General features: G+C 36.9%; 63 protein-coding genes and 4 pseudogenes (2 of these 67 running past the window's edge). 34 read left to right on the top strand and 33 right to left on the bottom strand.

The window, feature by feature from the left end; translation table 11 throughout:
* The 5 genes from F938_RS15960 to F938_RS15980 form a co-directional block, all read left to right on the top strand.
* On the top strand, positions 1–1,501 hold the 3' portion of the coding sequence (locus tag F938_RS15960) for a TonB-dependent receptor (protein WP_010590888.1). 1,175 nt of this gene lie to the left of the window's left edge; only the last 1,501 of its 2,676 coding nucleotides appear in the window; its start codon lies off the left edge, out of view; the stop codon is at positions 1,499–1,501.
* A gap of 144 nt (positions 1,502–1,645) precedes the next feature.
* On the top strand, positions 1,646–2,350 hold the full coding sequence (locus tag F938_RS15965) for a TonB family protein (RefSeq protein ID WP_005033395.1): 705 nt from the start codon (positions 1,646–1,648) through the stop codon (positions 2,348–2,350).
* A 21-nt stretch (positions 2,351–2,371) separates the two neighbouring features.
* Complete coding sequence (locus F938_RS15970; protein ID WP_005033396.1) at positions 2,372–3,232, top strand: MotA/TolQ/ExbB proton channel family protein; 861 nt, start codon at positions 2,372–2,374, stop codon at positions 3,230–3,232.
* A gap of 27 nt (positions 3,233–3,259) precedes the next feature.
* Entirely contained in the window at positions 3,260–3,685 is a 426-nt protein-coding gene (locus F938_RS15975; protein ID WP_005033400.1) for an ExbD/TolR family protein, read from the top strand.
* A gap of 20 nt (positions 3,686–3,705) precedes the next feature.
* A complete protein-coding gene (locus tag F938_RS15980; RefSeq protein ID WP_005033404.1) occupies positions 3,706–4,119 on the top strand; it encodes an ExbD/TolR family protein in 414 nt (137 codons plus the stop codon).
* A 92-nt stretch (positions 4,120–4,211) separates the two neighbouring features.
* On the opposite strand, the gene F938_RS15985 is transcribed toward F938_RS15980, so the two are convergent.
* The 5 genes from F938_RS15985 to F938_RS16005 form a co-directional block, all read right to left on the bottom strand.
* Entirely contained in the window at positions 4,212–4,670 is a 459-nt protein-coding gene (locus F938_RS15985) for a nucleoside deaminase (protein WP_005033406.1), read from the bottom strand.
* Positions 4,671–4,726: 56 nt separating this feature from the next.
* The gene (locus F938_RS15990) at positions 4,727–5,071 is read right to left on the bottom strand and encodes a zinc ribbon domain-containing protein YjdM (RefSeq protein WP_005033408.1); all 345 of its coding nucleotides are present in this window, start codon (positions 5,069–5,071) and stop codon (positions 4,727–4,729) included.
* A gap of 94 nt (positions 5,072–5,165) precedes the next feature.
* Positions 5,166–5,525, bottom strand: coding sequence for a DUF488 domain-containing protein (locus F938_RS15995; protein WP_005033412.1), 360 nt, complete (start codon positions 5,523–5,525; stop codon positions 5,166–5,168).
* 27 nt (positions 5,526–5,552) lie between these two features.
* Positions 5,553–5,999, bottom strand: a complete 447-nt coding sequence (locus F938_RS16000; protein WP_005033414.1) for an SRPBCC family protein — start codon at positions 5,997–5,999, stop codon at positions 5,553–5,555.
* 139 nt (positions 6,000–6,138) lie between these two features.
* On the bottom strand, positions 6,139–6,519 hold the full coding sequence (locus tag F938_RS16005; RefSeq protein ID WP_005033416.1) for a ribonuclease E inhibitor RraB: 381 nt from the start codon (positions 6,517–6,519) through the stop codon (positions 6,139–6,141).
* Between the two features lie 215 nt (positions 6,520–6,734).
* Here F938_RS16005 and F938_RS16010 point away from each other — a divergent pair, with 215 nt between their 5' ends.
* Both F938_RS16010 and F938_RS16015 read left to right on the top strand, forming a co-directional pair.
* The gene (locus tag F938_RS16010) at positions 6,735–7,481 is read left to right on the top strand and encodes a ribosomal L7/L12 family protein (RefSeq protein ID WP_005033418.1); all 747 of its coding nucleotides are present in this window, start codon (positions 6,735–6,737) and stop codon (positions 7,479–7,481) included.
* Positions 7,482–7,573: 92 nt separating this feature from the next.
* The gene (locus F938_RS16015) at positions 7,574–8,167 is read left to right on the top strand and encodes a hypothetical protein (protein WP_005033421.1); all 594 of its coding nucleotides are present in this window, start codon (positions 7,574–7,576) and stop codon (positions 8,165–8,167) included.
* 12 nt (positions 8,168–8,179) lie between these two features.
* On the opposite strand, the gene F938_RS16020 is transcribed toward F938_RS16015, so the two are convergent.
* Positions 8,180–9,190 carry a metallophosphoesterase gene (locus F938_RS16020; protein WP_010590889.1) on the bottom strand — a complete coding sequence of 337 codons (1,011 nt, stop codon included), beginning with the start codon at positions 9,188–9,190 and terminating at the stop codon, positions 8,180–8,182.
* Positions 9,191–9,286: 96 nt separating this feature from the next.
* Here F938_RS16020 and F938_RS16025 point away from each other — a divergent pair, with 96 nt between their 5' ends.
* Positions 9,287–10,915, top strand: a complete 1,629-nt coding sequence (locus tag F938_RS16025; protein WP_005033424.1) for a phospholipase D family protein — start codon at positions 9,287–9,289, stop codon at positions 10,913–10,915.
* A gap of 243 nt (positions 10,916–11,158) precedes the next feature.
* Here the strand turns inward: F938_RS16025 and F938_RS16030 are convergent, their stop codons facing one another.
* Entirely contained in the window at positions 11,159–11,974 is an 816-nt protein-coding gene (locus tag F938_RS16030) for a lysophospholipid acyltransferase family protein (RefSeq protein ID WP_010590890.1), read from the bottom strand.
* A 330-nt stretch (positions 11,975–12,304) separates the two neighbouring features.
* On the opposite strand from F938_RS16030, the gene hflX reads away from it, so the two are divergent.
* From hflX to F938_RS16060, 6 genes and pseudogenes are all read left to right on the top strand, one after another.
* Positions 12,305–13,636, top strand: a complete 1,332-nt coding sequence (hflX, locus tag F938_RS16035; RefSeq protein ID WP_005033432.1) for a ribosome rescue GTPase HflX — start codon at positions 12,305–12,307, stop codon at positions 13,634–13,636.
* Positions 13,637–13,679: 43 nt separating this feature from the next.
* A complete protein-coding gene (locus F938_RS16040) occupies positions 13,680–14,051 on the top strand; it encodes a hypothetical protein (RefSeq protein ID WP_004829835.1) in 372 nt (123 codons plus the stop codon).
* 9 nt (positions 14,052–14,060) lie between these two features.
* On the top strand, positions 14,061–14,729 hold the full coding sequence (locus F938_RS16045) for an LrgB family protein (RefSeq protein WP_004829838.1): 669 nt from the start codon (positions 14,061–14,063) through the stop codon (positions 14,727–14,729).
* Between the two features lie 92 nt (positions 14,730–14,821).
* Entirely contained in the window at positions 14,822–15,265 is a 444-nt protein-coding gene (locus tag F938_RS16050) for a DUF2147 domain-containing protein (RefSeq protein WP_005033434.1), read from the top strand.
* Between the two features lie 53 nt (positions 15,266–15,318).
* Positions 15,319–15,765, top strand: coding sequence for a DUF2147 domain-containing protein (locus F938_RS16055; protein ID WP_005033437.1), 447 nt, complete (start codon positions 15,319–15,321; stop codon positions 15,763–15,765).
* A 348-nt stretch (positions 15,766–16,113) separates the two neighbouring features.
* Positions 16,114–16,497, top strand: a pseudogene (locus tag F938_RS16060) (ATP-grasp fold amidoligase family protein); the annotation flags it as partial.
* On the opposite strand, the pseudogene F938_RS16065 reads toward F938_RS16060, so the two are convergent.
* From F938_RS16065 to F938_RS16090, 6 genes and pseudogenes are all read right to left on the bottom strand, one after another.
* A pseudogene (locus F938_RS16065) lies at positions 16,490–17,104 on the bottom strand (transposase domain-containing protein); the annotation flags it as partial. The pseudogenes F938_RS16060 and F938_RS16065 overlap by 8 nt on opposite strands.
* Before the next feature lie 106 nt (positions 17,105–17,210).
* Entirely contained in the window at positions 17,211–17,894 is a 684-nt protein-coding gene (locus tag F938_RS16070) for a DUF3800 domain-containing protein (RefSeq protein ID WP_005033444.1), read from the bottom strand.
* 862 nt (positions 17,895–18,756) lie between these two features.
* The gene (locus F938_RS16075) at positions 18,757–19,605 is read right to left on the bottom strand and encodes a symmetrical bis(5'-nucleosyl)-tetraphosphatase (RefSeq protein WP_005033446.1); all 849 of its coding nucleotides are present in this window, start codon (positions 19,603–19,605) and stop codon (positions 18,757–18,759) included.
* A 2-nt stretch (positions 19,606–19,607) separates the two neighbouring features.
* Positions 19,608–20,420, bottom strand: a complete 813-nt coding sequence (rsmA, locus tag F938_RS16080) for a 16S rRNA (adenine(1518)-N(6)/adenine(1519)-N(6))-dimethyltransferase RsmA (protein WP_004829846.1) — start codon at positions 20,418–20,420, stop codon at positions 19,608–19,610.
* A 38-nt stretch (positions 20,421–20,458) separates the two neighbouring features.
* Positions 20,459–21,430: a 4-hydroxythreonine-4-phosphate dehydrogenase PdxA gene (gene pdxA, locus F938_RS16085; protein WP_005033449.1), complete on the bottom strand. Its 972-nt coding sequence runs from the start codon at positions 21,428–21,430 to the stop codon at positions 20,459–20,461.
* Between the two features lie 574 nt (positions 21,431–22,004).
* Positions 22,005–22,415 (bottom strand): hypothetical protein, encoded by a 411-nt coding sequence (locus F938_RS16090; RefSeq protein ID WP_005033453.1) that lies wholly within the window; start codon positions 22,413–22,415, stop codon positions 22,005–22,007.
* 247 nt (positions 22,416–22,662) lie between these two features.
* Between F938_RS16090 and rplM the strand changes: the two genes are divergently transcribed.
* Both rplM and rpsI read left to right on the top strand, forming a co-directional pair.
* The gene (gene rplM / locus F938_RS16095; RefSeq protein WP_004829852.1) at positions 22,663–23,091 is read left to right on the top strand and encodes a 50S ribosomal protein L13; all 429 of its coding nucleotides are present in this window, start codon (positions 22,663–22,665) and stop codon (positions 23,089–23,091) included.
* Positions 23,092–23,103: 12 nt separating this feature from the next.
* A complete protein-coding gene (gene rpsI / locus F938_RS16100; protein WP_004829853.1) occupies positions 23,104–23,490 on the top strand; it encodes a 30S ribosomal protein S9 in 387 nt (128 codons plus the stop codon).
* 187 nt (positions 23,491–23,677) lie between these two features.
* Here the strand turns inward: rpsI and F938_RS16105 are convergent.
* Positions 23,678–23,995: pseudogene (locus F938_RS16105) on the bottom strand (hypothetical protein); the annotation flags it as partial.
* Between the two features lie 169 nt (positions 23,996–24,164).
* Between F938_RS16105 and F938_RS16110 the strand changes: the two are divergent.
* From F938_RS16110 to F938_RS16135, 6 genes are all read left to right on the top strand, one after another.
* Positions 24,165–24,818 (top strand): glutathione S-transferase N-terminal domain-containing protein, encoded by a 654-nt coding sequence (locus F938_RS16110; protein ID WP_004829857.1) that lies wholly within the window; start codon positions 24,165–24,167, stop codon positions 24,816–24,818.
* A 26-nt stretch (positions 24,819–24,844) separates the two neighbouring features.
* Positions 24,845–25,285: a ClpXP protease specificity-enhancing factor gene (locus tag F938_RS16115; RefSeq protein ID WP_004829860.1), complete on the top strand. Its 441-nt coding sequence runs from the start codon at positions 24,845–24,847 to the stop codon at positions 25,283–25,285.
* A gap of 15 nt (positions 25,286–25,300) precedes the next feature.
* Positions 25,301–25,960: a hypothetical protein gene (locus tag F938_RS16120; protein ID WP_005033456.1), complete on the top strand. Its 660-nt coding sequence runs from the start codon at positions 25,301–25,303 to the stop codon at positions 25,958–25,960.
* A 457-nt stretch (positions 25,961–26,417) separates the two neighbouring features.
* Positions 26,418–27,386, top strand: coding sequence for a hypothetical protein (locus F938_RS16125; protein WP_005033459.1), 969 nt, complete (start codon positions 26,418–26,420; stop codon positions 27,384–27,386).
* 14 nt (positions 27,387–27,400) lie between these two features.
* Positions 27,401–27,934 (top strand): GTP-binding protein, encoded by a 534-nt coding sequence (locus F938_RS16130; RefSeq protein ID WP_004829865.1) that lies wholly within the window; start codon positions 27,401–27,403, stop codon positions 27,932–27,934.
* A 17-nt stretch (positions 27,935–27,951) separates the two neighbouring features.
* The gene (locus F938_RS16135) at positions 27,952–28,365 is read left to right on the top strand and encodes a roadblock/LC7 domain-containing protein (protein WP_004829867.1); all 414 of its coding nucleotides are present in this window, start codon (positions 27,952–27,954) and stop codon (positions 28,363–28,365) included.
* Between the two features lie 44 nt (positions 28,366–28,409).
* On the opposite strand, the gene F938_RS16140 is transcribed toward F938_RS16135, so the two are convergent.
* From F938_RS16140 to acnD, 9 genes are all read right to left on the bottom strand, one after another.
* Positions 28,410–29,258, bottom strand: coding sequence for a GGDEF domain-containing protein (locus tag F938_RS16140; RefSeq protein ID WP_005033462.1), 849 nt, complete (start codon positions 29,256–29,258; stop codon positions 28,410–28,412).
* 611 nt (positions 29,259–29,869) lie between these two features.
* Entirely contained in the window at positions 29,870–30,562 is a 693-nt protein-coding gene (locus F938_RS16145) for a DUF1003 domain-containing protein (RefSeq protein WP_005033464.1), read from the bottom strand.
* A gap of 611 nt (positions 30,563–31,173) precedes the next feature.
* Positions 31,174–31,626 (bottom strand): hypothetical protein, encoded by a 453-nt coding sequence (locus F938_RS16150; protein ID WP_227565957.1) that lies wholly within the window; start codon positions 31,624–31,626, stop codon positions 31,174–31,176.
* A gap of 245 nt (positions 31,627–31,871) precedes the next feature.
* Positions 31,872–32,321, bottom strand: coding sequence for a hypothetical protein (locus F938_RS16155; protein ID WP_004829873.1), 450 nt, complete (start codon positions 32,319–32,321; stop codon positions 31,872–31,874).
* Between the two features lie 369 nt (positions 32,322–32,690).
* A complete protein-coding gene (locus tag F938_RS16160) occupies positions 32,691–32,903 on the bottom strand; it encodes a hypothetical protein (protein WP_005033469.1) in 213 nt (70 codons plus the stop codon).
* Between the two features lie 190 nt (positions 32,904–33,093).
* Positions 33,094–33,672 (bottom strand): DUF4126 domain-containing protein, encoded by a 579-nt coding sequence (locus F938_RS16165; protein ID WP_026040285.1) that lies wholly within the window; start codon positions 33,670–33,672, stop codon positions 33,094–33,096.
* A gap of 121 nt (positions 33,673–33,793) precedes the next feature.
* A complete protein-coding gene (locus tag F938_RS23940) occupies positions 33,794–33,937 on the bottom strand; it encodes a zinc ribbon-containing protein (RefSeq protein ID WP_004829882.1) in 144 nt (47 codons plus the stop codon).
* Positions 33,938–34,107: 170 nt separating this feature from the next.
* On the bottom strand, positions 34,108–34,254 hold the full coding sequence (locus F938_RS24525) for a hypothetical protein (protein ID WP_005033471.1): 147 nt from the start codon (positions 34,252–34,254) through the stop codon (positions 34,108–34,110).
* Positions 34,255–34,423: 169 nt separating this feature from the next.
* Positions 34,424–37,030: a Fe/S-dependent 2-methylisocitrate dehydratase AcnD gene (gene acnD / locus F938_RS16170; RefSeq protein WP_005033476.1), complete on the bottom strand. Its 2,607-nt coding sequence runs from the start codon at positions 37,028–37,030 to the stop codon at positions 34,424–34,426.
* A gap of 238 nt (positions 37,031–37,268) precedes the next feature.
* Between acnD and ygfZ the strand changes: the two genes are divergently transcribed.
* From ygfZ to F938_RS25035, 4 genes and pseudogenes are all read left to right on the top strand, one after another.
* Positions 37,269–37,991: a CAF17-like 4Fe-4S cluster assembly/insertion protein YgfZ gene (ygfZ, locus tag F938_RS16175; protein ID WP_005033478.1), complete on the top strand. Its 723-nt coding sequence runs from the start codon at positions 37,269–37,271 to the stop codon at positions 37,989–37,991.
* A gap of 275 nt (positions 37,992–38,266) precedes the next feature.
* A complete protein-coding gene (locus F938_RS16180; protein ID WP_010590895.1) occupies positions 38,267–38,611 on the top strand; it encodes a hypothetical protein in 345 nt (114 codons plus the stop codon).
* Positions 38,612–38,613: 2 nt separating this feature from the next.
* A complete protein-coding gene (locus F938_RS16185) occupies positions 38,614–39,108 on the top strand; it encodes a hypothetical protein (RefSeq protein ID WP_005033482.1) in 495 nt (164 codons plus the stop codon).
* Positions 39,109–39,245: 137 nt separating this feature from the next.
* Positions 39,246–39,695: pseudogene (locus F938_RS25035) on the top strand (TPM domain-containing protein); the annotation flags it as partial.
* Positions 39,696–40,520: 825 nt separating this feature from the next.
* On the opposite strand, the gene F938_RS16195 reads toward F938_RS25035, so the two are convergent.
* The gene (locus F938_RS16195; RefSeq protein ID WP_005033487.1) at positions 40,521–41,696 is read right to left on the bottom strand and encodes a PQQ-dependent sugar dehydrogenase; all 1,176 of its coding nucleotides are present in this window, start codon (positions 41,694–41,696) and stop codon (positions 40,521–40,523) included.
* A gap of 189 nt (positions 41,697–41,885) precedes the next feature.
* Here F938_RS16195 and F938_RS16200 point away from each other — a divergent pair, with 189 nt between their 5' ends.
* On the top strand, positions 41,886–43,169 hold the full coding sequence (locus F938_RS16200) for a TPM domain-containing protein (RefSeq protein WP_005033489.1): 1,284 nt from the start codon (positions 41,886–41,888) through the stop codon (positions 43,167–43,169).
* Positions 43,170–43,197: 28 nt separating this feature from the next.
* Here the strand turns inward: F938_RS16200 and F938_RS16205 are convergent, their stop codons facing one another.
* A complete protein-coding gene (locus F938_RS16205; protein WP_005033491.1) occupies positions 43,198–43,443 on the bottom strand; it encodes a hypothetical protein in 246 nt (81 codons plus the stop codon).
* Between the two features lie 175 nt (positions 43,444–43,618).
* Here F938_RS16205 and F938_RS16210 point away from each other — a divergent pair, with 175 nt between their 5' ends.
* The 5 genes from F938_RS16210 to F938_RS16230 all read left to right on the top strand — a co-directional run bounded on the left by F938_RS16210 (position 43,619) and on the right by F938_RS16230 (position 47,905).
* Positions 43,619–43,876, top strand: a complete 258-nt coding sequence (locus F938_RS16210) for a hypothetical protein (protein ID WP_005033493.1) — start codon at positions 43,619–43,621, stop codon at positions 43,874–43,876.
* Positions 43,873–44,193 (top strand): low molecular weight protein tyrosine phosphatase family protein, encoded by a 321-nt coding sequence (locus F938_RS16215; protein WP_005033495.1) that lies wholly within the window; start codon positions 43,873–43,875, stop codon positions 44,191–44,193. The genes F938_RS16210 and F938_RS16215 overlap by 4 nt, the downstream gene beginning before the upstream one ends.
* A gap of 202 nt (positions 44,194–44,395) precedes the next feature.
* Positions 44,396–46,054 (top strand): DKNYY domain-containing protein, encoded by a 1,659-nt coding sequence (locus F938_RS16220; protein ID WP_227567136.1) that lies wholly within the window; start codon positions 44,396–44,398, stop codon positions 46,052–46,054.
* A gap of 104 nt (positions 46,055–46,158) precedes the next feature.
* Positions 46,159–46,866 (top strand): DsbC family protein, encoded by a 708-nt coding sequence (locus F938_RS16225; protein WP_005033500.1) that lies wholly within the window; start codon positions 46,159–46,161, stop codon positions 46,864–46,866.
* A 226-nt stretch (positions 46,867–47,092) separates the two neighbouring features.
* Entirely contained in the window at positions 47,093–47,905 is an 813-nt protein-coding gene (locus tag F938_RS16230) for a tetratricopeptide repeat protein (protein ID WP_004829908.1), read from the top strand.
* A gap of 35 nt (positions 47,906–47,940) precedes the next feature.
* Here F938_RS16230 and F938_RS16235 read toward each other — a convergent pair whose 3' ends face one another.
* The 4 genes from F938_RS16235 to F938_RS16250 all read right to left on the bottom strand — a co-directional run bounded on the left by F938_RS16235 (position 47,941) and on the right by F938_RS16250 (position 53,568).
* A complete protein-coding gene (locus F938_RS16235; RefSeq protein ID WP_005033502.1) occupies positions 47,941–48,864 on the bottom strand; it encodes an AEC family transporter in 924 nt (307 codons plus the stop codon).
* A gap of 110 nt (positions 48,865–48,974) precedes the next feature.
* Positions 48,975–50,093, bottom strand: coding sequence for an NADH:flavin oxidoreductase/NADH oxidase (locus tag F938_RS16240; protein WP_005033504.1), 1,119 nt, complete (start codon positions 50,091–50,093; stop codon positions 48,975–48,977).
* Positions 50,094–50,112: 19 nt separating this feature from the next.
* Positions 50,113–52,236, bottom strand: a complete 2,124-nt coding sequence (locus F938_RS16245; protein WP_005033507.1) for a TonB-dependent receptor — start codon at positions 52,234–52,236, stop codon at positions 50,113–50,115.
* A gap of 33 nt (positions 52,237–52,269) precedes the next feature.
* Positions 52,270–53,568, bottom strand: coding sequence for a carbohydrate porin (locus tag F938_RS16250; protein ID WP_005033510.1), 1,299 nt, complete (start codon positions 53,566–53,568; stop codon positions 52,270–52,272).
* Positions 53,569–53,957: 389 nt separating this feature from the next.
* Between F938_RS16250 and mutM the strand changes: the two genes are divergently transcribed.
* The gene (gene mutM / locus F938_RS16255; RefSeq protein ID WP_005033513.1) at positions 53,958–54,809 is read left to right on the top strand and encodes a bifunctional DNA-formamidopyrimidine glycosylase/DNA-(apurinic or apyrimidinic site) lyase; all 852 of its coding nucleotides are present in this window, start codon (positions 53,958–53,960) and stop codon (positions 54,807–54,809) included.
* Complete coding sequence (locus F938_RS16260) at positions 54,806–55,090, top strand: peptidylprolyl isomerase (RefSeq protein ID WP_005033515.1); 285 nt, start codon at positions 54,806–54,808, stop codon at positions 55,088–55,090. The genes mutM and F938_RS16260 overlap by 4 nt, the downstream gene beginning before the upstream one ends.
* Here the strand turns inward: F938_RS16260 and F938_RS16265 are convergent.
* The 4 genes from F938_RS16265 to typA all read right to left on the bottom strand — a co-directional run.
* Positions 55,087–56,001 (bottom strand): hypothetical protein, encoded by a 915-nt coding sequence (locus tag F938_RS16265; RefSeq protein WP_005033517.1) that lies wholly within the window; start codon positions 55,999–56,001, stop codon positions 55,087–55,089. The genes F938_RS16260 and F938_RS16265 overlap by 4 nt on opposite strands.
* 14 nt (positions 56,002–56,015) lie before the next feature.
* Complete coding sequence (locus F938_RS16270; RefSeq protein ID WP_005033520.1) at positions 56,016–56,657, bottom strand: hypothetical protein; 642 nt, start codon at positions 56,655–56,657, stop codon at positions 56,016–56,018.
* A 130-nt stretch (positions 56,658–56,787) separates the two neighbouring features.
* A complete protein-coding gene (gene mscL, locus F938_RS16275) occupies positions 56,788–57,219 on the bottom strand; it encodes a large conductance mechanosensitive channel protein MscL (protein WP_004829921.1) in 432 nt (143 codons plus the stop codon).
* Between the two features lie 193 nt (positions 57,220–57,412).
* Positions 57,413–57,671 carry the end of a translational GTPase TypA gene (gene typA / locus F938_RS16280; RefSeq protein ID WP_004829923.1) on the bottom strand. It continues 1,577 nt past the right edge of the window, so the window shows 259 of its 1,836 coding nt (coding positions 1,578–1,836); the start codon falls outside the window, past its right edge — the gene reads right to left on this strand; it ends in the stop codon at positions 57,413–57,415.

A 57,671-nucleotide genomic window follows, 5' to 3' on the forward strand; every position in this document is an offset into this window, starting at 1 on the left:
TGGCAAAACAACCAATGACTCTCACCGAGCTTTTGCTGGAATTGAAGGTGAAGCTTATGGATGGGATATCAATGCAGGTTTAACTTATGCAAAAAGCGAGGCAACAGACAGCTTTAATGCTGGTTATCTTAACCAAAGTAAAGTTCAAGCTGCATTAAATGATGGTTCGCTCAATCCATTTGGTCCCTCAGCAGATGCCAATATTTGGAAATCATTTGAAGTCAACGGAGATACCAACAAAGCCAGTTTAGATTCAACTTCTGTTGATGTCACTGTATCTCGCCCCATCTACAGCTTACCTGCTGGTGATGTTGGCTTTGCTTTAGGTGGAAGTTTTACCAAACAAAATTGGGATCAAAAAATTAATGCTGAAATTGTTAGACAAGTGCCTGGAAGTGGAATAGATCCAGACAAACCTGTGAGTAAAGGTGATCGTGATATTTCAGCCGTATTCACTGAATTACATATTCCGATTTTAGCCAATTTAGAGGCGCAACTTGCCGCTCGCTATGATGATTACAGTGACTTTGGGGATACTTTCAATCCTAAAGTAGCGCTGCGCTGGGAACCTTTAAAACAATTAATGTTCCGCACATCCTATAGCACAGGCTTCCGTGCACCAAGTTTATACGACATCAATGCACCTCAAAGCCAGACCTACACAGGCTCAAGATACAATGATCCTGTACTTTGCCCAGGTGGAGTTGCAAGTTCACCACAATATCAAACAGAATGTAATGTCCAATTTAAGCGTATGCAAGGTGGAAACCCAGATTTAAAAGCTGAAGAATCAACATCATATACAGCTGGCGTGGTATTTGAACCGATCAAAAACCTTGTATTCACAGCAGATTATTACAACATCAAAGTTGATAATCTAATCGATGCCATTACAGATTCAATTGTTTTCGCAGATCCAAATAAATATGCAAGTCTTTTTGTCCGTGACGCAGATGGTCGTATCAAATATGTCAGTACCACTTTGATCAATATGGGAGGGATCAAAACTCAAGGGGTTGATTTAAGTTTGAATTATCTTACACCTGTGACCAAAACTGGACGATTTGGGTTTGGTATTGACGGAACCTATGTCATCAAATATGACAAACAAGAAGAAAAAGGCGGTGAATGGATCGGTCGTGTAGGGAGCTATTACAATCAACAAGTGTATACACGCTGGAAACATGTTGCCAATGTAAATTGGAGCTACGACAACTGGAAAATGATCTTTGAACAACAATTTAGCCGTGGCTATAAAGACTCAAATACAACGGGTGAAGCAAAATACGACCAACATCGTGTAAGCGATTACACCCTCTACAACATCGCAGGTACTTATAGTGGATTTAAGAATCTTGAACTCACTGCAGGAATCAAAAATATTTTTGATCAAGATCCACCTGCCTCGAACGTTACAGATAACTTTCAATATGGCTATGACTCAAGTTATGCCGATCCAACAGGTCGTGCATATTACTTAAGAGCGACCTATAAGTTCTAACTGAGTATTTCACAAACAGCAGCCCAATTTCTTCTGTTGTTTGTGAAAGTAAATCGTTCACATCGTCAAACAAAAAATTGAACACAATTTTTATATAGCCTCTTTTGCGCTATTTATTGTTTGTCTCTCATTTCAGGAGTCGCAATGGGCAAGAATTTTTCAGAATTAGAAAATAATTCTGCCAAACGCCTGATTGGTATTGGAGCTGTAATTCTTCTGCATCTGATCATCCTTTATGGACTGATTACAGGATTGTCTAAGCATGTGGAAAAGCCGACTAATGAGCCAGTTGAATTACTCATCATTCAGGACAAAAAGCCTGAACCAGAAAAACCAAAACCTATTGAAAAACCACCTGAGCTTCCAAAGTTAGTGGAGAAAGTATTAAAAACACCCGATCCAAAGCCTCGTGAAAAACAGGTGCAAAAAACCAATCCAGATTCGAAACCTCAGGAAAAACCAACTGAAAAGCCAACACAGAAAACATCTGAAAGCCCAGAGTCTACACCAACCCAAAAAACAGAGTCAGAGCAGAAATCTGATCCTACGCCAAAATCCAAACCTGCTGGTGAAACACATGGTGTTTCTCGTGGTGAAGCGGGCTGTAAAAAGCCTGATTATCCAAGGGAGTCTTTACAGAATGAAGAACAAGGTGAAGTTCTTATTTCAGTCTTTGTTGGTGCTGATGGCAAAGTTAAAGAAGCCAAAGTTAAAAAATCGAGTGGTAGTAAAGCTTTAGATAGAGCAGCTTCAAAAGCTTTCAGTTTATGTACTTTCAAACCTGCCTTGAAAAATGGTGAACCTCAAGATTCTTGGTATGACATTCCCTATGAATTTGTAATGAATTAATTAAAAAATTGGAGATCCTGAATGAATAAAATGATGAAAACTGTCCGACTTTTTGCATTAACAAGTGTTTTAGCAGGTACGAGTGTACTGCCTATTTCTAGCGTATTTGCAGAAGAAACAGTTACAGCAACAGCAGTTCAAACTACTGAAAATGCCAATAATAGTGCCCACACCCCACCACCTCAACCTGCTACAAGTCAAGCTGTTCACAATCCTTATGGCTTAGAAGCGTTATGGCGTGAAGGCGATATCGTTGCTAAATCGACCTTATTTATCTTGGTGCTGATGTCGATTGGTACATGGTACATCATGGTGACCAAGTTTATCCAACAAGCCAAGATCAAACGTCAGGGAAAAGAAGTTGAAGCTAAATTTTGGGATGCAGCTTCGATTGACCATGCAACAGAAACATTAAATGAAACAAGTGCATACCGTTTTATTGCAGAAAAAGGGATTCATTCAACAAAAAAACATGGAGGTAATTTACTAGAGCGTATTGATTTCAACACTTGGGTCACGATTTCGATTCAACGTGCCATAGATAAAATCCAAAGTCATTTAAGTGGTGGCTTGGCATTCTTGGCGACAGTAGGTTCAACTGCTCCTTTTGTGGGGTTATTTGGGACGGTTTGGGGAATTTATCATGCCTTGACCGCAATCGGAATTTCAGGACAGGCATCAATTGATAAAGTTGCTGGTCCTGTGGGCGAAGCCTTAATCATGACTGCAATCGGTCTTGCTGTCGCAGTACCTGCCGTACTCGGCTATAACTGGCTCACTCGACGTAACAAAGCAGTTTTGGACAATGTTCGTACTTTTGGTTCTGATCTGCACACAGTGTTATTGAGTGGTGAAATCAAAAATACCGATGATCTTAAATAATATAAACAATAATACGAGGTATTTAGCATGGGAATGAGCGTAAATTCAGAGGGCGATGAAGATGATGTAATTTCAGCCATCAATACCACACCATTGGTTGATATTATGTTGGTCTTGCTGATTATCTTTTTAATTACTGTGCCGGTTGCCATACATACAGTGCCAGTCAAATTACCTGAGGAAAAAAATACGCCTTATGTGACCAAACCTATCAATATCCAAATTGCAGTCAACAAAGCAGGTGATATTTTTTGGAACGAAAAATATATAGCAGATAAAACTACCTTGATCAGTCGTTTACAGGTGGAAGCTCAGAAACGCCCTCAGCCTGAGGTACACATCCGGGGAGATCAAGTCACCAAATTTGAGGCAATTGATGAAGTCATTAGTGCGACCAAGCAGGCAGGTATTGGCAAAATTGCCTTTGTGACCACTCCTGTTGCGGCACCATGATCAAATAAGAGGAATATTTTATGGCGATGAATGTTGGTTCAAATAAAGATGATGATGTCATGTTGGATGTCAATATGACACCGCTTATCGATGTCATGCTGGTCTTGCTCATCATGTTCATTATTACTATCCCAATCCCTAATAACGCGATTAATATTAATTTACCTAATGGCAATCCTCCACCCAATCAAGATCAACCACTAGAGCCAATCAATTTGAGAATTGATCCACAAGGTAAAATTTTTTGGAATAATCAAGAGGTGGAAAACAAACAAGCGTTGGAAGTTTTATTGGCAAGTGTTGCGCAAAAATCTGATCAAGATCAGATCAAAGTACAACCTGACCAATTCACTGAATATAAAGATGTCGCGATGGTTATGGCAGCAGCACAACGCTTAAATGTGAAAAAAATTGCCATTGTAGCAAATCATTAAATCGTAAACTCAAACTGAATCACGCATAGATCAATCTATGAGTGATTCTAAAGCTACTTGAATTTTAAGAAAAAAACTTATTAAAGCACATCTTACTTACTGCTTTGCTGCCAAATTTGATATAAATGAAAAGGCAGATCCAATTTTAATTGAACAAATTGTAAGCCATCTTGCTGTTGTGGAGGCTGCCTAAGTTGCACAGCCACCTGTTCAGTCGATAAACCATAAGGTTCTGCATCAGAATTGGAATAAGCATAGACAATTTTCTCCACGCCAACCATCCGCATTGCAGCCAAACACATTGGGCAAGGCTGACCACTTGCATAGACCACACAATCTTTTAAAGATAAACGTTGTAATTTCTGGCAAGCTTGGCGTACTGCGTTCAGTTCTGCATGCGAAGTCGGATCATTGTGAGCTAAAATCTGATTAACGCCTGTACTCACTAGCTCGCCTTGATAAACAATAACTGCACCGAAAGGACGACCACCTTTCTCAACATTTTCTCTAGCAAGATTCACGGCGTATTGTAAAAACTCAATATCCTGCATGCTTTCATCTTCTCTTAAATAGCTTAAATTTCAGGCAACATCAGTGAGCAAAAGGTTTAAACTTTTTTAACAAACTCAGATTTCAACTTCATTTGACCAATACCCTCAATTTTACAATCGATATCATGACCATCACTACTATCTGTAAGCAAACGAATACTTTTAACTTTAGTACCCACTTTTACCACTGAAGATGAACCTTTGATTTTTAAATCTTTAATGACAGTAACAGCATCGCCATCTGCCAAAATATTACCTACAGCATCTTTGATGACAACTTGCTCTTCAGCTTGTGATAACTCACCTTCTTTCCATTCATAACTACATTCAGGGCAAATCAACAAATCACCGTCTTCATAGGTATATTCAGAACTACATTTTGGGCAGTTAGGCAATGACATGATTCACTCCTATAATATTAAAAAAGAAGCATCATAACATCTATCCATTTTTCATCAACTTAAAACCCCTAACAAATATAAGGAATAATAAACATCATGACGAGACTGGATGATTCAGCACCTCAAGCAGTACTGTCAGATGATTATGATCTTCATTCTTGACAGCAGTTAATAAAGTCACTGGACCCTGTTGACCCCATTGTCGCAGTTGTTCTAAATGTGCCTGTTGTTGCTCTAATTCAGCCTTATATTTCAGTCTAAATTCGTCCCAACGATGCTCAATATCTTGGTGATACCATTTTCTTAAATCATTTGAAGGTGTAATTTCTTTAAGCCACACATCAATATGTGCATTTTCTTTTTTTATTCCGCGCGGCCATAAACGATCCACAAGAATACGTTTTCCATCTTTTTCAGACACTTCCTCATAGATACGCTTTGTATAAATTGTCACTTTTATTAAACTCTACTGGTCTATTTTTTATTGATCAGGAATAGTTGGATTGACTAAAAGACCGAGAAGCTGCAGCGATTCTTGCCAGCCTAAATAACAAGCTTCAACAGGAATGACTTCAGGAATACCAGACTGAGTAATATTCACTTCCGTTCCCACAAGCACACTTTTTATTTCAATGATGACTTCAATTTCACCAGCCAATTCAGGATTATCAAAACGATCAAAATAACGTATGCGTTGATTCGGGATCAGTTCCGCATACGTTCCGCCGAACGAATGAATTGAACCCGTTGAAAAATTGGTAAATGACATTCGATATGAACCACCCTCTGTGGCATCCATATGATGTATTTTGGCGGTGAAACCATGCGGTGGCATCCACTTAACCAGTGCATCTGGGTCTAAAAATGCTTTATAAACACGTTCAGGTGGTGCACTAAAAACACGATGCAATTTTACAGTATTACTCATCTTTTACATCCTTGATTATTTATTCTTGTTAAATATCTAGTTTAGCGCTGTAAATTATTGGTATTTGTATGGCTTTAGTAGTTTGAAACTTAAAAAAGAAAAGCATATCTCTTTGGATATGCTCTATAAATAATTGATCTCAATTTAATTGTTGATCATCACTCTCTTCGATATCAAAGACATAAGTTGTACATCCCCAACCATCATATTCACCATCGAACTGCTCGGCAATCTTAGTAAACCATTGTTCTAAGTCCACAATATCCTCATATTCTGGAAAAAGATTGACATAGATGGTAATCACCCATTCATTAGGATGTACTTCTTCATCTAAATACAGTGATATTTTTTGTTCTTCAAGCAACAGAGAAATCGCACATTTTTCAGCAAGTTCCTGTGTCTTGAAATACATTGAGAATTCAAGCTCATGTATTTCGTCTAAATCATCACCATCTTCGTGCATTTGCCAAAGTAGATTACCATTATCATCTTCTGGAAATTTTTCAAAATCACGAGTCATGGCAGCGTCCTCTTATAGGGTTTTAAAATAGGATGACTTTAAAAATAACAAAACTTTATGACAGTTTTAAAATATTGCCTATTCGCACACAAATTACTACTTTTATTTGGCTTTGTTTTGTAATAAAAAATGAATTAATTCTATGATAAATAAAAATTCCTAAGGCTTACTGGCGGTTACTAAGTCGTGCTAAAACCAATACTCAAAGGTGAACAATGACACATTTTAATAATCATCAATTGCAGGAAATTCGTTTACTTCTTCAACAAAACCGTAAAGTTGAAGCAGTTAAATATGTTAAAGATCACTCAAATTTAGGTTTAAAAGAGTCCAAAGACTTTGTTGATCAATTTGAAAATCAGGCGCAATTTTTTAACAGTGAATACGCTCATCAGAACACAGATGATTTAAATACACCCCAACCGATACAACATCATGAAGTTCTATCGCTCATCCAACAAGGTCGTAAGATTGAAGCAATAAAATTGGTCATGGACCAATGTCATCTGGGTCTAAAAGATGCTAAAGATTTTGTGGAGGAATTAGCTGAGAATCCTGATTCTAACATTCTCGACTTTGAATCTGACCAGGATTTTTATCAGCGTTCTCATCCTCAGTACAAATCTATTCAAACCAACTACAGCACAGGTGAAATTTTTATTTTATATCAGGATGGTCGTAAAGAACGCATTAATGAACATCATCCTGACTGGGATGATATTATGGATCAATTTGGTGGTGGAGCAAGCTATGATTCAGCAACGGATTATCTTACCGCTATGCAAACAAGAACCCAGAAAACCACAACAGATGCCACGCTTCACGTGCACAATCGTCCAAGCGCCTCAACAAGCCCATTGGTAGGAATTGAAGATCAATCGAAGAAAAAACTTTCACCTTTGTTTATCATTGTTATCGTGATCATTATTGCATTCATACTCTACTTGTTAAGCACCCGCTAAGAAAAACATGCATCTAATCATGTTTAAACAAAGTTCTAAAATTTTATTTACCCATCTTTTACATCAAGATTAATCAGTATTTTGAGGGCACTATGTATCAACTTAACCCACAACAATTACAAGAATTCTCTACACTAATGAAACTGAGTCAATACGATCAAGCAGAACAACTTTTAATTGAACAGCTTCATTTAAGCCCAATTACATCAAAGAATTTAGTACATGCACTCAGCCAATCTGATGAAGCGATGAAAAGTTTTCAGGCAAATCCGCAAATTGTGTTTGCCGATTCTGCTGAATTCGATAAAGAAATGAAAGCGGTAGAACATAAATCTTTTGAGTTTAATTTTTCTTCCAGTAAAGTGAAAATGACCAATAAGGAAGGAAAAGTCGTCGAAATTGATGACCAACATCCAGATTGGCAAGAAATCAAAAAACAATTCAATATTGATTTAACTCAACCTGATGCATTGTCTAAGTTTGCTGAAAGTTTTAGGCAAGGACAATCACAAAATAAAGACTCGCAAGAAACCTTTTCATCTCAAGATACCAGCGCTTCACCTCATTCATCCACCCCAGCAAGCGTTGAAGACTTAAACCATCAAAATAAATCCAGCTCACTCTGGCTACTGATTGGATTCATTTTGCTGGTCGGGATAGCCGCCTTTTATTATTTTAAGACCTAAATTCATTTGAAATTAATATAATTCAATAATATCAATCGTTGGTGGCACTCTAAAGCGGAATGGTACACCCACCATTCCAGTACCCACACTGACAAAAACATCTGCATTCTCATGCTGATATAAGCCACGTTTATGCCCTAAGATCGACACCTTTTTCATCACATAACTGGTTAACCACGGTAACTCAACTTGTCCACCATGTGTATGACCAGACAGCATTAATGGACGTGTCGGTAATTGCGGAACCATATCCACTGTATCAGGATTATGCGATAAAATTAACCATGGTTTATCTTGAGGTAATTCAGGCATATATCGCATATCGGCTTTACCAGCCCATAAGTCTCCAATCCCGATTAAACGAAAGTCATCGAACTCAACAATTTTTCCTTCAATGTCCATTACATTGTTGGCTTGTAATGCTTTTGCCAGCAACGTTTGAATAGGTGGTCCAGGATATTGTTCATCATGGTTACCATTGACAGAATAAACAGGTGCTTGAATCTCTTTTAAAATGGCGAGTTCTTCGACCAGTTTATTTTCAGGCTCATAAGTCCAATCCCCAGCAACCACAACAAAATCAGGTTGTGCTAAGTTGACTTTTTTCACAATTGTTTTGAGTTGACGTTCATGCCCTGAAAAAAGCCCGATATGTAAATCTGCTAACAATGCAACTTTGACAGGTCGTACAAAACGTTGTGATTGTCCTAGAGCATAAGATAAATGTTTGACATGTACCGTATGCGGTTCAATGAACCGTGCATATATCAATAAAGCGCTCAATATGAAAACAAAAATACTTTCGTGTATGGAAAATATTCCAATCCAACCTGCATAAATGCTAAAAAACAACAACGGAATTAATAGATAAGACAGGTAAAATGCCAACAAATGGACGAAAGACTTAAAAGGATGGATTGTTTCAGTTCTAGATTGGCTTATCCATGCTTGGCTGACTCCCCATATGGCAAGCACAATAAAGCAGAGATAAAAAATTGAGGTTATCGTTAGGGTTGGAAACATATTCAATCTCTCAAGTACCATGTACTTGTCATCTCATTATTTATCTTTTCAATGAAGACAATTATACTCTAGCTCTGAAAAATCTTAGAAAATATTATGCAACGAACGATCAATCGTAATACTCAATTACAGCAAAAAGATGACAATCAACAGTTTAAAAACTGGCTGCTTGTTCTCAGCTCGTGCTTATTTCTAAGTCTTTCGGCATGCTCTACTTTACCAAAACAGCAAAATATCAAGCCAGAATATGCCTATGACATAGACACCAAAGACACTTCTTTGGCAAAAATTATTAACCCCTTAAAAAGTCAAAATCCAGAATTAACAGGTTATCACGTTCTGTATGATCCTCTTGAAGCCATTGCAGCGCGTATTAATCTGATCGAAAAAGCACAAAAAACATTAGATCTACAATATTACATTTGGGACAATGACAAAATTGGTTCATTGGCTTTGTATAAAATTATTGAAGCTGCTGATCGTGGTGTCAAAGTCCGCCTACTGATTGATGATAACAATGCCAAACAAATGGAAGGGGTTTATCTCGCGTTAGATCAGCATCCAAACATTGAAGTTAAATTATTCAACCCATATCGTTTTAGAAGCTTGCGCCCGATTGACATGGTACTGGATTTAAAACGTATCAATCGCCGGATGCATAATAAAACCTTTACTGCTGACAATCAGATTTCTTTGATTGGCGGACGTAATATGAGTAATCAATATTATAATGTCAGTGACAATTACCAATTTTCAGATGTTGATGTCATGTTGGTTGGACAAGCAGTAGATGATATTACCCATTCCTTTGATGAATATTGGAATCACAGCTATGCTTATCCTGTCAGAAATATTGTCAATCACAATACTTATACCCTGCGTTATGACAACTTAAAACAACAACTCACCCACCATTACCAAGAAATAACAGTGCAAAATTATTTAAATTTAAGTAATCGCACACATGCCTTTGATGAATGGCTGCATCACAATATCCAACTCGATTGGGTTAAAGCGGAAGTCGTAAAAGACGCACCAGATAAAATTCAGGCAAAAGCAAAAAAAGAACAACATCTCAACTTTCAGATGGTTAAACGTTTAGATATCCCCACGCAAAGTGTAGATCTCATTTCTGCCTATTTTGTGCCGCAGAAAAAGGGAGAAGCAAAACTGATTGAACTGGCACAAGAAGGTGTCAAAGTTCGTGTTTTGACCAATTCATTTAAAGCCAATGATGTCGCGCTAGTCCATGCGTTTTATGCTAAATACCGTGATGATTTGCTTAAAAATGGTGTAGAGCTATATGAATTCCTTCCAGCTGTCTCTGAAGAAAATTTATATGCCAATTCAGAAGAAATCTCAAAAAAAGCCAAAGTCAGTTTAAAAGGATTAAGCCGTTCAAGTTTGCATGCCAAATTAATGGCGATCGACAATAAGCAAGTATTTATTGGCTCTTTTAATTTTGATCCACGTTCCGCCAACTTAAACACAGAAATTGGGGTGATTATCAATAGCCCGCCATTGGCCAATGCGGTACATAAGACCATGGATGAGCATTTAAAAAAATATGCCTATAAATTAGTTTTAGACTCACAAAACAAAATTAACTGGCTGAAAGAAACACCTCAAGGCATTGTTACGCTTAGAAAAGAGCCCAAAATGAAATGGTGGCAAAAAGCTGGCATTAAAGTGATTTCATGGTTGCCGATCGAAGGCTTTATGTAAGTCTAGAAAATTGTTAGACCTTTTTGTTGATTCATTTATTTCGTACTTTTGAATCATATAGATGATCTTTCTATCATGAGACGACATGAATGTCGCCATGTTGAGTGGTGTATATGAGTAAAAACAAAGCGCTGCTGGGTTTGCAGCGCAAGAATACACCGAAATAAAACATGGGTTGAGCAAAGTGAAGCTTCGCCTACGCAAATTTATTTAATGAAGAAAAATACAATAACCTATTGAAAACTAGTCCATTGTAAGAACTTCTTTCTGTAAGTCTTCCAAACCTTTTTGCATCATTTCTTGGACTTGTTGAGTCAGCGTTTCAACAGTATGTCCTTCTGTAGAAATAGCGGGAAAGGTTTTTAAATGTGCCACTACTTTAGGCATTTCTAAAACGGCTTGTACATGCTCAACAAATCCTGTTTCACCAATAAATGGAACCACGGTATCTAATTTTCCATCTTGATTGACATAGCAAATTACACAGACTTGTACAGGCTTTTTAGCCTCAATGGCTGCGCCTAAAATACGCCCATGGACTTTCTTAACTTTTGATCCATCTGTGGTTGTTGCTTCTGGGAAAAACAATACAGGAATATCTTTACGTAAAAAATCTGCAATTTGTTCACGGATACGAACAGAGTCCCCAGAACCACGTTTAATAAATAATGTACCACCACCTTTCGCAAGATTTCCAAAGACTGGCCAACTCTCGATTTCAGCCTTCGCCAAGAAAAATACACGTGCACCTGAGCCAAGAACAGCAATATCTAACCAAGAAATATGATTACTCACCCACAATGCAGGTTCACGTGGAATATCACCATGGACACGCACATCCACATTGAACACTTCGCTCAAACGGCGACAAAAATATTGAACGTAACGGGTATTTTTTGGATTATTTGGATCTTTATATAATTGATGGCGATAAACGAGATAAAAGCCTTCTGCAACAGCAGATGTACTTGATACTAATTTTTTACCATATAAAAAAACTTTAGATAAAGCACTTAAATTCGATGATTTTGACTTTTTGATTGCTTGTTGTTGAGTCATAGACATTCACTAAACAGAATATATTTCATATTAAACCACGGCTATTGTATACAAATCATATTCAACTTGCATTGACCTTAAATCGTTTTAGTAAAATTTAACTCACTACTGATGATTATAATCGGTGCTCTATCATTTTAAATAGATCAAATTTTTTCAAGAATATGATCTTTTTATAGCATCTGTTAAGCCCGTTCTTTTTCGGTTAAAACGGGCATCTCACTTATTGTTTGCAATTTTATTTCATTACACCAACACTCATTCAGGATTTACACTGCAATATCCTTTAGAATGAATTTTTATCCAAGCAATGGCTGAGTTGTATTATCTGTGGAATATGTTGATCAAAGTCAAGGTTGTGAAAAAACCATTCTAGTCACAGTAAATGTTCAAATCTTAGAAGATTTAGATCCAGAAGAATTTCGCTTGTTGGCAAAGTCTGCTGGGGCAGAGATTCTAGACCATTTAACCGTACAACGGATTAAACCTGATCCAAAATTCTTTATTGGTACAGGAAAAGCAGAAGAAATTGCTGAGCAAGTCGAGAATGATGAAATTGAATTGGTGATTTTTGACCAAGCCCTATCCCCTGCTCAGGAAAGAAATTTAGAACGCATTTTAAAATGCCGTGTTATTGATCGTACTGGTTTAATTTTGGATATTTTTGCACAACGTGCACGTACACATGAAGGTAAATTACAAGTTGAGTTGGCTCAGCTTGATCATTTGTCTTCTCGTTTAGTGCGTAGTCGAAGCAATTTAGATAGCCAAAAAGGAGGAATTGGTTTACGTGGACCTGGTGAAACATTACTTGAGACAGATCGCCGTTTATTACGTATTCGTATGGAGCAACTCAAAGATCGTCTAGAAAAAGTTCGTAAAACACGAGTTCAGGGGCGTGCAGCGCGTCAAAAGGCCAATATTCCAACCGTTTCCTTAGTGGGTTATACCAATGCAGGAAAATCAACACTGTTTAATATTTTGGCAAACAGTGATGTTTATGCAGCTGATCAGCTCTTTGCAACATTAGATCCAACATTGCGTCGTTTGGATTGGGATGGTATTGGCACATTGGTTCTTGCAGATACTGTTGGTTTTGTGCGCAATCTCGCTCATTCTTTAGTCGAATCTTTTAAAGCTACGCTAGAAGAAACCTTAGAGGCAACTTTGTTGCTACATGTGATCGATGCCAGTAGTCCAGACATGATGGAGCAAATCGATGCGGTTGAAACCGTATTAAAAGAAATTGGTGCTGATATTCCAACGCTTAGGGTGTATAACAAAATTGACCAAAGTCATGATGAAGCAAAAATCATCTATGCCAAACCTCATCAACCCGAGCGTGTTTATGTTTCAGCCCATACCAAACAAGGCTTAGACCTGCTTCGTAGAGCAGTGCATGAATGTTTAATGGGACAAATTCAAAAATTTGAACTGCGCTTAAAACCTGCTTATGGGAAACTCAAAAATCAGCTTTATGAATTGAATGTGATTGAATCCGAACATTATGATGATGACGGTCAACTCCTTTTGAGCATTGCCATTGCTCCGCATAAACTTGAGCAGCTCATTAAACAGGCACATTTACCGATTGATGAAATTCTTGGAGAGAAAGCCCAACAGTTTAAAAGACCATTAGAAGAGTTTGAAATAAAGCGCTAAATCGGTTAAAACGTGAAAGGTCAAATTTTATAAATAAACACACATGGATCAGTTAAAAGGTATCGATTGGCAAGCTTGGATCTTCACGTTAGGACTCATCATCTTTTTTCGTGAAGCTTCAGTATTTATCATGTCGCAATTTAATCACCCAGAACTGGGCAATTTAACAGGCTTATTAAGCTTATTGGTTGTTTTGGTTGTTTGGCGTAAATTCAAAAAAATTCCAGCGCGACTGGTCGATACCAACAATAAATTAATGAAAGAAAGTGGCTTTGCATTTCTGCCTATCTGTGCAGGCTCATTGATCATGTTGGTGAGCATGGGCAAAGAAATTCCATTATTTTTAGTGATTATGTTTGTTAGTACGCTGATTCCATTATGGATTTATGCAAAAATGGCAAAAAAGTGGTTATAGGAGAAACATATGTTAAGTGTACTGACTGGTTTTTTAATCACTTTAATTGCTTATCTTGCTGCAAAACCCATCAATAAGCGTTTTCCTCAAGTACCATTACTGGTGATAGGCATGTTTTTTGTCATTGGGATTTTAATGTTATTTAAAATTCCTTATGAAAAATACAATACCGATATGAATGGACTATTTAGTCACCTCTTGGGTTATGTCACTGTTGCTTTAGCGATTCCTCTGGCTGCAATGCGTTATGATGATTTACCGTTAAAATCTATCGTAGGTATTTTAGTCTTTGCCAGTATCAGTGCTGTCGCTTTACCCATGAGCTTGGCTTATTTATTACACATGTCTGAACCGACGATTATGGCTTTTGCAACACGTGCAGTAACGACGCCGATTGCGATCAATATTGCAACTTTATTGCACTCGCCAGTCACTTTAGTAATTTTGATCGTCATTTTATCAGGTGTAATTGGTGCTGCATTTTCATCGATTATTTTACGTAATATAAATGACGAACGCGCGTCAGGCTTAGCTTTGGGGCTAGCTGCACATGCAATTGGAACTGCGCAAGCATGGCAACGTGGCGCAGTTGCTGGGCGTTATGCAGCATTTGGTATGGCTGTAAATGCGGTCTTTACCGCAATCTGGTTGCCAACCTTTATACTGTTTCTTAAATAAGTGTGATTTATTTAACTTTTCACATGATTGCACAGGGTAATTATTCAGCTTAATATGAACTATACTTCCCCATTTTGATAAGGAATCAAGAAATGAGGTTTAATAAGTTTATTTTAGGGACATTAATTTCCATTTTAAGCTGTAGCAGTATGGCAAAAGATATCACGGGTATCTGGAAAAATATTGATGATAAAACGGGTTCATCAAAAGCCATTCTTGAAATACGAAAAGAGTCTAACGGGACTTATACTGGTAAAATCATCAAGGTGACGCCACGACCAGGTTATACGCCAAAAGAAACCTGTGTAGATTGCCCCGAGCCTTATACCAATAAGCCTATTTTGGGTATGGATGTACTGAAAAATCTAAAACAAAGCAGTGATGAAGATTATGTGGGTGGCAAAATCATTGACCCATTGACAGGTAAAATCTATTCAATGAAAGCCAAACTCAGCCCAAATGGCAATCGTTTATTATTAAGAGGCTATGTCGGCGTTTCGGCACTTGGTCGTAGTCAAACTTGGATTCGTGAATAATTTAATTCGCGAATCTCTACTTCTTTTATTCAAACAACAAAGTAGGTATGCTGATGAAAAAAGGATTTTTCTGTTGTATGCTGTTTACTATCGTCAGCTGGACACATGCCGCTGATATTACTGGAACTTGGCGCACGGTGGATGACAAAACAGGTTATGTCCGTGCTTATATTCAAATTGAAAAACAAAAAGACGATACTTATGCTGGAAAAATCATTAAAGATTTTCCTGCTCCTGGTGAAGTGCCCTTAACCCAATGTCATAACTGCCCTGCTCCATTTACCAATAAGCCAATTATAGGATTGACCATTTTGCAAAAAATGAAAGTTGATCCTAAAGACCCCAACAATTATATCGGCGGTGAAGTTCTCGATCCTCGTGGAGGCAAAATTTATCATGGTAAAGCACGCCTAAATGCTAGTGGTAACCGACTTACGCTACGTGGCTATATTGGAATATCAATGATTGGTCGCAGTCAAACATGGATTAGAATGGAATAATTATCCTTTCAAGCTCAATTCAATGTGCTAATAAATAATGAGCTACTCATTGGATTTAAACCCCAAACAGTCACCTATTTCAGCTCAGCAGGACTAAAGTCCTGCTTTGTGTATAACGCAAATTGAGACAGCATCTCGTTAAAATCACTTAATCTGTAAACATAAAACACGGCATCATACATATTTGCCATCATCAAATAGCTAAAGCTGATCTCTTTTATCCATCATTTACATGTTTAATTTCCCGATAAAACCTGTTTTATAAAATTCAACTCTACGCAAATTTTTAAAGGAATATTAAGCTTTGGCTATTTATATATGCACCATGTCCAACATGGTTGCATCGATATGTATAACCATCTCACCTATCTCGCAAAAATCATCAGAACTTATTTTGTTCCAGATAAAACCTACCTAAGCAAAAGATTCGTACAAAAATTAGGATATCTTCCGAACTTGTATCATCCACAAAGTTTCAATGAAAAAGTAACTTCGAGGATGATTTTTGAGCGAAATTCTCTTTATACCGCACTGGCTGACAAACTTACGGTTAGACAATTGATTGAAGATAAGATTTGCATTTCACATGTGGTACCACTGCTTGGTGTACATCATTGTTTTAATGAAATTAACTTTGATCAGTTGCCTGAAAAATTTGTCTTAAAATGCAATCATGACAGTGGTAGTGCCTTGGTTTGTAAAGATAAAAATCAATTCGATTTTAAAAAAGCCGAGCGCAACCAGATGGAACCAATAACTGATGAGCCAGTGTGAGTTCTCCCTGATCCATACTGCCAAGTTTGGCGTCAATAATTTCATGAGTATTGGTGTTAACCAAACATGTTGCTCTTACTTGTGGATAGGGTGCAATAGCTGTTTTACCTTTGGATGAACCGAAGTGTTTAAAGTTTTCATCTGTAAGAGGCATTGACCAGACTACACCATCAACAGCACATATCTGAAGTCCATGAAAATCTGGATACTGTTGTTGTGCATCCTTAAACCAAGCCTGACTTAAGATTGAAAATAAAACACTCAGGGGTTCCAAACCTAGACGTTGTCTGGCTTGTACAGATGCGCTAGGAGCACAATAGTCAGTTGTTCCAAACACAAGTTGTAATTGTTGTACGACATACCAAATGGGTTGATCACGAAATAAGGCAAGTCCAATCACCAGCCAAACCACATGCTCAGCAGGTAATTTTCTTTTTCGAATAGATGCTTTCCCTGTCTGTTGCAGGCTCTGTTCAATCCAGTTTAAATCGATCAACTCACTAAAATGAGCTAATGTTAAAGAAGATTGTTGTGAAGTAAGTTCTAGATTTTGAGATAAAGTCATAAAAAAATGAGCATATTTATATACACTCATTTTTACCGCATTTTAACTTTTTTGTCTTAACTGATCAGCATTCCACTCTGGTGAGTGGGTTTGGTTTCTTGTATGCCTACTTTATTTCAAGTGGAAAGAATAACTTGTGGTTTGTTACTCTCGCACCAGCCATAAACATTCTGGCTTTAGAGTCCCTAAACTCATATGCTGACCAAACCAATCCAGCATAAAAGTCTATGAACTGCAACTCCAAGCATTTTGAACTATCCATAGGTGACACATTACAAGATTGATTTTCCACATAATGTTCAATAGATTGCTCTAAAATCATTTGGTTTAAATACTCACCCATATTCCATTTTGTATTGACTTTTTCACTACGTCTATCAGGCATGAAATCTACGAATTTTGATTCACATATTGGTTTTAATAACAAACACTTAATCATGTAGTTATACAAAACGTTTGGGTCTTTCTTCATTTTTGAATTTACATACTCTTTATGAACCGTAATTGATCTCAATTGGATATCTTTGTGTTCTGAGAGCAGCTTTGCCACCAGTCTTAGAAAAAGTTCTTTATCTGCTGTATTTAAATCAACAGACTTCAATTCATTACTAAGCGGTCTATTTCTCTTTTTGTATAATGCTCGTACGATACGTTGAATATATTTAGATTTTTCTTCAGGCATACAAATAGCAGCTAAGGTTAGCATTCTGCTTGACCCACCTTTTTGATAAGGATCATGCATATTCCAGCCTAAATCACCACTCTCATCCAAATATATAAATGTTCGCATAAATAATTTATTATCAAGTATTAAAAAAGCCTCTAAATAATTTTAGAGGCTCTAGAATTCAGGTGCGGCACCTAGAGGCAACTTACTTACAGTAAGTTTACGATTATCGCAGGATTTATCGTACCTCGGTCTAGGCGTGGATTATTTATACCGCGCTGCGACTACATGCTTATAATACCCATTAAACATGGCATAGGTCAACATCTATGGTATCAGTAAGAATTCTTTTGTTAATAGCTATTATATTACTAAAAAATCTCAACTACCCATATAAAATATTGTTTTATATATAAAATTCAATTAACTTTACTCTAAAACAGTATTCAATAGTTACAACTTAATAACTATCCAAAACGGCATAAGTAAATGTCTATTGTATCACTAAAAAAATCCTAAATTAGTTATTTTTGGTACTAAGTTGCTCTCAAAAAAACCTCCCGAGAGGGATAACGCTTATCACAGATCCACCAAACGAGCGGTGAGCTCTGGAAAAATTTGAGCAACCACGATGATACTGTCACGTTTACCTTGTTCACCTGTGAACTCAAATACATTTGTAAATTTATTAGGACTTAGTTTTAATTCTAATTCTTGCGCCCATGCTTTTGCATCTCTCAGAGTTGTAAAGGTTTGGTACTGTGACGAATGAGGCTTAATGCCAACAGTAGCGGTTATACTTTTTTTCTTTTTTAATATGTTCCCATTCTAATTTCAACCTTGTCGCACTTAATTTCTAAATTCATTGTATTTTAAATCAAATGGATTTTTAAATTAAAATCTAAGTTGTTGTTATTTACATATTATCTTAAAATCAGATAAACCATACTTAAAAATAAAGCCACTGGATGTGGCTTTATTCAGATCACATCACTGGATTATCAACTTTAAAAATTTCTTTATCTTCTAGTCGATATGCAATCAATTGATGCCCCCATACACAGCCACCATCCACATTTTGAATTTGTGAACTGATGCTTTTACCTTGCAAAGCAGCCCAATGTCCAAAAATAATCTGATGCGTTTGAGCAGTCTTTGATTCAAACTCAAACCAAGGCTGAAATCCTTCAGGCATCGGTTCATCCAGCGCATCTTTAAAACTAAACTCTAAACGACCTTGAGCATCGGTTAAACGCATACGGGTAAGATAATTGGTAATACAGCGTCGTCGTGCATTGCCCTGTAAATTATCTTCCCACAATGCAGGTTCAGCACCATACATCTCTTTTAGAAATGAATCGAGTACGTCAAAATCATCATCCGCCAATACAGTTTCGACTTCTTTTGCCAAAACAGCAGTTTGTTCTGCATCCCAAATATTGGGAATACCAGCATGCGTCAAAATAGTCTGAGGGTTTGGAAAAAGACACAAAGGCTGCTTACGTAACCAGTCAATCAACTCATCACTTTCCAAAGCGTGAATGACATCATCAATATGATCTTTGTCTTTAAGTTTTTTGATCCCACGAGCAACTGCCAGTAAATTTAAATCATGGTTCCCCAACACTGTTGCAGCGCAGCCTCGCTCGCATAGTTTTTTAATAAAGCGTAATGCACCTACTGAGTTTTCACCACGCGCAACCAAATCACCTGCAAACCAAATGTAATCTTGATCAGCATCAAACTGTATTGCTTTCAATAATGCTTTCAGTGCTTCAAAACAACCTTGTACATCACCAATCACATAATTAAATCTGACATTTTCTCGTGACATTTTTAAGCCACCATCTGATCTGACAATGCTACAAACTGAGCCAGACTCAATGTTTCTGGGCGCGCCATTGGATCAACACCTGCCCGCTCAAAACCATCTTCAACCAACATCCCTTTTAAACTGTTACGTAAAGTTTTTCGACGTTGGGTAAATACATGCGAAACCAAACGTGCCAATGCTTTTTCATTTTTGGCGATTATTGGCTTAGTTGCATAAGGCTCTAAACGAAAGACTGCAGATGTTACTTTTGGTGGTGGATTAAAAGAGCCAGGCGGTACTTCAAATAAAAAGGTAGGTTTGCAATAATATTGGATCATCACAGACAAACGACCATATTCTTTGGTATTTGGTTCCGCTGTAATACGATCTACGACTTCTTTTTGCAACATGAAGTGCATATCTTTGACTTTATCGCCAAACTCTAAAAGATGGAAAAGCAAAGGGGTCGAAATATTATATGGCAAATTTCCAACCACACGTAATGGGCGATCTTGTTGAAACAGCTCAGAAAAGTCATATTTTAATGCATCTGTTTCAATGATTGTTAAACGCTCAGGATGTGGGACACGACCAGGTAAACCTGCTGCCAAATCACGGTCTAACTCAACCACAGTTAAAGCATCACATTCACCAATCAAAGGTGAAGTTAGTGCCGCAAGACCTGGACCAATTTCAACAATATTGTCACCTGTGCGTGGTGCAACAGAACGCACAATTTTTGCAATTACACGTTGGTCATGTAAAAAGTTTTGACCAAAACGCTTTCGCGTATGATGCCCTTCATCTTTTGGGTTTAAGGCATTAATTTGATACATAAAAAATTTCCAACGCGGTATATAAGTTTGTTTACCAATTAATTTGATCGGGCAAGGTCAAGTGCCAAATCAACTGCGACATGTAAACTTGAACTCTTTGCAAGCCCAGTACCCGCAAGATGTAATGCAGTACCATGATCGACAGATGTACGAATAAAAGGTAAACCTAAAGTAATATTGATGGCTTCACCAAACCCCTGTGATTTTAACACAGGTAAACCTTGATCGTGATACATCGCTAAAACTGCATCCGCATTTTTTAAATTATCTGGCGTAAACAAAGTATCTGCGGGCATACTTAAACTGAGCTGTATACCTTGTGCACGATAGCTTTCAAGTACTGGATTAATCGTATCGATTTCTTCATGCCCTAAATACCCACCTTCTCCTGCATGAGGATTTAGTCCACAGACCAGAATGCGCGGCTGACTAATTTTGAATTTTGTTTTTAAATCATGAATCAGAATATCGATAATTTGATGTAGGCGTTCTTTAGTGATGGCGTCAGCAACGTCGCGCAGTGGAAGATGCGTGGTGACCAATGCTACTCTCAGAGTTTTGGTAGCAAGCATCATCACCACACGATCTACACCTGCATACTCTTGATAATATTCAGTATGCCCACTGAAATATATTCCAGCATCATTAATAATTGACTTTTGGACAGGTCCTGTTGCCACACCAACACTTGAGCCTTGCATTGCGTAATAAGCCGTTCGGCGTAATTGTTCGATCACATAGGCTGAGTTTTGTGGATTAAGTTCCCCTAAGACAACATCCTCATTTAAAGGAACATGCTCGACGTAAAGCTGACCTTCTGCCAAACCCTGCTTTTGTCCTTGATACTCGATCAACTGAATCGTTTTATTTAAAATTTTGGCACGATCTCTCAGCATATTGATATCAGCCAATACCACTACTGGACGATCATCAACACGATCTGCCAAATCCAAACTAATATCTGGTCCAATGCCAGCAGGCTCACCGCTGGTTATATATAAAGGAAGCATCGAGAACTCTTTTAAACAGACGTTGCATTGATAGTATACATCGGTTCCAAATCATCATTTCCTATTCAAGTTAATTTTTGCATCAATTTGACTGAAAATGTATAAACTTAAACTAAAAACTATTGCAAGACGACCCACAAAATCCATGACAATTGTTATTCACAAGTGCATGCTGAATATTTGAATTTAAAAATAAAAGTAACTTTTAAAAAAATTCAACCCAAGCATAAACCTAAATTAAAAATCATGATACATCTATATCAATTGTAAAGAAAAAATGCGATAAAACACACATAAACCACAATACTAACAGTCTTTAACGCTTGTGTATAAATCCCATACAAATGCTGAAAAAACGGATAAAAGTTAACATTTGAGTGCAAAAATAAATGCTATTGATTCAATTATCCGAATAAAAAACGATTTATTCCAATCTATTAAAACTGACTTAACTCACTTAAACATCACTTAACTTTTCCACTTATTTTGATACTTAATTAAATTTTTAAAAAAAATATTGATCAATCCTGCCATTGATACACACGGGTATTTCAAAATCCAAAAGTCGGTTTGATTATTGCTCAAATTCTGCATTCTCACAGCTATTCAGGTCAATGTGTTGATCAAAAATAATTCTAACGTGATGATCGGGTTCAACTTTTCCGTACACAGTATATTCCACAGCTTGATGATCTCGACGATTTTTCAACTCAATTACCACATCTATTTCTTGACCGATCTCAATATTTTGTGTTTGAACCAATATTCCAACAGGCTCACAAGGAAAAGCATCATCGATTTCCTGAGTAAAATCAGCAGTCATCCACTTCACATCGAGAATCGTATCTAATTCCTCATGCTGTTTTTCTGGAGGTTTAGCCAACACATGCGCTTTATCTTGCCAAACGGTCTGAGCAGAACTTCGGATAAAATTCCCGGCTCCCCACAGGAGTAATAGCAATATTATTGAACTTATTATTTTCATTTTGCCTTGTGTTTTTCTTGATTTAAGTGCTAATTATTGATCAATTTCTTTATAATTCCAATCACAAAATATACTTCAGTATTCAAGGTATAAAGAAGCTTTGCTTTTTTTAACAACACTCAATATAATAATGCGCTTGAAATTCAATATTTCGATTGTGAATCTATCTCATTTCAGCTAGAATTTGCTCTCCTTTTTGTTTGGACAGATTCCATAGTCCAAACCAACTATAATAGGTAGTGGTTTAATGAAAACTCTCAGCGCTAAGCCTGCTGAAGTTCAACACGACTGGTACGTTGTTGATGCTTCTGGCAAAACTTTAGGTCGCCTTGCGACTGAAATCGCTCGTCGTTTACGCGGTAAACACAAAACTTCTTATACGCCTCACGTTGACACTGGTGACTACATCGTTGTGATCAATGCAGAGCAAGTTCAAGTGACTGGTAACAAATCACTTGATAAGAAATACTATCGCCACACTGGTTTCCCTGGTGGTATTCGTGAAACTAATTTCGAAAAATTAGTTGCTCACAAACCAGAAGAAATCTTCGAACGTGCTGTAAAAGGCATGTTGCCAAAAGGTCCTCTTGGTTATGCAATGATCAAGAAAATGAAAGTGTACGCTGGTACTGAGCATCCTCATACTGCTCAACAGCCACAAGTTTTGGACATCTAAGGGATACAGCACATGGCTACTAACTATGGTACAGGTCGCCGTAAGACCGCAACTGCACGTGTTTTCCTATCAGCTGGTACTGGTAAACTCGTAATCAATAATCGTACTCTTGAACAGTACTTCGGTCGTGAAACTGCTCGTATGGTTGTTCGTCAACCGCTTGAGCTTTTAGACGTAACTGAAAAGTATGACCTTTACATCACTGTTGCTGGTGGTGGTATCGGTGGTCAAGCTGGCGCTATCCGTCACGGTATTACTCGTGCGTTGATCGCTTCTGACGAAACTTTAAAACCTGCTCTTCGTCAAGCTGGTTTCGTTACTCGTGATGCTCGTGAAGTTGAACGTAAGAAACTTGGTTTACGTAAAGCACGTAAACGTCCTCAATTCTCTAAACGTTAATTCGTTTACCGAATCGGACAAAAAACCTCGGCATTTGCCGAGGTTTTTTTATGGATTAAAACTATTCGAAGTTTCAAAGTTATTTTGTTTTATCTCGTTTAGAACAGTCCATGACAGCATCGGCAATCCCGTCGGCATATTTTGATTCTGTGATCGTACAGCCATTTTCCTGATAAGTTCGAGTTTCCTTAGAAAACTTATGGTCTTTCGGAATTGGTGCATCACATGGCTTATTGGTCTTTACATTGACCATTTTTACAGGTCCATCATTGTAAATCGTGACCTTACAACCCTTAACAACATACTCCTGTTCGATTCCACCGTACCTTTCATCCTCTGAAACAGCAGATGCAACATCACAAGCATCATCAGCACGACATGCGGCTTCTTCGTCACTAGCCACAGTAGCTTCAGCTCCGGCAGCTTCCATAGCTTCAGCAGCCGCTTCCTGCACTTGAGCATCTACAATTTGTTTCTTTGCATATGTATTTGAAAGATTCATCATAAGAAAAACAGCAAGAAGCAACTTACTGCTATTATTTATTAAATTCATGAATGACCCAGACCTTATATTGATTTAAATTCAGCGCATACCGTAAGCTTATTAAAGTTAAGGTGATTTTATTGCCTATTTTTAGTATCCTAGTCTATTCATTTTTTCTAGTTTTTGGAATATGTCAGTCGAAAATGCGCCTCAACAAGGGATTACGTTGTATAGCCACGAGGATGACTTTCGTTCACATTGGATCAGATTTCTGCTTGCAGAAAAGCAAATTAAACACACTTTAATAATCGTTGAAGAAGATGATGAAGACTTAGCAAGCCTTAATCCATACAATCAACTGCCAATGTTGATTGAAAACGATTTGAAATTGTTTAAAACCCATATCATTTCTGAATACCTAGATGACCGTTATCGGCAAAATAAACTGTATGCCGATGCACCTGCCCCACGCGCAGAACAAAGACAGTATATTTGGCGTTTTGAGCAAGATTGGTTTAAGCTTGCAGACACCATGCTCCGCCACCCAGATACGCTCAACGCAGCAGAAAAGAAAAAAGCTCAGCAACAACTGAAAGATACTTTAGTATCTTTAACACCACTTTTTCAGCACTATCCGTATTTTATGTCTGATAACTTTACAATTTTAGATTGTATGTTAGCCCCAATTTTCGTACGGTTAAAACATATGGGAATTGAGCTGCCTAAACAGCAATGCCGTCCAATTTTACTATATTGCCAACGGATTTTTAGCCGACCCGCTTTTTTGAAGTCGATGACCTTTCAAGAAAAAAGCCGATATAGTGAACTTTTGGCAAAACCCTAGATCGCAAAACAATAGAGTATTTTCTAATGTCTGAACCAGAATTGAACTTAACCCCGACTCGACCATACCTTGCACGTGCAATATATGAATGGATTTGCGATAACAATTTAACCCCTTATCTACTTGTTGATGCGACGCAACCTTATACCGATGTTCCGCAACAATTTGTACAAGATGGGCAAATTGTTCTTAATCTGGCACCACATTCAGTTCATATGTTAAATATGAGTAACGATGCAATTACTTTCTCTGCGCGTTTTAGTGGCGCATCGAAAGATCTTTATATCCCAATGAATGCGGTATTAGGACTGTATGCGCGTGAAAATGGACAAGGTTTATTCTTTGATCCTGACGAATATGCCAATGTGCAAATCGAAGAAGATGCTTTAAAATCAAACAAAAGCGATGAAACAGAAATCACGACTGATGCGCCAAAGAAAAAATCGAGCTTACGCATTTTAGAATAGAACAAGGAGAACTGAATGGCTTTTGATCTCGTACAATACTTTGCTGAGCAGATAAAGATTCAAAAGCCTCAGCTATTATCACAACTACAAGCTGTTGAACGAACTGCACATATTGAAGAAATCAATGCGCTCACTTTAGGTAAAATTATTAGCCTGTGGCGTAAGGATGATGATGCACTTTATCAGGAGATTCTTTCGCAAGATCATCTATATAGTCAAGAAATTGCACGGCATCTCACCACATCACCACAGAACAAATCTGATTTAGAGCAAACAATACTTGAATCAGCAACAACTGAAATCCTTGAACTACAATTTGCTGAATTAAAACAGTTAGACACTGCAGGAAGTTTGGGAAAAAGAGGTTTAAGAGAACTGGTGATTGGGCAAATTGAACATTTATCTGGTCAAGCAAAAGATTGGGTTTGGTCAACAAATGAACTAACCGAACTGATTGGCTCTCAACCTACAGTGCAAGAAGAGATATCATTAGATGAAACCATGAAGGAGTTTAATCAAATGGTCAATGTTCAAACTACAGATACGCATGCAGACCACCCAGAAGTTACTGTTGTTGAAACAGTTCAACCAACTTGGGCAAAAGTTGCTGAACCTGTAGTCGCACTTGTTGTGCTCTATATTCTTTTTGAAGCTGTCAGCAAAGTTTTTGCTTAAATGTTACTGATAATCTAAATTTATTAAAAGCGATCTAAATGATCGCTTTTTTTCATGCAAAAAATATTTAAGTTTATTTAATTATTACAAGTGATAAATATCACAATAATAAAATTATAAATGATTAAATATGCACAATAATAATCAAAATCCTAAAAATTTTTAAGTTAATCTTCTATTGGTGAAAATCATTTAAAAAAATCTTCGGGTTTAAGATAGATTTTCAATAATAACTAGTGTTAAGTTAAAGCGATGAAATTCTCTAAACTTTAAATAAAATTAACAATTTACAAAGGAGGATAAAACCGAAATAAATAAAACGACTAAATGCTATACATTTAAACATTAAAAAAATGTTTTAACTGGAAAAAGAATAAATCTAGCGTTAATTTAAACACATGATGACTGTTAAAATGTATTACACACTTTAATCTTTTAATCTCAGATAAGTGATATTATGAACAATCAATGTATCAATATCGCAATTTCAGGCTTAGGTTTAACCACCTCAGATGATCTTAAAATCAGGCTGCGAAAAATTTTACCAACCCATATTGGTATAAATTGGACAAGTGTTTCAGATCAAAATATCAACTGTATTTTGATCAATGAGCAGTTTTTTGAAAATGATAATATTCAAAATATTATTCAAAATAAAAATATTCCTTATTTAAAAATATCAAAACACAGTGAACATACAGAAAGTGCTCAAGATAACTTACTTTGCATCCCAATTTATGATGAATGTACGCTTAAAGATTGGGTCAATGTCAAATTACTTCAGCAAGCAGATTCACCTGTAACCAGTTTAGATCTGTCTATAGACGACACTGAAACTCAACTTGAAATTAAAGAAATTGATTTCTTTGCTGATCTCTATACACAGGACAGCCGCAAAGTCATTCTCAGTGATCATTTAGGAACTATTGCCATTATAGACCACCATGCACATTTGGCTTGGCTTGAGGCGACACGTGATGAGTATCAGACAGACCTTTCAATACATTATGCAGCAGCACTCACCTCCGACTTTATTAAGGTTTCACGTAAACGCCAGTTCAACTTAGAAGACTGGTTATTTAATTTGATTTGGAAAAATCCACAACTCATTACTGTACCTGCGGCTGACAAATATTATCGTTTGAAGTTTTGGGTTCAACCCAATCAACTCGATAAGAAACTATTATTACAACTCACCGCTTGCTTTATCTATGGTGCACAAATTCAACATGTTGCAGATAAACTCAATATTCCTGTTGCAACTGTTCAGCATTTTGTAGCAGCCAATCTAGCCATTCATAATGCGGAGGTCATTTCAGCAAAAGACAGCCAGTTCGACAAAACACAGAGCGAAGAACAACACACTGAAAATAAAGGAATCTTAAAAAGCTTTTTTAACAAATTAAAGAGTAAATTTAAGTTTTAAGGGATAGATACGCGATGATTATTCAAAAATACAAAATTGTTTTTGCAGGTTCGATGGGGGCAGGAAAAACCGAAGCGATTAAATCGCTCTCAGAGGTTCCTGTATTGGCAACAGAAGCCTTTAATACGGATGAACATAGCCACAAAAAACTCAATACCACAGTAGGAATCGACTATGGAGAAGTCACACTTGATGATGGCAATAAAGTTGGGCTTTATGGAACACCTGGTCAAGGGCGTTTCGACTTTATGTGGGGAGTGATTTGTAAAGGGGCTATTGGCACAATCCTATTGATTGACCATAGTTTACAGACACCTTTGGAAGAGTTGGACTATTACATCAACACCTTTAAACAATACGGCGACAACATTGTAATTGGTATCACCCATATCGATGATGATTTGGCTAAACCGACTCACCAATATCGACAATGGTTGTTAGAACGGCAACTCAACTTTCCTGTTTTCTTTATCGATGCACGAAAGAAAGCAGATGTACTGTTGCTCTTAGAAACATTGATTACAGCATTGGAAATTAAATACTTATAACCAATCAAGAGGTGCGTATGAATTTACCAGAGCAACGGGCAGCACCAGAAGCATTGGTTGCATTTGCTAAACAACAAATCCAAGAAGTACTCAACCATGTCAATCATATTGAATTCATTATGATTTGTTCAAGTGATGGTTTTGAGTTAGCTTCTGTGAGTAAACGCTATCAATTTCACTCCAGTAAACTAGCAGCGGTGAGTAGTTCCATTTTAGCGATGGTCAGTGCATTTTTATCTGAAATTAATTTGATTGGCTGTCAAAGTATTACTTTAGATGCTGAGAATGGCAAAGCCGTATTAACAGCTGTACCATGCACCAAGCATCCTATGCTCATCGTCACATTAAGCAGTAAAGAGGTACTACTCGGACAATTGCTTTATCACTTAAAAGAAGCCAGCCAAGCCATTATCCAACAAGATCAATCATAGAAAGAGGGCTCACCCATCTTGGTTAAACTGTTCGGTAATTCCTGTTAAGGTTTCGCATCAATAGTGGTTTGCGATTTACCATGTACTTTAGACTGATACATCAATAGATCTGCCTGATGAGTAGCCTCGTCAATATTTTCAGGTAATTCATCATAAGTACGAATCCCCATACTAAAATCAATACCGAACTGCTGTTTTAATCCACTTAACAAAAAGCTTTTTCTTAAACGTTTTTCGTAGTCTTCAATGGCGTTTAGATCAATATCTTGTAAGATCACAATAAATTCATCACCGCCCATACGCGCAACGACATCAGAATGGCGTGTGGTCGATTTTAACACCTGCGCAAACTCGACTAGGACATCATCCCCTTTACTGTGCCCGTAAGTATCATTTACAGTTTTGAAGCCATCTAAATCAATTAGACCAACAGCAAATGTTTGTTCTGTTTTACCATGTCTCTTTTTTAATGCCTGATAGGCTAAATTAAACGCCCGTGTATTATTCAATGAGGTTAAGGGATCTTTCATCGCCATAAGCGTCATTTCATTTAAATTGATTTTTATTCTACGTAATAAAATCGCTACAACACTAAAGAAACCCAGTCGCACACAAGCATTCCAGAAAGGAATAATCGAATTGGTGTACTCATGCCCTGCACTATAATCGGCATATAACCATGTGAGTCCAGATAAAATTACGGCAATGATGACAACATACTTATGGTCATACCATGCGGCAATCGAAACTGGAATTAAATAAAAAACAGCAAAAGAATATTCATAGCCCGTTGAGAGATCAATGATTCCTAAAACTATAATGATCAAAAGTAAAGTAATACGCCGAACAACAATGGAACTCATAAATAAATACGTTTCCAACTGTTTAATCATATGATCACAATCCTTTGTGTTATTATTTCATTATCGTATAGATTAATTAAAAAATCTAGCAAAGCAAAAACTCAAAAAATAATCAATAAGCCAATGTTTTAAATAGATTTAACATAATTTTTTAAAAAAAAACAGAGACTGTTTACTTAGCTGTAGTTAAAATAGTAATAAAGGTAAAGTGATATATAGGAGGATAAATACTGTTATAAAATAGAAATCTTTGGGTGTTAGGGAAAACAACTGATGGTTTACTTCAACGCATTAAAACTAGATAAGTTTTAACTCTATTGCCTATAAACTTTTGGTTTATAGCGTCCTAAGCCGAATCAAGACCTTGTGGGTAAGTACTACACGCACGTTGTACGTTACTGGTAGCAATCTACTCTTTTCGATCCCTGATCACCCTTGCAAACCATAATACCCAAAGCTGTTCAGGATTATTTTCCTAAGATGAGGTCTTTTCAGCTGAATATAAAAAAATTTCCCGTCAAAGTACGAGATTAAAGAATTTTTAAATGGTTTTATATTTAATTCTATTTTTTTCTCAGTCTCAGTATGAAAAAAATAGAAATCCTTTCTGTTCAGCTCTCACATACATCAATGACGCTAAACTATTTTTTCTTATTCATTTCTGACAACAAGTCCAATTGAATTTCCTGAATTTTTGCCAATTTATCCCATTGGTGCATCAACAAATGGTCTATTTTTTCATGTAAATGTCGAATTTCAAGTTCAGCTTTTAAATTGACTTGATAATCATTTTGCGAACGTAGACGATCTTTAGCTTCTTGACGATTTTGACTCATCATAATAATGGGGGCTTGCACAGCCGCCAAGCAAGATAAAATAAGATTAAGTAAAATAAAAGGATAAGGGTCTGCAGGCTGTTTGACCATTACCACAGTATTCACAATAATCCAGATTGCCAAGAACAAGCTAAAACAAATTAGAAAAGCCCAACTTCCTCCAAAAGTTGCAATCTTATCTGCTAAGCGTTCTCCCAAAGTCCAGTTTTCGTCGAGTTGATTTTCAGTATTCTTGGTGATTAGTTCGTGCTGTTGCATACTGTTGAGCACTTCATAAGCTAAGCTTGATACTTCGCCTTGTTCAGATTGCAATAGATATTGCATACGGTACTTGGTTAAATCAGCTCTACAAATATAATCTTGTACAGACCAGTCTGGGAAATCGCGTGCAATTTCTTCTGTAATCACTTTGCGAATGGTACCCATTGGAACCACTTCACGATGGGAAAAACTCTTTTTACACACAAAGCAAATATGATTCTCAAGTTTTTCGTTCATAACGCTACTCTTATCGTGGTTCTTTTTAATCCCTGATTAAGACCAAGCATAGAATATATTTGAGTGGCTTTGTGTATGAAGAGTATCTTGGTTAGATGTTTTTTTCTGATATAAGAAATAAAGTTCAATAGATTTATTTGATGAAATACTTTTAGGTAAATATTTTTATTGAATTTTTTGGATGAGCGGGAAAACAACTGTGGTTTACTTCAACTATTAAAACTTTGTAAGTTTTAACCCTATTGCCTATAAACTTTTGATCTATAGCGTCCTAAGCCGAATCGAGACCTTGTGGGTAAGTACTACACGCACGTTATACGCAACTGGTAGCAATCTGCTCTTTTCGATCCCTTACATCCTTGAAAACAATATTAATCAAATTGCTTCGGGATTATTTTCCTAAGATAGATTGATTTTTGTCTTTTTCAGGAAATTTTTTCTTTAAAACAATCAATATAAAAAAAATTTCCTAACTCAGTTAATTAAATGATTTTTTATTGCATAAAATAGAGAAAAAATGCAAATTTAATTTCTAAATTTGCACCCCCCAACACAGCAACATTACTTTTTTAGTTATATGTAAACATGCTTTCAGTTGAATACTGATTTTCTTAATGAGCTTGTTTAACTTGAGTGAAAATGTCTTCTAAAGCGACTCTATCTTGATTTAAGAACGCTGTTAAACTCGTCTTAATCTGCTCAAGTGTACTCTGCTTGATGGCAAATAGCGCTTTATTTTTACGTGTCATTAATCCGAATAACTCACGCTGCGGAATAATCAACGTAATATTACTTTCTACCTTAAACTCGAAATCTTCTGTTTTAGCATAAGCATTCAGCGTTATGGTCAAAAATTCATTGGATATAGGATGGATCACCTTAAACATCGTACTGAGACCCTCTAATTGCAATTGTAAAACGCGTTGGCGTCGCCAACTGATGCTTTCAAATTTCGTCAGTACTTCTGCAATCTCAAGATTGCTAAACCGCTCCATATCATGCTCACTGGTGTGATTTGGATACTGAATGTGAATTTCAAAATTGCTCATTACTCTAAAACGCATACACTTAAAATCTTTTTGTAGTGTAACAATACTCTTCAAAAAACATAGAGAACCAGATCATACTTTTAAAACTAAGTTATTTATTTTTAAATGTAAATTGTGAAAAAATTCACTTTTTTTATTTTTTACATGCACCAAGTTTATTTTACTCATTGGTCTATTATTTAAGTATTTGCATTTAGAGCAATTGAAAAAAATCAGGAAGCTTTGACTTCCTGATTTTTGTAGATTTCGTAAATCTAAAATTAGGCTAAACGATGTTCTTGCAACATTTTTTTGTGCATCAATTGTCTATACTGTTCTGTCATTGCATCAATTTGCCCATTTAAAAACAGACTAAGTTGTTCTGAAACCTGTGTTTGATTCAAATTCTTATACACCACATCGTATTTCTTTTTGCGTGTTAAGAATCCTAAAAACTCCTTACTTTCTACAGTCAATTGAATATTACTGTCAATTTGGAAGACAGGCTCAGCTTTACTCGATTGCGTATTTAACTGTATATGCAAATATAATTCTGTTTCTGTATCTTGTACTGCAAATGAGATATCTGAATCAGCAGCTTGAAGTTGAGTCAAAAATAAACGACGCCAGTTAATCGCATAAAATTTTGCCCGAATCTGTTCTATATCTTCAGCTTCAAATGATTCTACTGCTTGCGCAGGCAAACTGATTTCGACATCGAACTTTCTCATTGTTCTCACCTATCCATGTGATGTTGATATTATGATTAATTAATAGCATTTATATCGTTGTTTTAAAACAGCTATTATCATTATTTTTTTAAATTGATTATTTTCAATACAACATGGATCACAACAATTCATCTAAAATTTGAAGCAGTCCATAAAATGTTGTTTGAACTAAAAATGAATATCTAATATTTAAATACCCCTTCTAATTTGAGGATAATAAATCTCAAGCAAACACCTATTTTAAAGGCCTTCTCCTTTCCTATCATCGTATTAAATGATGAGTCTACATCATATTTTTATAGCGAAATCAAAGCATCCATGCGGCAGTTGTGTAATGCTCCAACATGGATGTAGAATTTATTTCAAATTCTAAGCCTCTGAACAACAGTGTATACAAACTTTAATTTTTTCTCTTGGCCAATTCATCTTTGCCCTCTTTAAAGCCAAATCACTGGTCGCAAAAAATCCTAAGAGATTTTGCTGAGTGATATGGGGTAAATAATTACAACCTTGAGTAGCATTATGTACTTCATACACCCCATTGGCTTGCGGATTTTGATTGATAATAAATTTGTCCATCATAAAGTTTCCCCCTATTTATTCGTAAAATAAACGAATAAACCCATAATTAAATTATGCCTTTATTAATTCCATAATAAAAATATGCCTTTATTGTATAAAAATCAATCTTTTTATTTTTTGTTCTTATTGATTTTCCACAATCAATCTAAGTATTTAATTTTTATAAGTCTTTTAATTATCATGTTTATCTTTAAACGGTTGAATGATTTGTACTTTCTTGTCTTTTTCTTTTAATCCAACGGATGGCAATAACCACCAAGAGAATTCCAACAATCACCACCAAAACGGGGACAATGAGCGATAATATTGAAACAACAATTGCTCCGATCCATTCGCCTGTAGACACGACAGGATTTGCGATACCACCTGTGGTTGCTGTGGATAATCCCCGAACTGCAACTGTTCCCATTTGTACTGCTGTTGCTGTTCCTCCACCTACAATAATTGCAGCCGCCCAACTGGCAAACTGTGACATTTCACCACTACTCACCGCCATGGTGGTCAGTGTTCCTGCCACCATTGCCGCAGGTGTAGCAATGGTATCTAAGGCATTGTCTACCCAAGGAATATAATACGCACCAATCTCACAGACAGTTGCAACAGCCAAGCCTATACACACAGAGGGTATTGCTAACCACTCAAAACCTTTCATTGGTTCAAACCATCCCATCAATGATGCAATGCTCATCACCAAGAGTGGAACAAATACACGAAAACCGCAGGCTGCGCTTAAACCTACGCCTATACATAAGCTAAGAAGTGTTTCGATCATGATATTTCTGCCTGTATTTTCATTATATTTTTAAACTTTTTATTAAATTAACAAAAAAGCCCTATTGGATGATAGGGCTTTTTCTTAAAACTGCGAGTAGCTGTTTTGTTGGTGCTGCTTAGGCATTCTTGTTGTTGAATTGATTGCCAAGGCATTTGGTACACGGAGGTAAACGATCTGTACCAATTTCTAAGTAAACGCGATGTCCACATTGGACACAAAAATAGAAGCCTGTTCCAGGTTTTTGACCAGCAGTAACCATTTTTGTTCTCCATAGGTTTTAGAAATGGTGAATAAAGTATAGCCAAATTTTAATGTATGTCTACTGTCTATTTTAAAAAATGATGGTGTCATTTTTGCAAGAAATGATTTCAAAAAGTAATACGATTTTTCTTATTAACGACTTTCCATAAATTAGAATCCACAAATTAATTAAATTGTTTCTCTTTCTTGAGGTGGTTCATCAGTTCTATCTTCCTCATAAAAATCATCTGGCATTTGTGACAATACATTAAAAAAATGTTCAACTATCATTGATTTATATGGATTTTCAGGATCATTTTCTGTGAATAAAATCATTTTCCTTCCTAAAAATAAATATCCTACTTAACAGTAGGATATTTTTTAAACCTTATCAATGACTTCATTCTTTAATCTCCCCACATACAAAGTAATACTCACTTTTGAAATACTGAAAACTCCCTCCTTTTTCGAAGGAGGGTTTTGAGGATTAAGAAATGTAATTAAATCAAGCCACTTGACCTTCCAAGAAATCCTGTGCAAAGCGTTGTAAAACACCACCCGCCTCATACACATGTACTTCTTCTTCAGTATCCAGACGACAAGTTACAGGAACTTCAATGATTTCACTCTTACCGTCAGCCGTTGCACGCTCAATCACCAAAGTTAAATCTGTACGTGGTGCAATATTACCGATCACACTATAAAGCTCAGTACCATCAAGCTTTAAAGTTTTACGATCTGTACCTGCTTTAAACTCAAGTGGTAAAACACCCATACCCACAAGATTGGTACGGTGAATACGCTCAAAACCTTCAGCAACAATCGCTTCAACCCCAGCAAGACGAACACCTTTTGCAGCCCAGTCACGGCTTGAGCCTTGACCATAATCTTTACCTGCAATGATGATCAGTGGTTGCTTACGATTCATATAAGTCTCAATCGCTTCCCACATACGCATCACTTCGCCTTCAGGTTCAACACGTGCTTTAGAACCCTGTTTAATCGTACCGTCAGAACGAACCACCATTTCATTAAACAATTTTGGATTGGCAAATGTTGCACGTTGCGCGGTCAAATGATCACCACGATGCGTTGCATAAGAGTTAAAATCTTCTTCAGGTACACCCATTTTATGCAGGTACTCACCCGCAGCAGAATCCATCATGATCGCATTCGATGGCGATAAATGATCCGTGGTAATGTTGTCAGGTAAAATTGCCAGTGGGCGCATATTCGATAGTGTTCGTGGCGCAGCAAGCGCACCTTCCCAATATGGTGGGCGACGAATATAAGTACTTTGCGGACGCCAATCATATAGTGGACTTTCAGACTTTTCAGCCACACCTAAGTCGAACATTGGAATGTAGACTTTGCGGAACTGCTCAGGTTTTACTGACTCTTTCACTAAAGCATCGATTTCAGCATCCGATGGCCAAATGTCTTTTAAATAAATTGGATTGCCATCTTGATCATTCCCCAATGCATCGGTTTCGATATCAAAACGAATTGTCCCTGCAATTGCATAAGCCACAACCAATGGTGGTGAAGCCAAGAATGCTTGTTTAGCATAAGGGTGAATACGACCATCAAAGTTACGGTTACCAGAAAGTACCGCAGTCGCATATAAATCACGATCGATAATTTCTTGCTGAATCTTTGGATCTAAAGCACCTGACATACCATTACAGGTCGTACATGCATACGCCACGATCCCAAAGCCCAGTTTCTCTAAATCATCCATTACACCTGCTTCTTCAAGGTATAAAGCTGCTGCTTTAGAGCCTGGTGCAAATGATGATTTCACCCATGGTTTACGTGTTAAACCCAATTCATTTGCTTTACGTGCCAATAAACCTGCGGCAACCGTATTACGTGGATTAGAAGTATTGGTACAAGACGTAATCGCAGCAATAATGATTGCACCATCTGGCATTAAGCCATCAGTACGGTTTTCAACAACACCTGCAATCCCTTTTTCTTTGAGGTCTGCTGTAGATACACGGGCATGTGGGTTCGATGGACCTGCAATATTACGTGTTACAGTAGAAAGATCAAAACGCAGTACACGTGGATATTCCGCTTGTTTCATATCCGATGCCCAAAGACCGATTTCTTTAGCATAGGTTTCAACCAATTTGATTTGATCCGCTTCACGACCTGTCAGCGTTAAATAATCAATAGTGTTCTGGTCAATGTAGAACATTGCCGCAGTTGCACCATACTCAGGCGTCATGTTCGAAATCGTTGCACGATCTCCAACTGACATGCTGTCCGCACCTTCACCAAAAAATTCTAAATAGGCACCAACCACACGTTCTTTACGCAAAAATTCTGTTAACGCTAAAACGATATCTGTTGCTGTAATGCCTGCTTTGCGTTGCCCGACCAGCTCTACACCAATAATGTCAGGTAAACGCATCCAAGATGCGCGACCAAGCATGACATTTTCTGCTTCCAAACCACCAACACCTACAGAAATTACGCCGAGTGCATCGGTATGCGGTGTATGTGAATCGGTACCGACACAAGTATCAGGAAAAGCAAGACCTTCACGATTTTGAATAACTGGAGACATTTTCTCCAAGTTGATTTGATGCATGATGCCGTTACCTGCTGGGATAACATCGACATTTTCAAACGCAGTTTTGGTCCACTCGATAAAGTGAAAACGGTCTTCGTTACGACGGTCCTCTATAGCGCGGTTTTTCTCAAAAGCATCTGGGTCAAAACCACCGTATTCCACTGCCAAAGAGTGGTCAACAATCAACTGAGTTGGAACGACAGGATTCACTTTTGCTGGATCACCACCTTGGTCTGCAATCGCATCACGTAAACCGGCAAGGTCTACCAATGCTGTTTGTCCAAGAATGTCATGACACACGACACGTGCGGGATACCATGGAAAATCGTGATCTTGCTTACGATGGATTAATTCTTTGAGTGACTGTTCGAGAATGGCTGGATCACAACGGCGTACCAATTGTTCAGCCAATACTTTTGATGTGTATGGAAGTTTTGCATATGCGCCTTGCTGGATGTCTTCTACGGCTTGACGCACATCGAAGTATTCGAGCTGGGTACCTTGCAGGGGTTTACGATAATTTTTATTCATTGCGTTTGTGCCTCTTGCATCGTTTTGTACTGCGTGTCTAATGCTTGGCATAGTACACTGTCGAAAACCCATTTCCCAAATCGTTTATATTTCATAAGCTTAGATATAAAAACAGGGGTTTTAGAAATATTTAGTAACAACTTCATTAAAATATTTGCACTAAAACTGCTTTTTTTTGAAAAATAGCGGAAAATAAGATTAATTCTTTAGTATTAGATTTAAGACAAGCGAGCAATTCATGAGCGATCTAGCTTTCTCCTCTTTTACCTTAATCGGTGTTGATGCGGTCAAGTTCTTACAAGGTCAAGTTACTGTAAATGTTGAAAATTTAGCTGAAAATATTAGTCAATATACGGCTATCTGCGATTTGAAAGGTCGAATTCATTTTGGCTTGTGGTTAAAAAAGATTAATCCTGAACATCTAGAAATTGTGACCACACAAGATCAAGCTGAAGAATTTGCTCAACACATCAAAAAATATGGTGCTTTTTCTAAAATGAAACTTGAGTTGGGTGGGCAAGTTTTTCCAATACTCAATGGTTCTACAACTGACTTTTCTGCCACTGAAACTGATATTGCAGCGTGGGAAATTTCAGCAATTCAAAATGGTCAAGCCTATATTAATAAAGTGACTGACGGTTTGTTTCAACCTCAAGAATTACGCCTGCATCAACGTGAAGGTATCAATTATGACAAAGGCTGTTATCTTGGTCAGGAAGTAATTGCGCGTCTTTGGTTTAAAGCAAAACCTAAGGCTTGGTTACATCTTATTCAGGGTACTGGTGAAGTCCCTGCTCCTGCTGAACAACTAAATAAGAGCGTTCAAGTCGTGAACAGTACAGCTTTTGAAAATGGCTATATTGCACTGGTTGTTGCCCGTCCTGATGCTCTAGAAGAGTTGGGCGTGACTGTTTTAGCTCTACCTGAGCATTTGAGTGGTGATGTTGCTAGACCACAATAACGATTTAATTTTTATATAAAGATAGCGTTGATAACGTTATCTTTATGCTATTTCATTAAAATCACACTTAAAAAATCTTTTAATTTATTATAAAATGATAAAAATCATTATATTAATTTATCTTTTTTATAACTATGAATCAGAGTTTCCAGGACTCCAAACATAAATTTATTGCCTTATATTATGGTGGATTTTCATTTTTTGCGATATGTATATTAATTTATCTCATTGATTTTAATAACATCAACTTATTCTCCAAAATGATTTATGGATTGATGTTGACTCAACTGATCATTACACTCTACGCTGCTTATCAATATTGGCAATTGAATATTACAGGACTTAAAATATTAAAATGGATCAGTTTTAGTTTAATTTTCTTATTAAGCACACCGTTATTTTTATATATCCCCAATATTGCCATCATATTTGGATTTTTCGTTGAATGGACAGATACATCATTTTTTTCTACCTTAAAACTACACGCAGGGTACAACACGACCATTACCTTAAATGGTGATAGTCCTTGGGGGTTTGGTCTTAATTTTATTGAAATTTTTATGTTTTATCGATTTAGAAAAATATTAAATAACACACAAATTCCATTAAAGGAAAAATGAAAATGAATAATTTAGAATTTAACGATCCTAAATACAAACTTATCGCTTTATATTATGGTATTTCTGCCATCATTGGATTGGGCTTGATTACCTATCAACTCTTTACCAATCCCTTTCATATTTTAGTATTCATCTTATATGTCTTAATTTACATTCAACTGGTTTTTATGTTGTTTGGTGCACTTCAATATTGGGACAAAAGACAAACAGGTTTAAAAATCTTGTTTTGGATTTCTTTAAGTTTAATTCCAGCATTTTATACACCTTTGATTGCCTATATTCCCAAAATTACCTCAGGTTTGTTTATTTATTTCGAAACTGGCTTTGGTGCAAATGGAGCTGGATTTGATGTATTCGTCTTCTACAATACAACGCTAAGAATTTTTAACGAACAATTTTGGCGTATTGGTATTAATTTAACTGAATTTTTTATTTTCTTACGTTTTTTAAATTTAGCCAAAGCACAAAATATTTCATTATCACCTTTCAGACGTTAGATATGCATCCATAGAAAAAAATTTAGCTTAAACAATTTCCCCCCTACTTCAATTATCGAAATATATTGATCATTGAATAAACTGAATGAGATTAATCTCAATTTTAATACAACAAAATGAATAGATACCTTCACACCATGACATCTAAAAGAATCATCGTATTACTTCTAGTCAGTATCTTAAGTATCTGTAGTCATGCGCTATCGCCTCAACTGTTACAGCAACTCAAACAACAGCATATTGTTGATACGACTTCTACCCTAGACAACAATCAAATCGAAGCATTAAAAAATCAAAATAGACAGCTTTATCAGCAGAAAAATATTGATTTGAAAATATTAATGATCCCTACGATTGGAGATACATCAATAGAACAATATGCTGAACAAGTCTTTAATCAAATTAAAATAGGCAATTCAGAACTTAATAATGGCGTGTTGCTTGTCGTGTCTAAAGATGACCGAAAAATGCGCTTTGAAGTTGGCTATGGTCTGGAAGGTGATTTGACAGATGTGCAAATGGGGCGAATGATTCGAAATACCCTTGCACCAAATTTTAAAAATAATGATTATTATCAAGGTCTTTCTCAAACCCAGAAAACGCTTTTCAATCAAAATATTTCATTGAGAGAGGTCACCACAAAACACCCAGAAATTGTTTTCAATCTCAGCTTTTATGGTTACCTGTTTCTTTCTATTTTGCTTTGTATTCCAATGTATTGGGTCTATACCAAATTGGTTGTCAAACTGGGGACTGGAGGCGGATTAGCAGCCTTTGTCGCTTTTTTTGTGGTAGAGATATTTATTCATCTATTGATTTTTTCTTATTTAAATCTTGCTAATTTAGGTTTCTTTTTGAGTGCGCTTATTCCAGTATACGCACCATTTTTAATTGCAGTCTTCATACCTAAAGATCAAAGCCATAAAATGTTGAAATGCATTTTGTATAGCCTGCCGCTTCAAATTTTTTCAATCTTTGGATTAGGTATTTTCTATCTAGTTGATTTCATCCCTGCAACTGCAGTTTTTCTGTTGAAATGTTTAACTATCTGCGTAATTTTAATCTTTTTACGTTATCTACAGTTTTTGTATCGCTTCAAACATCGCACTGAAAATCAATATTTAACAACTTACTACAATCAATATCTCAGAGAAAAAGAGCGACAACAGGTACGCGAGGAGGCTTTTGAAAGACTTCAGGCGCTACGGAAAAACTCCAATTCAGACAATAATTACTCATCAAATCATCATTCATCCTTTGATAGTCATCAAGATTCATCTTCGAGTAGCAGTTCATCCTCTAGCAGCAGTTCATCATCCAATGACGAACGAGATTCAGGCGGCAGTTCAGGTGGTGGTGGTGCATCAGGTTCATGGTAAGTGTCAAGGTGCTTAACATGTGATGGAGGAAGATTATTTCCTCCTCACATAATAAATTACACCGCCTTTGTCATCGGAGAAATAAAATGAATTTTCATCAACTCGATAAATATCAGCAGGTCGACCATAGACATTTTTTCCCACTAAAAAACCATCCATGAAAGTCTCAAGCTTTTGTCCTTTACGCATAATCGCAATTTTGTAGCCATGACCAATTGAGGCATCTGTAGAACCATGTAAAGCGACCAAAAAAGAATTTTTAATACTTTCATCTGAATCTGGATGATCAAAATAATCAAAGCCAAGTGCAGATGAATGTGCAGGGAAATAGGCGTACGGTGTTAATACATTTTTACAGCCACCTGAACGTTTGAATTTTGGATCGGCAAAAATTTTACCATTCGACGAATAACATGAAGGCCAACCATAATCAGCATCACGTTTAAGAGCATAAAAAGTTTCATCAGGCTTATTTTTACCTAAATGGTCTGCCCCCTGATTGGTGGCAAATAAAACTTTACCTATCCATTTTAAACCCACTGCATTACGTAAACCTTGGGCAAAAATCTTTTGTTCAGAACCATCTGGGTTCATTTCTAAAACTGTTGCTCGAACTTTTTCTTTTTCAACACATGCATTGCAACTAGAGCCAACTGAAACATAAATTTTTCCATTGCCTCCTACAGCAATTGTCCGTGTTAGATGCCAACCACCATATTTGTAGCTTAAGCCATAGTCTGGAAAAGTAGCTAAAACTTCAGCTTTATCCGTGGGTTTGGTTTCACCTTGGGTAAACTTACGTCGAGTGAGTTGGTCAGTTTCAGCTAAATATAACCAATCTTGCCCTGTATCATCTGTATAAAACTGAATAGAATTTGGATTTTTCAAACCAGTCATATAAGGAATTATTTTGCCAAATCGACCTGTTTCAGCATTCCATTGATCCAAAATATAGATGATGCCTTTTTTATTATCAGACAAATCATGCATATCGGTGACAAACATTCTCCCATCAGGGGCTTTTGTAAAAAAGCGGACTCGTTTTAAGCCCTCAGCAGCAGGAATAATTTCAAAATTTGCCGGTAAATTTAAAGAAAAGCGCTTTCCATTTTTCAAATTGATTTGATGTGGTACTAGCTTTGGCTGTTGAGCTAAAACTGTCATTGGACAAATTAAACATAATAATAAGATTGACAGTATTTTGTTCATTTTTGATACTTCTCAGTTCATCTTATGAAGAAACAACTTCTTTTTTGATATTATACAATTTAAATGATGAATACATAGTCAAAGGCTTCTGAGAAAATCAACATAGACACTTCATTCATTTATAAAAACTCTTTCACCCATGCTCCTCTCCATTTAGAATGAGTTCAACAAATTAAAAAAACATAAAAGATGCATCTATCCAATAAAGCCATTTATCAACAGTTCATTCTTTTAGCATTGAGTTTATTGTTGAGTATTAGCAGTCATGCCCTAACTCCACAACTTTTAGAAGAATTAAAAAAATACAATATTTTAGATACCACGCAAACATTAACTACCGCTGAGATTGAAAAGCTCAAACAGAACAACGAAGTTATTTTTAAACAAAAAAATATCGACCTTAAGATATTAATGATTTCCACTTTAGACGGCGAGGTAATCGAGCATGTGGCAAATGATATATTTAACATCATCAAAATCGGTAATGCTCAACAAGATAATGGTGTGTTGTTACTGATCGCCAAAGATGATCGAAAAATGCGAATTGAGGTTGGCTATGGTTTAGAGGGGGATATAACAGATATACAATCTGGTCGCATTATTCGAAATACTCTCGCACCCCATTTTAAAAATGATGAATACTATACAGGTATTGCACTCGCACAGAATGAACTTGGTCAATCACCCAACTTAACCATAGACATTCCCAAACTTCACGACGTTGAACAAAAATCTACTCCTGATACGATAGCACAAAGCACATATCATTATGCTACGCCACAGCAAGAAAATCCGCATGTCATACACTTAGACCAACCCTCAAAGCACTTCATCAACTATTTCGTTGTTTTTATTTGGAATATTATGGTGAGTTGTATTTTAGTCATCTATTTTTCGCCAATTTATCAAACGCTTAAAAAACAGCAAATTAGAATCAAAGGAATTCCTTTATTTTTAATCGTATTTTTGCCTATTCACCATCTATTTTGTTGGATTGTTACAGGACTAAATTTCTTTTTGCTTTTTGTCTTGTACGTTTTTGTCCTTTGGCTAGTCGCTAAATTTAATCATTATCAAAATATCTATAAACTGATGAAATTATCAACTTTACCTGAAAAGATTCCAAAGAAATATGCTGTTTTATTGATCAGTATTCCAATTATATTGGCATTTCTTCTGCCAAACAGTTGGATTCCCGTATTGATGTTTTTTATTTTCTGTCCATTCATCTTGCTTTTGATTTGGACACTCATTTATTCGATAGCCAAGCCTTATCAACATTATTATCCTGCTGAATATCAGGAATGGTTTAAAGAAACACCTTCAACCTTTTCACATTCATCATCCTATTCAAGCTCTTCCTCAAGTTCATCGAGCAATAGCTCATCTTCCTCTAGCCCCAGTTCATCATCGGGTAGCAGTAGAAGTTCTGGAGGTAGTTCAGGGGGTGGAGGCGCATCAGGCTCTTGGTAACCGTTAAGCCTGAGCGGCTAAATTCTATTTAAAAACCATGAAACAGTTTATTCATGTCCTTGCAGACATATTCCTTAAAATGAAAAACACGGGCATGTTTTGCATCAAATTTTGCAGTTAAACCGTCTTTTTCAAAGCAATAGACACGATCATCTTGACTCACAAGAAACTCACCACCTAACTTGATCAGTAGCGCATCAATCTTGTCTTCGTCAGCAATACTTTCGTCCTGACTAATTTTGTCATAATTACGCTTAATCGCTTTAATAAACATGGTTTTCTCATCACTTCAATTGAATGACAATTATAACGTTTCAATTCATTTAAGTCTGTTCAAAGTGCTGATCAGCACATACTTACAACTTGTCTGGATCAATAAATACTTATAAAATAATTCCATCATGTGTTATCGCGGCTGCTGAACCCGATCAACTCATGAGTTTTATCCTATGGACATTACATCACAATTATTTGCAAACGATATAAACAGAAACCGCGCATGGAGACGTAAAGTCAATTTTTTACATCGTGGTCGAGATTGTAGACATACCTCAACCCTGTGGAAACCTGAAAAAGACTGGAAAATGCTTTGGAATAGATCACTCAAAAGATCTCGCTCCAAACAACTTGGGATTGAATATCCGCGTGTTTCCTCGGCAAAAAGACGAAAACAAGCACAATATGAGTTTTGGATGATCGCTGATTGAACAGCCTTTTTATATGTAGTCGTAATCAATGGCGCAGTCCCACTGCTGAGCGTATCTTTGCAGTGGGCTATGGCATTGCCACTCGTTCTGCTGGAACAAGCAAACATGCCAAACATACGATCTCTCTCAAAGATATCGCTTGGGCAGATATGATTTTTGTGATGGAGCAAAAGCACAAACAAAACATCAAAGAAAAATTCCCTCAACCACTACAACACAAAAAAGTGATTGTTTTGGACATTCCGGATGAATATCCCTACATGGATGAAGCATTAATCGAGCTTTTGAAAGAGAGCATGTTGCCTTATTTGCCTTAAATGAAAATATAGTGCTACAAGCAATCTGCACAATTCTCTACTAAATTCGCTACTGAATAGGTAAAAAATAAATTAGAATGATCTTGTCATGAGGACTGATCACAATTAAAAAATAAAGCGAATAATGCAGAATCCATTCAATGTTTTTTCTATCCTTCGAACCATTACTCTCCTCTTAACAGCTTTTGGGCTTCTGTTGAGCTTGAGCTTTTTATTTAGATGTTCAGGTCCAGACTCAAATACCATACCTTTTGGTGCAACCAGCGAGAAAATGGGAGTATTTGAAAAATATAACAACCAAATTTATGCTTCAGTACCGAGTAATGGCGACTACCTCATTCCCGAAGCAGATGCGAAAACATTTTATTTGCCAAATGACCATTACCAATATCGACAACTTGGCGCAGATCAAAAAAATGTCTACTGTGGCAACATCCTTTTAAAAGGTGTACAACCGCAAAAACTGAAGACTATCGGCAACAGTTATTTCACAGATGGAAAAGAGACTTGGTATTGTTCACCGATGACTGAGCGAAATGAAAATTTATCTGTGATTCAAGAAGTTTTTCAAATCATACTACAAAATTTTGGCATTGGTTCAAAACCACAAAGTTATCTTTATCCTTATTTTAAACTGGAACAGGGTGATCAACCTTATTTAGTCAATGCAGACATTGATACAGCCAGTAACGGAATATTGACCTATTATCGTGGAAAATTACTTCCAGATGCTCACTCTCATCAATTACGCTTCGTCTCTGGCGAAGAAAATCATATTTTTAGGGCAGATGGTACGAACGTATACTTCAACAACACACGACTTAGCTTAAAGGACAATGAAAAGCTTTATACCCTTGATATAGAGAACTCTAACAATCAAAGCTATTTATTCAATCCGATTGATGGCATGGTTTATGTCAATCAATTTGCTTTTGATCCACAATTTGCACCTTATCATCTGCTCAGCAAATATGGTGACCACAGCAATCATGCGTTATTTTATAACGACACTGGCATCTATTATTTTGATGTAAATAAAGAAAAAATGGTACGTGCTGGGGATAATCCATTTTTAGGGCAATCCTTTAAAGAAATTGCGCCTGCAATTTTTTCGAATGGTCAGCAACTTCTCTACTTACAAGCCCGTGAATATCGAAGTAGCAAAGGTTCATCTTCCTCCAGAGTAACCCGTATTTTAAAATTAGATGAGCCACAGGTTTCGACTTGGCAACAACTGGGAAATGTGAATTACAACAGCGGTAGCGTATGGAAAAATGGCAATGCTTTTTATTATTTTGACCAGCTTGGTGACAGCCAACTGATTCGAGCCACGGTTTATCATATTCGTGACCCGCAAACCATTCAAAGTTTACTAAAAACTCAACCACGTACAGACGATATTCGTCAGTGGATTGATGAACAGAAGATGGTTGAAGCCAAACACACAACTTTGGTTGAGGCGAAGACAGAGAACAGCTCGGACAAATATTGGGGTTTTGTTGCTCCCCTCATCTTTGTTGTTATTTTCAGTGCTTTGATTTGGTTATTTAAAAGGTTTAATTTAAATTTTGCCCCATTTTATATTCGAAATCATAAATTGATTGTCAGCAATTTGATGCTGACTGCTTATCCTATAGCGCAGATTCAACAGGTGGAATTTAGTATAAACAGAACAACACATGCAAAAGGCTGTATTGGTCATTTCCGAATTGTACAACGCAATGGCAAACGTTCAATGAGCTTCAACTTTAGTTCAAAGTTGAGTTTAAATGTAGATTCTCAAGCAGAATTAAATCAGTATATTGAACAATTACAACAGCAATTGGCACAACATGGTATTCACAGCATTTTGAAAAAATGAACAACAGGTTTGAGTGAGATTTTTTAATCTCAATTACATGATCTCAATATATTTTTGAGTACCATTGAGTGCACAATATCGATATTATTATTTCGAGTTTTATCATGAAAATTTGGTTATCTCTTCTCAGTTTAAGTATTTTTAGCTTTACTTCGGCACATGCGGACATCAAAACATTAGAACAAAACTTAAAAACTAAATATCCTGAAATTGAAGTGAAATCGGTACAGAACTCGCCGATCAAAGATGTTTATGAAGTTTATATGGGGGGGCGTATTGTCTATACCAATGAAGAAGCGAAATATTTCTTTGTCGGTAATTTGATTGATTTAAAAGAACAAAAGAATTTAACTGCTGAACGTGAACAGGTTTTAAAAAGTATTGATGTCAAAGCATTACCTTTAAAACAAGCCATTAAGCATGTCAAAGGCAAAGGTGAACGCACCATTTATGTGTTTAGTGATCCCGATTGTCCTTATTGCCAACATCTTGAAAAAGAATTAAAAAATGTCGACAACGTGACGATTTATTTATTCTTATACCCAATCACACGTTTACATCCTAACGCTGAAAATGTCTCACAACAAATTTGGTGCGCTAAAAACCCATACCAAGCATGGCAAGATTATACCCTTGATAAAAAACAACCAAGTTCAACCAAATCTTGCACCACCCCTGTAGAAAAGAATATCGCTTTGGCTAAAACGCTTAATGTAGATGGTACGCCAACTTTCTTCTTACAAGATGGAACACGTATTTCAGGTGCACGTGATGCAGGTGAAATTGAGTTATTGTTAAAAGCAGTTAAATAATTTTTTCGAAAAGCAGAAGCAATGATTTTCATTTCTTCTGCAAGAATAACTTTAAAACATGCTTAATTTATGCTTATCTACAAAAAATCTAAAACATAAATGCACCAACAAATACAATTGGTATGTTTACATTATTAATTTTCAAATTATGATTAAAAATGTCATCAATCCATTCTGACACCATAAATGGAATTATGTTGAAATTAAAATCAGGTACCGTTTCAAAATGAAAAAAACACTTATTGCAGCACTTCTAAGTTTATCTTGTATTTCAGCATTTGCTGCTGATGCACCTAAAACGAATGTTGATCCTGCTTTTGCGAAGGCACAAGAACTCATTCAAGCAAAAAATTACCCAGCAGCCTATCAAGAATTAGATCGCCTCGCTAAAACAGGCAATGCGCAAGCCTTATATAACTTAGGCTATTTAACCCAAACTGGGCAAGGTACTGCCAAAGATGATAAAAAAGCATTGAAATATTATCAGGATGCTTCAGCAAAAGGCTATCCAGTTGCAAGTTATGTGTTGGCTCAAAGCTATGCTGTAGGACAGTTAGGTTTAAGCAAAGATGAAAAGAAAGTTCGTGAATACTTAGAGAAATCATCATCTCAAGGTTTTGATGACGCGACTGTAGAATTGGCTGTTTTATTATTTGCAGAGGGTACGCCTGCATCAGACAAGTTGGGTTTACAAAAACTTGATCCTTTAGTGAAAAAAGATTTTGCACCTGCGATTCATGCCAAAGCCCTCTATGACATTACAGATGGTTTAAAAAAGAAAAATGCAGCCACGGTGAATCAAGGTCTCAATGAAATTCAAAACTTAGCCAAGAAAGGCTATATTCCTGCATTAATGGCTGTAGGAAATATGCTGACCAACGGCAATATCATTGATCAAAACTTACCTGAAGCGCAAAAGATTTTCGCTGAGTTAGCAAAAAATAATGTGCCTAAAGCGAAAGAATCCCTAGAAGTGGTCAATAAGTTAATTGCTGAGAAAGCTAAAGCGCCAGCAAAAGCTGCTGCTCCGAAAAAATAATCTGCCAAAGGGTAAAGCACACGCTTATGTGTGCTTTACCACCATACACCGATCAAAACACTCACAATCATAAAACTCAAAAATGTACTGATCATCAACGGTGTCAGTGCTTTTTCATTCAAACCATAAATCTGTCCAAAAATTCCAAAGATCGAAGGCATCGGCAAAGCTGCAATTAATGTACCTGCATAAATCATTTTTTGATCTAAGTCCGTAAAATGGGTAAAGCCCAAATAGACCAAGATCGGCATACAAATATTTTTTGAGACCACAAGATAAATGGTTTGCAGATTAAAGGATTGAATAGTGAGCCCCACCATTCCCCCGCCAATAATAAAGAGTGCCAGTGGCGAAGCTGTTTGCCCAAGCATAGCAAAAACGGAATCCAACAGATGTGGAATCTGTATATTGAAAACTGCGCAACTCATGCCAATCATTACCGATAGAAATAGCGGATTTTTTAGTAAGGTTATAAAAGTTATTTTTAAGATAGCGACTAAATTGGCTTGTCGTTGGCGTCCAATTTCAGCCAAAGTTAACATTAACGGCACAAGAAAAACACTTTCGATGATGACCACCAAAGAGATATAAATCATGGCCTCACTGCCCATGAGCAAAGTTAAAATTGCAGCACCCAATAGTCCTGTATTGGACATGGAAGCCCCCAATGAAAATACTGAGGCATGGGTAAAATGATTTTTAAAAATTTTCTGCCCTATGAAGAAAGCCAGAATAAATAAGGCAAAAGTGACACTTGCATAAACGAAAAAATATGCTGGATACCAAATCTCATGCAGATCTTTTGAAGCTAAGGCATGAAGGAGCAAAGCAGGCAAAGCGATTTTGATCACAAAAGCGCTCAAGGCTATGATCTGTGCTTTATTTATTAATTGGATTTTGACAGAGATAAAACCCAGAAATAACAAGAAAAATACTGGAAAAATTACCGAAAAAATCATTTAAACCGTTCCTTTTCCAGAACTTGTAAATAAAGATATATCCTAGAATATATCTTTGATGAATATAAATACTTTAAAAGAATAATAGATTACACAAAACTGTAATGTCATCAGTATGCTGAAAACAAATCCTTTATTCCATGAGGCTGACAACGTAAATACTGAGGTGCAATCGAAATGTGAGCGCCCAGTTTCGCTGCAGCATGCCATGGCCAACGTGGGGCATACAAGATTGCTCTTGCCAATGCAATTGCATCTGCCTCACCCTGCTGAAGAATCTGTTCAGCCTGTTCAGCCTCGGTAATCAACCCGACAGCAATTACTGGAATATTCACTTGTTGTTTAATTGCATTGGCAAATGGCACTTGATAGTTTGCACCAATCTTGATGTTTTGTTGAGCATGTAAGCCACCTGAGGATACATGGATATAGACCGCCCCCAACTGTGCCAAGGCTTTTGATAAACCAATACTCGACTCAATGTTCCAACCATTTTCAGCATCCATCCAGTCCGTTGCTGAAAGGCGTACACCTATAGGATAATTGGCAGGCACTGCATTTCGAATGGCTTGAAAAACCTCTAAAGTTAAGCGAATACGATTTTCAAAACTACCACCATATTGATCCGTACGATAATTCGACAATGGTGACATAAATTGATGTAGCAAATAGCCATGGGCTGCGTGGATTTCAATCAATGAAAAACCTGCCTCAACAGCACGGATTGCAGCCTGTGCAAAATCATCAATGATGACTTGTATTTCATCAAGCGTTAATGCATGTGGTGCAACATCTTCAATGTTGAATGCAATATCACTGGCAGAAACTGTCTGCCAACCATGCGCATGATCTGCTGCAATTTGCCCTTTCCCCAACCATGGTTTATCCGTTGAGGCTTTACGTCCTGCATGTGCAAGTTGTACGCCAAAAGGCGTTGGCGCTATCGTTTTTACTTTATTCAATAAAGCCTTTATTTGATCTCGTTGTGTATCATTCCACAAACCAAGGTCTGCATAGCTGATACGTCCTTCTGCTTGAACCGCAGTCGCTTCAACAATACACAAGCTTGCACCTGACAAAGCATAATTTGCCCATTGCTGTTCGTGCCAATACGTGATTTCACCTTGATCAGTTGCAGAATATTGACACATTGGTGCAATAATTATTTTATTGCTCAATGCGAGCGAGCCAAATTGAATGGATTCAAATAACTTCGGTTGAGCAGACATAAATTACTTTCCCAGCGAATTAAAATTGTTTGGTGACACTCAAACCGGCACTCCAGTTAATACCATCTGCAGGTTCAAAGAATCGCCCATTACCATCATTCACAATGACTGAACCCACATAGTTTTTGTCGAATAAATTATCGACTCGAGCAAAACTACGGACTTTCCAATCTTTGTTTTTCCAGATATAACCGACATTTAGGCTGGTGACTGTATAACTTGGTGCAGTATCTGTATTGAGATCGTCAACATAGATTTTATCCATATAACGAACATCGACCCCAGCATTTAAACCACTTTCTGGAAGCCAACCAAGTCCAATAAAGGCTTGATTTTTAGCAATACCGGGAATGTAGTTTCCACTTTGGATGACTTTTTTCGGATCTGTATTTGGGATATCGGCATCAAATGTTGCATCTAGGAAGCTATAACTGGCTTGTGCAGTAATATCTTTCCATAGTTTTTTATTCCAAGACAATTCAACGCCCTGACGCAATGTCTTGTCTGCATTTTGATAGGTCGCTCGACCATCCACAGAACCGGCAGAAACAATATCATCTCGTGTATTGCTTTGAAAAACTGCAGCCGTGAAATTACCCAATTGATTTTGTGCCTTTAAACCCAGTTCATAGTTATCACTGGTCGAAGGTTTCAGTGCAAAGTTTATCCCTGAAGTTCCACTGGTTGGATAAGCCATTTCAGTGAAAGTTGGTGTTTCAAATCCTTTGGCATAGCTGATATAACTGCTAATCTCAGGCGTAATTTCCCATGTCAAAGCAGCTGATGGAAGTAATTTGTTATAATCTGTTTGCCCACTATCGTTGCCATTAGAGCTTGTGATGTAATGATCTTTAGATTCATAATGGACATTGCTATAACGCAATCCTGTATCTAGCCGTACAGTTGGTAAAAATTGCCAAGACACCTGAAGATACGGATCTAAATTCCATAAAGTATTTCGTTCATCACGGCGTAGCTTACCTTTTACTCCATATTGACCATTGGCATCAAAATTCTCATATCCTTGGCGATCTTCATTCATGGCATCATAAGCAAGCCCTGCACTGATACGCGTGTTCGGCAAAAGCTCTTTACCTGTCCAACGTAAATCTGCACCATAAAAATCTCTAGAGAAATCAATAACACCACCTGCATGGCGAGGATTCTTTTGAGCAGTATTCGGAATAGATTGATATTGTGTGACCTCTCGATGACCTAAATAAGCCATTGAATAAATTTCATTTTGGTCGTTGATGGGTTTGGTCCAATTAACACCTGTTTGTGTCTGATTAATATCTTTGCGCACATTATAGATATTCTTACTATCATTCACTTGTTTAGGGTTTTGCTTCCATTGATCCCGACTGAGACCTTGTGGATCATCCGCATGAATATTTACATAGTTGGTGATCCAATTAATTTTTGAGCCGTCATCCAAATCCCAAGTGAGTTTAGCATTACTCAAGGTTTTTCTTGCTGCACTATGATCACGATAGCCATCAGTATCAAAATACGAAGAACTAATCACATAACTTGGCTCATTGGCTTTATCGGCACCACCTTGTAAAACAATATCAGCACGCCCTTTATTGTTACTTCCACCTGAGTATCCTAACTCAATCGAATCGCGCCCTGTTCCCTCTTTGGTCGTGGTTAGAATCGTCCCACCTGATGAATTTCCATAGAGTGATGAAAAAGGTCCACCCAGTACTTCAATATGATCCAAACTGCTTAAATCAATATTTGACGTCTGACCTTGTCCATCGGGCATGGTTGCAGGAATACCATCCACATACAAACGGATACCACGGACACCAAAGGTTGAACGTGCACCGAAGCCACGCATGGACAGTTGTAAATCTTGCGCATAATTTTCACGGTTATTGAGCTGTAAGCCCGGAATGCCTTTGAGAGTTTCAGTGAGGTTCACTCCCATATTATTTTGATTTTGCTGTTGGTCTATACGATAAACAGATGCAGGCGTATTGAGTATGCTCGTGTCTGAGCGTGTTGCTTCAACTTTAATGGTGGGGAGTTGCTGAGTGGAATCCTGAGATTCCGATTCAGCATAGATGTTCTGGGAAATACAGACTGTTAAACAAAGTAGTGTGGTATTAATTTTTAAATGTTTCACTCTTTGCATCTAGGTTTCCTCGGGTGATTGCAGAAAATAATTTTAGAAAATAATTTTAGACCCCAAGCCAATGACCAATGCATTGTCGACCTGATTGGTTGCACCAGGATGCACCACATACTGCACTAAAGGACGAAGCATGAACCATTTGGCAGGGTAATATGAGTAATTTAACTCAACATTATACTCTGCATCTTCATTCAGCTGTCTTAAATTTGTGCCTAAGCGACTATTATTCACATAATCCGTATAACGATCGTTCAAATGTACTCTATTGACGGCTAAGCCTAGAATATCGTTGGGTTGGCTTTTAAATAGTCCATAGTACTTTAAACCCAGTTGTTGTGAATCACTTACCGCTGTTGTCGTCCGATCATGTACAGTAAAATTACCAAAGCTATGTAGACCTCGTTTGCCCTCACCTACTGAGGTCAATTGCTGTTCAAAGGCAATCCAGCCGCCATATGTACGATCTTCAGCCTTAGTTGCTGCTTTATAAGCCACATCGTACTGATTTTTTGCCTCGTCAGCAGTATTGTAAAGCGTACCAAAGCGATAACTGCCTGGTAAAGCATTGAAACCTTGCTTTGGTGACCACACCACTTCAGAAAGAATATTTACACCATCAGCATGTTTGGTATCCAAGTTCCAGCCTAGACGCTCCAAAGCATTGTCTGGGTTGTATTCAAAAACGCCCACTTGTGCGAATAACTCAGGATTGATTTGATACTTCAAACGTCCGCCCCATTGTGAAACGGGTGTGTTATACCAAAGCTTACCTTGCCATTTCCCCATTTGTGCAGCACAGAATGCATTGCCTTGGAAATCACAAGCCATGGTATTAAATTCAGTCCCCAAACCCATTCGACCTACACGAATACTGAGCCCTTGTTCTTTAAAGTTTTTTTCAATATAGAGTTCACTCAAACGACTTCCTGAATTACCTCGCCCCCAATTGGCTTGAGAGTTCGCCCATTGTGGTGCATCAGGTGCCTGAATCCCTCTTAATGATGTGCTTTCCCCTTGGCGTGCGGTGACTAAAGCACGAATCGTAACATCACTCCAACCTGCTAATTTCGCCATATCCAAAGTAGTTCCAAGACCAAACTGGGTTGCAAAGGTTGGTGCTTGATGTGCATCATAACCACCATCAGCAAGATATGAACCATCCATGGCAATCGTACCATCGAATTTGATCCCTTTTTCAGCCCACTCAGTACGTGTACCATTCCAGTCCCCTGTCATGGTTGATCCATGCAGGTCAAAAGCATCTTCAGCCGATGCAACAGACATCATGGTAAAAGTAGAGATTGCCAATAAAGGATAAGCAATTTTTTTCATGGGGCAGCCTAATTTGGAGCAGAATGAATACAGATAATTTTGTTAATTTCAAACTTTTGATCCTTATAAAATTAATATAAAAATCATATTTTAAAATCACAATCACGCCTAAAATACTATGGAGAATCCAAATTATTTATAGAGATTATTTACTAGAAATTTACACATTTTTTTACATATAACTATCAGATATTTTTTATCAATCGGAAAACTTTATTTTATCAATAAACTTTATTTTAATTAACAAAAGCTTATCAAACACGCTAACGAGTCATTCTGCGATTTATCTTATGGCTTCAACCTAAAGTCGTAGGACTAACAGTATCGCACTTTAAAGCCGTCCCATTCTTGCATACAATAATGAGCTCTTATCCCAATACGACACATGCATGCCTGAATTACCTGAAGTTGAAACAACTAAAACCAGCTTAGTTCCCTTAATCAATCAGAAAGTGATGTATGTCCAAGTCCGTGAATCTCGCTTACGTTGGCCAATTCCCGAAGATATTCAGCAACTTCAAGGTCAAAAACTCATTGGTTTAACTCGTCGTTCCAAATATATTTTGGCTGAGTTCGAACGTCATACAATGCTCTGGCATTTAGGGATGTCAGGCAGCTTTAGAATTTGTGATGAGTCAGATGAAATGAGAAAGCATGATCACCTCATCATTCAATTTGAAGATATGCAATTACGCTATCATGATCCACGCCGATTTGGCTGCATTATTTGGCTGAATGAACAAAGCCAAAGCAAACTTATTGATACTTTAGGTCCTGAACCCTTAAGTGATGAATTTAATGCTGAATATTTGTTTGAAAAATTAAAAAATAAAAATGTCGGCACAAAAGTTGCAATCATGGATAACCATATTGTCGTTGGTGTAGGAAATATCTATGCAACTGAAAGCTTATTTAATTTGGGTATTCACCCTGCCCAACCTGCGTCAAGCTTATCAAAGCTACAAGTTCAAAATTTGGTGATTGAAATTAAACGAATCCTAAAGCAAGCAATTGATTTGGGTGGGTCAACTTTACGAGATTATAGCAATGCGATGGGTGAAAATGGCTATTTTCAACAAACTTTGTTGGCATATGGTCGCGCAGGTGAAATGTGTATCAACTGTGAAACGACTTTGGAAAATCTAAAACTTGGACAAAGAGCCAGTGTTTTTTGCCCCCAATGCCAACCACTTAAGCGAATCAAAGATACACCTAAAAAGATACGAGGAAAAAGTAAATGAAAACTGCAATCGTTCGACATATTCTCGTCAAAGACAAAGATCTTGCAGAGCAGCTCAAGAAGAAGATCCATGATGGCGCTGATTTTGCCAAAATTGCGAAACAACATTCAACGTGTAATTCAGCTAAACGTGGTGGTGAACTGGGTGAAGTGAAAAAAGGACAGCTTGTTCCTGTGATTGATAAATTGGTATTTACTGCGGCTGAACATATCCTACATGGACCTGTAAAAAGTCAATTTGGTTTTCATTTGGTTGAAATTAAATTTCGTATGGATTTTTAGTTTAAAGATTTACATTCTTGGTATGAAGTTGAAATGATATCGCCTTGTCTGGCAATTCCCGTACTTGCACCTTGCTCAAAACTCATCCATGCTGTAGTAAGGGGCTGACTCGGTTGATTGATATATCCATACAATCCTTTACCTTGCCCTTGAATAATACAGATTGGCTGGTTTATAAATAACTTCTGAGTATTGCCACTTAGAATTTGAACTGTTTGCTCTATAACTGTTTCGGAATCATCATTTCGCTCTAATGACTTTGAAATGTCTTCCGCAGACTTTACTGTCAAATGCAAAGGTTGATCAAACACAAGTGCTTTAAAGCGTTTAGGCAATGCTTGATAAGATGGTGATGGTTCTTCATCACCTTTATAATGATGATAATCCTGAATATGACAATGAATCTTCTTAAATTGCGAACGCGCACTTCCCATCGTTTGTGACCATGACATTGAACTGGCTACATCCTCAATATCTTTAATTAGAAATGCACTTTGAGAGTTTCGCAAATAAATAAAGTTTTCAAAATCTGCACTTTGGTTTGCCAAGGGGTCTGACTTAGTCATTTTTTCCGTTTTTAAAATGATTTGGTCATTTCGTTTTATATATTGACCTGTTTGCAATTCAATATTTGAAACTTGATCCATAGAAGAATACTTGACATCATCAAAGCTTAATATTTCAAATCTGTTGTTTTTAATTCCAATAAAGGTATATAAACCAAATGCGTAGTGACTAAAATAAACTCCTTGAACCTGATCATTAGAATCATATTGTTCACACATCGAGGTTACTTGAGGGCGTATTTCTGGGCTGAACTGCTTAATAAAATTTTCATCAACTTTAACATGGGCTTGGCATCCATAGATTAGAAAACTCGCCAAAAAAATAAAAATCTGAGCTGTTCTCATGAATTTAAACTCTTTTATATATTTGAATCACTTTGTTCAGGTTTAAACTCATGGACAAACTTCGCATAATCATCAATATACGTCCTAAACATCTCTGCTCTGGTCGTAAAGTAAAAAATTTCATTGCCATTTCTGACAATATTTTCAGGCGATTTACCATTGCAGTAACCTCCTGCCGAATTAACGGCTGATTCCAGCATTTTAAAACTTTGTTCAGCTGTCGCTTCATCTTTAAAACTAAACACCAACAAGACAAAATCTGGACGATACTGTTGATCATCACCTAATTTTTCTTTACTGACGGCTTTATATGAACGAATTCCTTCGCCTTTTACTTGTATGACTTTGTTGAGCGTACAATCATTTTCCGACCATGATGATCCACTGTCTTTTTCAATAAATTCAAAATTAGCCTTTAACAACCGTGTTTCCAAAGCAAGTAACAGTGCTTCATTTTCATCTGTTGAATCTGTTTCAATGGTGGCATACGTGGTCTGTTCATTCGGCATATCGCTAAATGTCAAACCACTTGCAGCTTGGGCTTGATCTGCACGTTCAGCCTGAGCCTTTTCTACCGCCTGTTGTTCTTTTGGATGCTCAGAACAAGCGGATAAAGCCATGAGTGTGATCACTATCCCTATGCTTTTTTTTACCATAGCCATCATCCTTTTATGTTCTCGCATAAAAAACGGTACTTAATCGTACCGTTTCAATTCGTTTCTTTACAATCATTTTATATTTCTAAAACCACTTAAAAATATAATCCTGCAACTTCAATCCAATTTATTAGGCTTGCGGACGTTTCTTCAATTCATCACGAATTTCACGGAGTAATTCAATATCTTCAGGTGTTGCAGCAGGTGCAGCTTCAGCAGGTTTACGGATTTTATTAAGGAATTTAACCAACAGAAATACAACCCAAGCCAAAATCAGGAAGTTTAAGAAGATCGTGATGAAGTTACCATAGGTTAAAACATTCACACCTGCTTTTTGTAAAGCATCCAATGAAGTTAAATTATTCGGGTTGTCCCCCAATACAATAAATTTTTGTGTGAAATCTACACCGCCCCCTGTGATTACAGAGATCAATGGCATGATCACGTCTTTGACCAATGAGTCAATAATTTTACCAAATGCCCCACCGATGATGACACCAATTGCCATATCCATCATGTTGCCTTTAATGGCGAACTCTCTGAATTCTGAAAGAATACTCATATTTTAACTCCAAGCCAATTTTAGGTATTTTTTATGTGACGAAGTATACATTATGTTTCCATGTACATTTCCGCTTAATTTACTCGTTTTTTGTTAAAAACCAAAAGCCTTTTACATTTATATAAAAAAACCGCAATTTATTAAAAAATTGCGGTTTTTTTGCTAGAAATGAAATTATTCCTAGTTAAAACACTTAGCCACGAGAAGCACGTTTACGTTCATTTTCAGTTAAGAATTTTTTACGAATACGAACAGATTTAGGTGTAACTTCAACTAATTCGTCATCTTCAATAAATTCTAATGCTTGTTCAAGCGTGAATTTAATAGCAGGTGTCAACGTTAATGCTTCATCTGTACCAGATGCACGCATGTTAGTTAACTGTTTCGCTTTAGTTGGGTTCACAGTCATGTCGTCTGAACGAGAGTTCATACCTACGATCATACCTTCATAC

This window comes from Acinetobacter bereziniae LMG 1003 = CIP 70.12 (assembly GCF_000368925.1).
In the GTDB taxonomy this organism is placed as follows: Bacteria; Pseudomonadota; Gammaproteobacteria; order Pseudomonadales; family Moraxellaceae; genus Acinetobacter; species Acinetobacter bereziniae.

What these genes read in the sequence shown, in the direction of transcription:
- F938_RS15970 (WP_005033396.1), top strand. Translation starts at nt 2,372, where the DNA reads ATGAATAAAATGATGAAAACTGTCCGACTTTTTGCATTAACAAGTGTT.
- F938_RS16150 (WP_227565957.1), bottom strand. Translation starts at nt 31,626, where the DNA reads ATGCGTTTTAGAGTAATGAGCAATTTTGAAATTCACATTCAGTATCCA.
- F938_RS16120 (WP_005033456.1), top strand. Translation starts at nt 25,301, where the DNA reads ATGGCTTTTGATCTCGTACAATACTTTGCTGAGCAGATAAAGATTCAA.
- F938_RS16050 (WP_005033434.1), top strand. Translation starts at nt 14,822, where the DNA reads ATGAGGTTTAATAAGTTTATTTTAGGGACATTAATTTCCATTTTAAGC.
- F938_RS16240 (WP_005033504.1), bottom strand. Translation starts at nt 50,093, where the DNA reads ATGTCTGCTCAACCGAAGTTATTTGAATCCATTCAATTTGGCTCGCTC.
- rplM (WP_004829852.1), top strand. Translation starts at nt 22,663, where the DNA reads ATGAAAACTCTCAGCGCTAAGCCTGCTGAAGTTCAACACGACTGGTAC.
- F938_RS16040 (WP_004829835.1), top strand. Translation starts at nt 13,680, where the DNA reads ATGGATCAGTTAAAAGGTATCGATTGGCAAGCTTGGATCTTCACGTTA.
- F938_RS16250 (WP_005033510.1), bottom strand. Translation starts at nt 53,568, where the DNA reads ATGAAAAAAATTGCTTATCCTTTATTGGCAATCTCTACTTTTACCATG.
- F938_RS16110 (WP_004829857.1), top strand. Translation starts at nt 24,165, where the DNA reads ATGTCAGTCGAAAATGCGCCTCAACAAGGGATTACGTTGTATAGCCAC.
- F938_RS16155 (WP_004829873.1), bottom strand. Translation starts at nt 32,321, where the DNA reads ATGAGAAAGTTCGATGTCGAAATCAGTTTGCCTGCGCAAGCAGTAGAA.
- F938_RS16045 (WP_004829838.1), top strand. Translation starts at nt 14,061, where the DNA reads ATGTTAAGTGTACTGACTGGTTTTTTAATCACTTTAATTGCTTATCTT.
- F938_RS16225 (WP_005033500.1), top strand. Translation starts at nt 46,159, where the DNA reads ATGAAAATTTGGTTATCTCTTCTCAGTTTAAGTATTTTTAGCTTTACT.
- F938_RS16075 (WP_005033446.1), bottom strand. Translation starts at nt 19,605, where the DNA reads ATGTCACGAGAAAATGTCAGATTTAATTATGTGATTGGTGATGTACAA.
- F938_RS16245 (WP_005033507.1), bottom strand. Translation starts at nt 52,236, where the DNA reads ATGCAAAGAGTGAAACATTTAAAAATTAATACCACACTACTTTGTTTA.
- F938_RS16055 (WP_005033437.1), top strand. Translation starts at nt 15,319, where the DNA reads ATGAAAAAAGGATTTTTCTGTTGTATGCTGTTTACTATCGTCAGCTGG.
- mutM (WP_005033513.1), top strand. Translation starts at nt 53,958, where the DNA reads ATGCCTGAATTACCTGAAGTTGAAACAACTAAAACCAGCTTAGTTCCC.
- F938_RS16030 (WP_010590890.1), bottom strand. Translation starts at nt 11,974, where the DNA reads ATGACTCAACAACAAGCAATCAAAAAGTCAAAATCATCGAATTTAAGT.
- F938_RS16210 (WP_005033493.1), top strand. Translation starts at nt 43,619, where the DNA reads ATGGACATTACATCACAATTATTTGCAAACGATATAAACAGAAACCGC.
- F938_RS15965 (WP_005033395.1), top strand. Translation starts at nt 1,646, where the DNA reads ATGGGCAAGAATTTTTCAGAATTAGAAAATAATTCTGCCAAACGCCTG.
- F938_RS16010 (WP_005033418.1), top strand. Translation starts at nt 6,735, where the DNA reads ATGACACATTTTAATAATCATCAATTGCAGGAAATTCGTTTACTTCTT.
- rsmA (WP_004829846.1), bottom strand. Translation starts at nt 20,420, where the DNA reads ATGTATCAAATTAATGCCTTAAACCCAAAAGATGAAGGGCATCATACG.
- acnD (WP_005033476.1), bottom strand. Translation starts at nt 37,030, where the DNA reads ATGAATAAAAATTATCGTAAACCCCTGCAAGGTACCCAGCTCGAATAC.
- F938_RS16005 (WP_005033416.1), bottom strand. Translation starts at nt 6,519, where the DNA reads ATGACTCGTGATTTTGAAAAATTTCCAGAAGATGATAATGGTAATCTA.
- F938_RS16070 (WP_005033444.1), bottom strand. Translation starts at nt 17,894, where the DNA reads ATGCGAACATTTATATATTTGGATGAGAGTGGTGATTTAGGCTGGAAT.
- F938_RS16130 (WP_004829865.1), top strand. Translation starts at nt 27,401, where the DNA reads ATGATTATTCAAAAATACAAAATTGTTTTTGCAGGTTCGATGGGGGCA.
- rpsI (WP_004829853.1), top strand. Translation starts at nt 23,104, where the DNA reads ATGGCTACTAACTATGGTACAGGTCGCCGTAAGACCGCAACTGCACGT.
- F938_RS16015 (WP_005033421.1), top strand. Translation starts at nt 7,574, where the DNA reads ATGTATCAACTTAACCCACAACAATTACAAGAATTCTCTACACTAATG.
- F938_RS16270 (WP_005033520.1), bottom strand. Translation starts at nt 56,657, where the DNA reads ATGGTAAAAAAAAGCATAGGGATAGTGATCACACTCATGGCTTTATCC.
- mscL (WP_004829921.1), bottom strand. Translation starts at nt 57,219, where the DNA reads ATGAGTATTCTTTCAGAATTCAGAGAGTTCGCCATTAAAGGCAACATG.
- F938_RS16145 (WP_005033464.1), bottom strand. Translation starts at nt 30,562, where the DNA reads ATGAACGAAAAACTTGAGAATCATATTTGCTTTGTGTGTAAAAAGAGT.
- F938_RS16020 (WP_010590889.1), bottom strand. Translation starts at nt 9,190, where the DNA reads ATGTTTCCAACCCTAACGATAACCTCAATTTTTTATCTCTGCTTTATT.
- F938_RS24525 (WP_005033471.1), bottom strand. Translation starts at nt 34,254, where the DNA reads ATGATTTTATTCACAGAAAATGATCCTGAAAATCCATATAAATCAATG.
- F938_RS16000 (WP_005033414.1), bottom strand. Translation starts at nt 5,999, where the DNA reads ATGAGTAATACTGTAAAATTGCATCGTGTTTTTAGTGCACCACCTGAA.
- F938_RS16115 (WP_004829860.1), top strand. Translation starts at nt 24,845, where the DNA reads ATGTCTGAACCAGAATTGAACTTAACCCCGACTCGACCATACCTTGCA.
- F938_RS16205 (WP_005033491.1), bottom strand. Translation starts at nt 43,443, where the DNA reads ATGTTTATTAAAGCGATTAAGCGTAATTATGACAAAATTAGTCAGGAC.
- F938_RS16180 (WP_010590895.1), top strand. Translation starts at nt 38,267, where the DNA reads ATGTTGACTCAACTGATCATTACACTCTACGCTGCTTATCAATATTGG.
- F938_RS16260 (WP_005033515.1), top strand. Translation starts at nt 54,806, where the DNA reads ATGAAAACTGCAATCGTTCGACATATTCTCGTCAAAGACAAAGATCTT.
- F938_RS15985 (WP_005033406.1), bottom strand. Translation starts at nt 4,670, where the DNA reads ATGCAGGATATTGAGTTTTTACAATACGCCGTGAATCTTGCTAGAGAA.
- F938_RS16025 (WP_005033424.1), top strand. Translation starts at nt 9,287, where the DNA reads ATGCAACGAACGATCAATCGTAATACTCAATTACAGCAAAAAGATGAC.
- F938_RS16235 (WP_005033502.1), bottom strand. Translation starts at nt 48,864, where the DNA reads ATGATTTTTTCGGTAATTTTTCCAGTATTTTTCTTGTTATTTCTGGGT.
- F938_RS16125 (WP_005033459.1), top strand. Translation starts at nt 26,418, where the DNA reads ATGAACAATCAATGTATCAATATCGCAATTTCAGGCTTAGGTTTAACC.
- F938_RS16200 (WP_005033489.1), top strand. Translation starts at nt 41,886, where the DNA reads ATGCATCTATCCAATAAAGCCATTTATCAACAGTTCATTCTTTTAGCA.
- ygfZ (WP_005033478.1), top strand. Translation starts at nt 37,269, where the DNA reads ATGAGCGATCTAGCTTTCTCCTCTTTTACCTTAATCGGTGTTGATGCG.
- F938_RS16135 (WP_004829867.1), top strand. Translation starts at nt 27,952, where the DNA reads ATGAATTTACCAGAGCAACGGGCAGCACCAGAAGCATTGGTTGCATTT.
- F938_RS15990 (WP_005033408.1), bottom strand. Translation starts at nt 5,071, where the DNA reads ATGTCATTGCCTAACTGCCCAAAATGTAGTTCTGAATATACCTATGAA.
- F938_RS15980 (WP_005033404.1), top strand. Translation starts at nt 3,706, where the DNA reads ATGGCGATGAATGTTGGTTCAAATAAAGATGATGATGTCATGTTGGAT.
- F938_RS16185 (WP_005033482.1), top strand. Translation starts at nt 38,614, where the DNA reads ATGAATAATTTAGAATTTAACGATCCTAAATACAAACTTATCGCTTTA.
- F938_RS16160 (WP_005033469.1), bottom strand. Translation starts at nt 32,903, where the DNA reads ATGATGGACAAATTTATTATCAATCAAAATCCGCAAGCCAATGGGGTG.
- F938_RS23940 (WP_004829882.1), bottom strand. Translation starts at nt 33,937, where the DNA reads ATGGTTACTGCTGGTCAAAAACCTGGAACAGGCTTCTATTTTTGTGTC.
- F938_RS16265 (WP_005033517.1), bottom strand. Translation starts at nt 56,001, where the DNA reads ATGAGAACAGCTCAGATTTTTATTTTTTTGGCGAGTTTTCTAATCTAT.
- F938_RS16140 (WP_005033462.1), bottom strand. Translation starts at nt 29,258, where the DNA reads ATGATTAAACAGTTGGAAACGTATTTATTTATGAGTTCCATTGTTGTT.
- pdxA (WP_005033449.1), bottom strand. Translation starts at nt 21,430, where the DNA reads ATGCTTCCTTTATATATAACCAGCGGTGAGCCTGCTGGCATTGGACCA.
- F938_RS16195 (WP_005033487.1), bottom strand. Translation starts at nt 41,696, where the DNA reads ATGAACAAAATACTGTCAATCTTATTATTATGTTTAATTTGTCCAATG.
- F938_RS16090 (WP_005033453.1), bottom strand. Translation starts at nt 22,415, where the DNA reads ATGAAAATAATAAGTTCAATAATATTGCTATTACTCCTGTGGGGAGCC.
- F938_RS16230 (WP_004829908.1), top strand. Translation starts at nt 47,093, where the DNA reads ATGAAAAAAACACTTATTGCAGCACTTCTAAGTTTATCTTGTATTTCA.
- F938_RS15975 (WP_005033400.1), top strand. Translation starts at nt 3,260, where the DNA reads ATGGGAATGAGCGTAAATTCAGAGGGCGATGAAGATGATGTAATTTCA.